General features: G+C 40.5%; 51 protein-coding genes and 1 pseudogene (2 of these 52 only partly in view). 34 read left to right on the forward strand and 18 right to left on the reverse strand.

Annotated elements, in window-relative coordinates; translation table 11 throughout:
- The 6 genes from HMPREF2802_RS10335 to HMPREF2802_RS10360 form a co-directional block, all read left to right on the forward strand.
- A protein-coding gene (locus HMPREF2802_RS10335) for a spr1630 family ClpXP-sensitive toxin (protein ID WP_070504319.1) crosses the window boundary here: on the forward strand, positions 1-501 show its 3' portion. Its footprint begins 168 nt before the window's first position; the window shows 501 of its 669 coding nt (coding positions 169-669); its start codon lies off the left edge, out of view; its stop codon occupies positions 499-501.
- Entirely contained in the window at positions 440-1,693 is a 1,254-nt protein-coding gene (locus HMPREF2802_RS10340; RefSeq protein ID WP_070504321.1) for a helix-turn-helix domain-containing protein, read from the forward strand. Before HMPREF2802_RS10335 ends, HMPREF2802_RS10340 begins: the two co-directional genes overlap by 62 nt.
- Before the next feature lie 117 nt (positions 1,694-1,810).
- Positions 1,811-2,461, forward strand: coding sequence for an SDR family oxidoreductase (locus tag HMPREF2802_RS10345; RefSeq protein WP_002471977.1), 651 nt, complete (start codon positions 1,811-1,813; stop codon positions 2,459-2,461).
- Positions 2,462-2,713: 252 nt separating this feature from the next.
- Positions 2,714-4,336, forward strand: a complete 1,623-nt coding sequence (locus tag HMPREF2802_RS10350; RefSeq protein ID WP_070504324.1) for a xylulokinase — start codon at positions 2,714-2,716, stop codon at positions 4,334-4,336.
- Positions 4,336-5,616 (forward strand): MFS transporter, encoded by a 1,281-nt coding sequence (locus tag HMPREF2802_RS10355; RefSeq protein WP_256277940.1) that lies wholly within the window; start codon positions 4,336-4,338, stop codon positions 5,614-5,616. Before HMPREF2802_RS10350 ends, HMPREF2802_RS10355 begins: the two co-directional genes overlap by 1 nt.
- Positions 5,609-6,391 carry a glucose 1-dehydrogenase gene (locus HMPREF2802_RS10360; protein WP_070504327.1) on the forward strand — a complete coding sequence of 261 codons (783 nt, stop codon included), beginning with the start codon at positions 5,609-5,611 and terminating at the stop codon, positions 6,389-6,391. The genes HMPREF2802_RS10355 and HMPREF2802_RS10360 overlap by 8 nt, the downstream gene beginning before the upstream one ends.
- Before the next feature lie 157 nt (positions 6,392-6,548).
- Here the strand turns inward: HMPREF2802_RS10360 and HMPREF2802_RS10365 are convergent, their stop codons facing one another.
- On the reverse strand, positions 6,549-7,268 hold the full coding sequence (locus HMPREF2802_RS10365) for a YiiX/YebB-like N1pC/P60 family cysteine hydrolase (protein WP_002471989.1): 720 nt from the start codon (positions 7,266-7,268) through the stop codon (positions 6,549-6,551).
- A 102-nt stretch (positions 7,269-7,370) separates the two neighbouring features.
- Between HMPREF2802_RS10365 and HMPREF2802_RS10370 the strand changes: the two genes are divergently transcribed.
- Positions 7,371-7,748 (forward strand): DUF3139 domain-containing protein, encoded by a 378-nt coding sequence (locus HMPREF2802_RS10370; protein WP_070504329.1) that lies wholly within the window; start codon positions 7,371-7,373, stop codon positions 7,746-7,748.
- A gap of 185 nt (positions 7,749-7,933) precedes the next feature.
- On the opposite strand, the gene HMPREF2802_RS10375 is transcribed toward HMPREF2802_RS10370, so the two are convergent.
- The gene (locus HMPREF2802_RS10375) at positions 7,934-8,815 is read right to left on the reverse strand and encodes a helix-turn-helix transcriptional regulator (RefSeq protein WP_070504332.1); all 882 of its coding nucleotides are present in this window, start codon (positions 8,813-8,815) and stop codon (positions 7,934-7,936) included.
- Positions 8,816-9,108: 293 nt separating this feature from the next.
- On the opposite strand from HMPREF2802_RS10375, the gene HMPREF2802_RS10380 reads away from it, so the two are divergent.
- Genes HMPREF2802_RS10380 through HMPREF2802_RS10395 form a run of 4 tightly spaced genes read left to right on the forward strand, consistent with a single transcriptional unit; the run spans position 9,109 to position 11,524 of the window.
- On the forward strand, positions 9,109-9,312 hold the full coding sequence (locus HMPREF2802_RS10380) for a helix-turn-helix transcriptional regulator (protein ID WP_002471958.1): 204 nt from the start codon (positions 9,109-9,111) through the stop codon (positions 9,310-9,312).
- Positions 9,309-10,031 carry a DUF3169 family protein gene (locus HMPREF2802_RS10385; RefSeq protein WP_070504335.1) on the forward strand — a complete coding sequence of 241 codons (723 nt, stop codon included), beginning with the start codon at positions 9,309-9,311 and terminating at the stop codon, positions 10,029-10,031. Before HMPREF2802_RS10380 ends, HMPREF2802_RS10385 begins: the two co-directional genes overlap by 4 nt.
- Positions 10,032-10,046: 15 nt before the next feature.
- Positions 10,047-10,889, forward strand: a complete 843-nt coding sequence (locus tag HMPREF2802_RS10390) for an ABC transporter ATP-binding protein (RefSeq protein WP_070504338.1) — start codon at positions 10,047-10,049, stop codon at positions 10,887-10,889.
- On the forward strand, positions 10,889-11,524 hold the full coding sequence (locus tag HMPREF2802_RS10395) for an ABC-2 transporter permease (protein WP_070504341.1): 636 nt from the start codon (positions 10,889-10,891) through the stop codon (positions 11,522-11,524). Before HMPREF2802_RS10390 ends, HMPREF2802_RS10395 begins: the two co-directional genes overlap by 1 nt.
- A 58-nt stretch (positions 11,525-11,582) precedes the next feature.
- Here the strand turns inward: HMPREF2802_RS10395 and HMPREF2802_RS10400 are convergent, their stop codons facing one another.
- The 3 genes from HMPREF2802_RS10400 to HMPREF2802_RS10410 all read right to left on the reverse strand — a co-directional run bounded on the left by HMPREF2802_RS10400 (position 11,583) and on the right by HMPREF2802_RS10410 (position 15,447).
- On the reverse strand, positions 11,583-12,947 hold the full coding sequence (locus HMPREF2802_RS10400) for a glutamine synthetase family protein (protein ID WP_070504344.1): 1,365 nt from the start codon (positions 12,945-12,947) through the stop codon (positions 11,583-11,585).
- Between the two features lie 54 nt (positions 12,948-13,001).
- Complete coding sequence (locus HMPREF2802_RS10405) at positions 13,002-14,177, reverse strand: M20 metallopeptidase family protein (RefSeq protein WP_070504348.1); 1,176 nt, start codon at positions 14,175-14,177, stop codon at positions 13,002-13,004.
- A 100-nt stretch (positions 14,178-14,277) separates the two neighbouring features.
- Entirely contained in the window at positions 14,278-15,447 is a 1,170-nt protein-coding gene (locus HMPREF2802_RS10410) for an amidohydrolase family protein (RefSeq protein WP_070504351.1), read from the reverse strand.
- Positions 15,448-15,613: 166 nt separating this feature from the next.
- Here HMPREF2802_RS10410 and HMPREF2802_RS10415 point away from each other — a divergent pair, with 166 nt between their 5' ends.
- Entirely contained in the window at positions 15,614-17,317 is a 1,704-nt protein-coding gene (locus HMPREF2802_RS10415; protein ID WP_070504353.1) for an ABC-ATPase domain-containing protein, read from the forward strand.
- A gap of 210 nt (positions 17,318-17,527) precedes the next feature.
- Here HMPREF2802_RS10415 and HMPREF2802_RS10420 read toward each other — a convergent pair whose 3' ends face one another.
- The 3 genes from HMPREF2802_RS10420 to HMPREF2802_RS10430 all read right to left on the reverse strand — a co-directional run bounded on the left by HMPREF2802_RS10420 (position 17,528) and on the right by HMPREF2802_RS10430 (position 20,031).
- Positions 17,528-17,782, reverse strand: a complete 255-nt coding sequence (locus HMPREF2802_RS10420) for a type II toxin-antitoxin system Phd/YefM family antitoxin (protein ID WP_070504356.1) — start codon at positions 17,780-17,782, stop codon at positions 17,528-17,530.
- Positions 17,783-17,981: 199 nt separating this feature from the next.
- Positions 17,982-18,308: a hypothetical protein gene (locus HMPREF2802_RS10425; RefSeq protein WP_070504358.1), complete on the reverse strand. Its 327-nt coding sequence runs from the start codon at positions 18,306-18,308 to the stop codon at positions 17,982-17,984.
- A 244-nt stretch (positions 18,309-18,552) separates the two neighbouring features.
- Positions 18,553-20,031 carry a catalase gene (locus HMPREF2802_RS10430; RefSeq protein WP_070504360.1) on the reverse strand — a complete coding sequence of 493 codons (1,479 nt, stop codon included), beginning with the start codon at positions 20,029-20,031 and terminating at the stop codon, positions 18,553-18,555.
- 431 nt (positions 20,032-20,462) lie between these two features.
- Between HMPREF2802_RS10430 and HMPREF2802_RS10435 the strand changes: the two genes are divergently transcribed.
- The 4 genes from HMPREF2802_RS10435 to HMPREF2802_RS10450 all read left to right on the forward strand — a co-directional run bounded on the left by HMPREF2802_RS10435 (position 20,463) and on the right by HMPREF2802_RS10450 (position 25,027).
- Positions 20,463-21,218, forward strand: coding sequence for a methyltransferase domain-containing protein (locus HMPREF2802_RS10435; protein ID WP_070504363.1), 756 nt, complete (start codon positions 20,463-20,465; stop codon positions 21,216-21,218).
- Positions 21,219-21,376: 158 nt separating this feature from the next.
- Positions 21,377-22,408 (forward strand): extracellular solute-binding protein, encoded by a 1,032-nt coding sequence (locus tag HMPREF2802_RS10440; protein ID WP_053092824.1) that lies wholly within the window; start codon positions 21,377-21,379, stop codon positions 22,406-22,408.
- A gap of 2 nt (positions 22,409-22,410) precedes the next feature.
- Entirely contained in the window at positions 22,411-24,024 is a 1,614-nt protein-coding gene (locus HMPREF2802_RS10445) for an ABC transporter permease (RefSeq protein WP_070504366.1), read from the forward strand.
- Positions 23,990-25,027 carry an ABC transporter ATP-binding protein gene (locus HMPREF2802_RS10450; RefSeq protein ID WP_070504368.1) on the forward strand — a complete coding sequence of 346 codons (1,038 nt, stop codon included), beginning with the start codon at positions 23,990-23,992 and terminating at the stop codon, positions 25,025-25,027. Before HMPREF2802_RS10445 ends, HMPREF2802_RS10450 begins: the two co-directional genes overlap by 35 nt.
- Positions 25,028-25,219: 192 nt before the next feature.
- Here HMPREF2802_RS10450 and HMPREF2802_RS10455 read toward each other — a convergent pair whose 3' ends face one another.
- Both HMPREF2802_RS10455 and HMPREF2802_RS10460 read right to left on the reverse strand, forming a co-directional pair.
- On the reverse strand, positions 25,220-25,567 hold the full coding sequence (locus HMPREF2802_RS10455; RefSeq protein ID WP_083307633.1) for a hypothetical protein: 348 nt from the start codon (positions 25,565-25,567) through the stop codon (positions 25,220-25,222).
- Between the two features lie 188 nt (positions 25,568-25,755).
- Complete coding sequence (locus HMPREF2802_RS10460) at positions 25,756-26,607, reverse strand: NAD-dependent epimerase/dehydratase family protein (protein WP_070504374.1); 852 nt, start codon at positions 26,605-26,607, stop codon at positions 25,756-25,758.
- A gap of 165 nt (positions 26,608-26,772) precedes the next feature.
- Between HMPREF2802_RS10460 and HMPREF2802_RS10465 the strand changes: the two genes are divergently transcribed.
- Together HMPREF2802_RS10465 and HMPREF2802_RS10470 are read left to right on the forward strand one after the other, a co-directional pair.
- On the forward strand, positions 26,773-27,198 hold the full coding sequence (locus HMPREF2802_RS10465) for a MarR family winged helix-turn-helix transcriptional regulator (protein ID WP_070504377.1): 426 nt from the start codon (positions 26,773-26,775) through the stop codon (positions 27,196-27,198).
- A gap of 97 nt (positions 27,199-27,295) precedes the next feature.
- Positions 27,296-27,499 (forward strand): hypothetical protein, encoded by a 204-nt coding sequence (locus tag HMPREF2802_RS10470; protein ID WP_070504380.1) that lies wholly within the window; start codon positions 27,296-27,298, stop codon positions 27,497-27,499.
- An 89-nt stretch (positions 27,500-27,588) separates the two neighbouring features.
- On the opposite strand, the gene ilvD is transcribed toward HMPREF2802_RS10470, so the two are convergent.
- The gene (gene ilvD, locus HMPREF2802_RS10475; RefSeq protein ID WP_070504381.1) at positions 27,589-29,283 is read right to left on the reverse strand and encodes a dihydroxy-acid dehydratase; all 1,695 of its coding nucleotides are present in this window, start codon (positions 29,281-29,283) and stop codon (positions 27,589-27,591) included.
- 286 nt (positions 29,284-29,569) lie between these two features.
- Between ilvD and HMPREF2802_RS10480 the strand changes: the two genes are divergently transcribed.
- Positions 29,570-30,631, forward strand: a complete 1,062-nt coding sequence (locus HMPREF2802_RS10480) for an LLM class flavin-dependent oxidoreductase (protein ID WP_070504382.1) — start codon at positions 29,570-29,572, stop codon at positions 30,629-30,631.
- A gap of 108 nt (positions 30,632-30,739) precedes the next feature.
- Here the strand turns inward: HMPREF2802_RS10480 and HMPREF2802_RS10485 are convergent, their stop codons facing one another.
- Entirely contained in the window at positions 30,740-31,471 is a 732-nt protein-coding gene (locus tag HMPREF2802_RS10485) for a MerR family transcriptional regulator (RefSeq protein ID WP_070504386.1), read from the reverse strand.
- Between the two features lie 511 nt (positions 31,472-31,982).
- Between HMPREF2802_RS10485 and HMPREF2802_RS12040 the strand changes: the two genes are divergently transcribed.
- The 4 genes and pseudogenes from HMPREF2802_RS12040 (at position 31,983) to HMPREF2802_RS10505 (ending at position 41,012) form a co-directional block, all read left to right on the forward strand.
- Positions 31,983-37,280: an SdrD B-like domain-containing protein gene (locus tag HMPREF2802_RS12040; RefSeq protein WP_070504387.1), complete on the forward strand. Its 5,298-nt coding sequence runs from the start codon at positions 31,983-31,985 to the stop codon at positions 37,278-37,280.
- 171 nt (positions 37,281-37,451) lie between these two features.
- Positions 37,452-39,079, forward strand: a pseudogene (locus HMPREF2802_RS10495) (poly(glycerol-phosphate) alpha-glucosyltransferase).
- A gap of 447 nt (positions 39,080-39,526) precedes the next feature.
- Entirely contained in the window at positions 39,527-39,952 is a 426-nt protein-coding gene (locus HMPREF2802_RS11930) for a hypothetical protein (protein ID WP_083307634.1), read from the forward strand.
- Between the two features lie 208 nt (positions 39,953-40,160).
- Entirely contained in the window at positions 40,161-41,012 is an 852-nt protein-coding gene (locus HMPREF2802_RS10505; RefSeq protein ID WP_070504389.1) for a DMT family transporter, read from the forward strand.
- A 178-nt stretch (positions 41,013-41,190) separates the two neighbouring features.
- Here the strand turns inward: HMPREF2802_RS10505 and HMPREF2802_RS10510 are convergent, their stop codons facing one another.
- From HMPREF2802_RS10510 to HMPREF2802_RS12495, 4 genes are all read right to left on the reverse strand, one after another.
- On the reverse strand, positions 41,191-42,084 hold the full coding sequence (locus HMPREF2802_RS10510; protein ID WP_070504391.1) for a 5'-nucleotidase, lipoprotein e(P4) family: 894 nt from the start codon (positions 42,082-42,084) through the stop codon (positions 41,191-41,193).
- 161 nt (positions 42,085-42,245) lie between these two features.
- Positions 42,246-42,614, reverse strand: coding sequence for a hypothetical protein (locus HMPREF2802_RS10515; protein ID WP_070504394.1), 369 nt, complete (start codon positions 42,612-42,614; stop codon positions 42,246-42,248).
- Positions 42,615-42,879: 265 nt separating this feature from the next.
- Positions 42,880-42,987: a type I toxin-antitoxin system Fst family toxin gene (locus HMPREF2802_RS12045; RefSeq protein WP_141746395.1), complete on the reverse strand. Its 108-nt coding sequence runs from the start codon at positions 42,985-42,987 to the stop codon at positions 42,880-42,882.
- Positions 42,988-43,665: 678 nt separating this feature from the next.
- Positions 43,666-43,776 carry a type I toxin-antitoxin system Fst family toxin gene (locus HMPREF2802_RS12495; RefSeq protein WP_141746396.1) on the reverse strand — a complete coding sequence of 37 codons (111 nt, stop codon included), beginning with the start codon at positions 43,774-43,776 and terminating at the stop codon, positions 43,666-43,668.
- A gap of 671 nt (positions 43,777-44,447) precedes the next feature.
- On the opposite strand from HMPREF2802_RS12495, the gene HMPREF2802_RS10520 reads away from it, so the two are divergent.
- Positions 44,448-45,290 carry a M23 family metallopeptidase gene (locus HMPREF2802_RS10520; protein WP_083307635.1) on the forward strand — a complete coding sequence of 281 codons (843 nt, stop codon included), beginning with the start codon at positions 44,448-44,450 and terminating at the stop codon, positions 45,288-45,290.
- A gap of 93 nt (positions 45,291-45,383) precedes the next feature.
- Here HMPREF2802_RS10520 and HMPREF2802_RS10525 read toward each other — a convergent pair whose 3' ends face one another.
- Positions 45,384-46,916 carry an SLC13 family permease gene (locus HMPREF2802_RS10525; RefSeq protein ID WP_070504399.1) on the reverse strand — a complete coding sequence of 511 codons (1,533 nt, stop codon included), beginning with the start codon at positions 46,914-46,916 and terminating at the stop codon, positions 45,384-45,386.
- Positions 46,917-47,196: 280 nt separating this feature from the next.
- Positions 47,197-47,955, reverse strand: coding sequence for an SDR family NAD(P)-dependent oxidoreductase (locus tag HMPREF2802_RS10530; RefSeq protein ID WP_002470944.1), 759 nt, complete (start codon positions 47,953-47,955; stop codon positions 47,197-47,199).
- Between the two features lie 186 nt (positions 47,956-48,141).
- Between HMPREF2802_RS10530 and HMPREF2802_RS10535 the strand changes: the two genes are divergently transcribed.
- From HMPREF2802_RS10535 to HMPREF2802_RS10580, 10 genes are all read left to right on the forward strand, one after another.
- The gene (locus HMPREF2802_RS10535; protein ID WP_070504401.1) at positions 48,142-48,633 is read left to right on the forward strand and encodes a hypothetical protein; all 492 of its coding nucleotides are present in this window, start codon (positions 48,142-48,144) and stop codon (positions 48,631-48,633) included.
- A gap of 174 nt (positions 48,634-48,807) precedes the next feature.
- Positions 48,808-49,659: a hypothetical protein gene (locus HMPREF2802_RS10540; RefSeq protein ID WP_070504406.1), complete on the forward strand. Its 852-nt coding sequence runs from the start codon at positions 48,808-48,810 to the stop codon at positions 49,657-49,659.
- 72 nt (positions 49,660-49,731) lie between these two features.
- On the forward strand, positions 49,732-50,397 hold the full coding sequence (locus HMPREF2802_RS10545) for a hypothetical protein (protein ID WP_070504409.1): 666 nt from the start codon (positions 49,732-49,734) through the stop codon (positions 50,395-50,397).
- Positions 50,398-50,506: 109 nt separating this feature from the next.
- Positions 50,507-51,232, forward strand: coding sequence for a GntR family transcriptional regulator (locus HMPREF2802_RS10550; protein WP_070504411.1), 726 nt, complete (start codon positions 50,507-50,509; stop codon positions 51,230-51,232).
- Positions 51,233-51,527: 295 nt separating this feature from the next.
- Entirely contained in the window at positions 51,528-52,640 is a 1,113-nt protein-coding gene (locus HMPREF2802_RS10555) for an SIS domain-containing protein (protein WP_070504414.1), read from the forward strand.
- A gap of 9 nt (positions 52,641-52,649) precedes the next feature.
- Positions 52,650-53,585 carry a 1-phosphofructokinase family hexose kinase gene (locus tag HMPREF2802_RS10560; protein WP_070504417.1) on the forward strand — a complete coding sequence of 312 codons (936 nt, stop codon included), beginning with the start codon at positions 52,650-52,652 and terminating at the stop codon, positions 53,583-53,585.
- On the forward strand, positions 53,586-54,530 hold the full coding sequence (locus HMPREF2802_RS10565; protein ID WP_070504420.1) for a tagatose 1,6-diphosphate aldolase: 945 nt from the start codon (positions 53,586-53,588) through the stop codon (positions 54,528-54,530).
- Entirely contained in the window at positions 54,511-56,331 is a 1,821-nt protein-coding gene (locus HMPREF2802_RS10570; protein WP_242249951.1) for a glycoside hydrolase family 35 protein, read from the forward strand. Before HMPREF2802_RS10565 ends, HMPREF2802_RS10570 begins: the two co-directional genes overlap by 20 nt.
- Before the next feature lie 159 nt (positions 56,332-56,490).
- Entirely contained in the window at positions 56,491-56,970 is a 480-nt protein-coding gene (locus HMPREF2802_RS10575) for a PTS sugar transporter subunit IIB (RefSeq protein WP_049407475.1), read from the forward strand.
- 139 nt (positions 56,971-57,109) lie between these two features.
- Positions 57,110-57,671, forward strand: the 5' portion of a protein-coding gene (locus tag HMPREF2802_RS10580; protein ID WP_070504423.1) for a PTS mannose/fructose/sorbose/N-acetylgalactosamine transporter subunit IIC. It continues 332 nt past the right edge of the window; only the first 562 of its 894 coding nucleotides appear in the window; its start codon is at positions 57,110-57,112; its stop codon lies off the right edge, out of view.

Here is a 57,671-nt window from a genome sequence, read left to right on the forward strand (position 1 = left end):
AGTGATAATCATGTTTTTTCATTTGTTGTAAAAAACGAAAGGTACTTTAATGAAAATAGAGTTTCATATGGAAGAAACCCTTTCCAAGAAGAAACTAATGAAAAGAAATATTTAAAAGAACTTATAAACAAAAATAAAGATGTAAATACAGAGCGAGTTAGAAGTAATTTTAAGAAGAGTTATCAACTAGATGCTAATGAATTGCTGTTTAATGAGAGAAAAGAAGAAAGAAAAGCAAATTTCTATATAATAACTTATAACATAGAGTTAACATCTGAGAAATCCTCTTCGATAAAAATTTGGTTGCCTATTCCTGAAACAAATACTGCCGAGTTAATTGAAGATTTAACTTCTATAATGAATAAAGTTTCAGATATTGATGGATATAAATTTAGTCAGCAAGAGATAAGTATATTAGAGGCTAGTCAAGAAGAAAAAGATGAAAAAACTGAAAATGTATTTAGTATTGTATCGGGAAAAAAAGAACAAGATAAAAGTTAATAAGAATAAACGAAAGTGTGATGAACTTATGTTCTACGGGGAAAATTTAGAAGCGATTAGACTGTTGAATAATAAAAGTCGAAGTGACATCGCAAGGGATTTAAGAGTTGATGAGCGAAGAATATGGCAGTATGAAACGGGTCAACTTACACCTAATCTAGGTGAAGTTTTTAACCTGGCATGTATTTTTAATGTACAAACACAATACTTCTATGCAGAGTCACCAATGATAGGTCAGCTTGGTTTAGTTAAGAAAGATTCTATTTTTTATTCTTATAAGGAAAGTGAATATATTAAACCAAGAGAAATCGACCCTCAATATTACGAAGCAAATACGTTTAGTACTATCTCTCAATTCATATTGAGCTATTGTAGTTTTCCTGAAACTGTATTGAAAAAGATAATTATTGAGATAGATAAAACACGTTTGAAAGAAACCAGTAGAGAAGATTTTATTAAACAGGCGGCAAATATAGCTAGAAGTTACATCACTAATGCAGAATTCAATGAAGATTTATTATTAGATTTTGAAAAAGCAGGAGTAATGGTATATGAAAGAAGCTCACTTGATATTGTGAAATCGTATAGTTTTTGGGATTTGGCAGGACATCCTCACATAATAATGTGTAACCTGAAAAGAGTGGTAGGGAATCAGAATTTAGATCTTGCTTATGAATTAGGATATCTATTACTTAATAGACATGCTGAATTAACTATGGCTTCTGGTGATGACTTCGAAAGATTGAATAGGAATGCCTTTGATTTCACGCGTCATTTTTTATTGCCTCAAAGTGAATTAATCAAAGAGTGTCAGCCGTATAAAAGAATTACGTGGCGCGTATGGGAGAAAATAGCACACAAATGGAAAGTTCCTGTCTCATTAGTTACACTGCACGCAAGAAAAGCGGGTATTATCTCTTATAAACAATACTGTTATTATGAAGGTAAGATCCACGACGGAACGCTTTCTAGTAAAAAACAACCCCCATCGGAATGTGCTATTAAAATAAGATGTCTTTTAAAGGATATGGTTAGGAAAAATATCATCTCATCAACCTACCTATTTAATTATTTTAAAATAGAAAATGCATTTCTGAAGAGACTCATATCAATCGATTTAACGCGTTATGATAATAAGCCAACCCCAGTTAATTCTAACGTCATTAATTATAAGGCCTTGGTTCAGAAGTAAGATGAGGTTGTAGATAGTTTAATCTCGCCCTAAACATCGGTCTATGTTTACTCCAATATAAAGGTGGTACTTAAATAATATGTACATGCATATATTCTAAAAGGAGTGATTTAGAAGATGGAAATCTTAGTTATCGGTGCAAATGGCGCTGTAGGTAGAAAAGTTATTGCGCAACTTAAAGAAACAGGACATCACTCTATCGCATTAGTACGCAAGGAAGAACAAGTATCAGATTTACGTGAAATTGGTGCAGACCGTGTCATGGTTGGAGATCTTGAAGAAGATTTCTCTGACGCATTTAAAGATGCGGAAGGTGTAATCTTCGCAGCAGGTTCAGGTGGCAGCACAGGTGCTGACAAGACAATGATGGTTGACCTATGGGGTGCGAAGAAAGCAGTTGACTATGCGAATAAATATCATATTAAACGTTTCGTACAACTCAGTGCGACAGACAGCCTTCATCCTGAAGAAGAGTCAGAAGTTATGAAACCTTATGCGGTTGCTAAACACTTCTCAGACTTATACATTGAAGATTCAGGTCTCAACTACACAATCGTACATCCTGGCCCACTTCAAGACGACGAAGGTACAGGCAAGATTGAAGTATCAACAGAGCTAGAAGACGATCCTAGCAGCTACAAGATTCCTCGCGAAGATGTAGCTACAGTGCTTGTTAATGCATTGGATACAGAAGAAGTAGAGCACAAACATATCTTTATTCAATCTGGTGAAACACCAGTCTTAGAAGCACTTACAGGAGCTAAATAAATTTACTAGAAACTCATAGGACGTAGACACCATGCTTATCCGTTATGTTAGGTAAGCGATGCTCGACGTCTTATGAGTTTTTTTCTGTTTTAGTAACGAAATGCTTTCCATTTGTTTAAAAAGGGCCACCCCTTCACTTCCCGTTAAAACAATATATCTTCAAATTTATTTCATTGACTGTGGCAACTATGTTGTAAGATAATTATTTTGTAAACGATTACATAATTTAAATACATATAGTGAGGTATTGAGATGACGACTTCTGAAATCAAGCAACTGATTGACGCAGGTCAGTTGTCTATTGGTATTGAATTTGGTTCTACGCGCATCAAGACTGTAGCGATAGATCCTGAATGTCGAACGATAGCTACAGGTTCGTTTGAGTGGGAGAATCAATTCAAACATGGTTACTGGACGTATTCTATGAACGATGTCTGGGTCGGCTTGCAGCGAAGCTACGCTGAGATGACCGATGCCATTAAAGATCAATACGATACGACAGTGAGACGCATTGCATCACTAGGTATCAGCGGAATGATGCATGGTTATCTTGTCTTTGATGAGCATGATGATTTACTCGTGCCGTTTCGAACTTGGCGTAATAACAATGCGAATGAAGCGGCCAGTATACTGCGCGAAGATTTCCAGGTGAATATCCCAGAGCGCTGGAGTATTGCGCAACTCTATCAACCCGCAATCGACAGAGAAGAACATGTACCACACGTGCGTTATATGACGACGCTTGCAGGTTACGTTCACTGGTATTTATCAGGTGAGCGCGTGCTTGGAATCGGTGACGCTTCAGGGATGTTTCCGATTGATAGCGAGACGCTGACTTACCGGTCGGATTTATTGCAGCGTTTCAATACACATTTTCACGAAGCGGGATATACACAACAGATTGAAGATATCTTACCTGAAGTGGTTGTGGCAGGTCAGTCTGCGGGACGTCTAACTGAGATAGGTGCCAAGTTGATTGATCCTCACGAAGAGCTTGAAGCAGGCTGTCCAATGTGTGCGCCCGAAGCAGATGCGGCAACAGGCATGGTTGCGACGAACAGTGTCGCACCTCGTACGGGGAATGTGTCAGCGGGTACGAGCATCTTCTCCATGATTGTGTTGGAGAAACAGATTCAACAGCTCTATCCAGAGGTGGATATCGTCTCAACGCCAGACGGTTACGAGGTCGCGATGATTCACGCCAACAATTGCACGTCGGATATCAACGCATGGGTCGGCATCTTTGAAGAGTTACTGCAACGTTTAGGTGTGGATTATGATAAAAATAACCTCTTTACAACCTTATTTGAAAGCGCTTTAGACGGAGATAACGATTTAGGTCAATTATTGTCCATCGGCTACGTTTCGGGTGAATTTATTACTGATGTCCCTCAAGGGTACCCGTTATTGCTCCGTTCGTTAGATAGCAATTTCAATCTCGCGAACTTTATGAAATCACAAATTTATAGTGCTTTTGCGACGCTTAAAATTGGCATCGATTTATTAAAAGAGAACGAACAGATTCAAATCGATTCAATGTTGGGTCACGGTGGCATTTTTACCACGAAAGAAGTGGCACAACGTTACATGGCGGCTGCACTCGAGAGTCCAGTCAGTGTGATGCAAACAGCGTCAGAAGGTGGCGCATGGGGGATTGCAGTACTCGCACGATATCTCGTGGCAGAACACAAAGATTTAGCACAGTTCCTCAATGACTCAGCGTTCGAAGCGTCAGACGCCATCACGATTGAACCGACTGAAGCGGAGATTGACAGTTTCCGAAACTATACTGAACGTTTCAAAGCGGGAATGGAACTCGAGCACGTAGCAGATCAGCAGTTCAACTCAAATAAAGATAGAAAGCGGGATCAGTAGTGGGCAAGGATTTAAATACAAATAGTCAACGTCAGTTTCTAGGTTTACCGATGATCTTACTTTGGGGTTACGTCGCGGTGGCGATCTTCATGACTGGAGATGGCATTGAACAGGCCTTCTTATCGAAATACATTAGGATGCTGGGCTTTGACAGTGGGCAAGCAGGGAATGTCCTTACCGTTTATGGTTTCGTCGTGGCCATCGCCTCTTGGATGTCCGGGGTGCTAGCTGAAATCTTCAGCCCACGCCGTGTGATGATCTTCGCCTTTATCATGTGGATTATCTTTCACGTCGGCTTCCTCGTCCTCGGTTTAGAACAACATAGCTATCCAATGATGCTCATCATGTACGGCATCCGTGGCCTCGCTTATCCGATGTTTATTTACAGTTTCGTCGTGTGGATTACATACTCTGCACCACGCTATAAACTTGCGTCGGCGATGGGCTGGTTCTGGGCAATGTACTCCATCGGTATCGGCGTGATTGGCACCTACCTACCGAGCTTCACAATTCCATGGCTAGGCTACATGGGCACATTGTGGTCATCGATTATCTTTATCTTCATCGGTGGTATGCTCGCGATGTTCTTGGTAAAAGACAAGCAGGGTGCGCAAAGTGAAGCGAAGCAGTTGACTAAGAAAGAAATGTTAGGCGAATTTGTGAAAGGAATTACGATATTACGTAATCCTCAAGTGGCGATTGCTTGTCTCGTGCGAATCATTAACCAACTCTCACTCTTTGGTCTCGTGGTCTTTATGCCAAGTTTCTTTACAGACCACGTTGGTTTCTCTATGGCACAATGGCTGAGAATTTGGGGTGTCATGTACATCGTGACCATCTTTACGAACCTCTTCTGGGGCGTCGTAGGAGACAAGATTGGCTGGATTCGCCAAGTACGCTGGTTCGGGTGTATCGGTATGGCGCTATCGACTTTAGCATTCTACTACATCCCATTGTGGACCGGTCCAAACTTCTGGGTTGCACTCATCGCAGCGGTTGTCTTCGGATTCGCCGTGGCAGCATTCGTGCCGATGTCAGCCATTTTCCCAACACTAGAGCCAGAGAATAAAGGGGCGGCAGTCTCTATTCACAACTTATCTGCCGGTCTCAGTAACTTTATGGGTCCATTGATTGCGAGAGCAGCCTTACCTTTAGGTGGCACACGCGCAGCAATCTGGGCGCTAGCGATATTCTACATTATCGGGTTTGTATTGACCTTCTTTATGAAAGTCCAACAACCTCGACAAACTATAGAGAGAAAGGTGTCAGAACATGACTAACATTATTGAACAATTTAAACTCAACGGTAAAGTAGCCATCGTCACAGGAGGTGCAATGGGCTTAGGTCAAGCTATGGCAGAAGCACTTGCCCAAGCAGGCGCAGACATCGTGATTGCCGATATCAACCTTCCGCTCGCGAAGAAGACCGCGCAGAAGATTAGTGAGGCTGAAGGTGTGAAGACGACTGCGATTGAAACTGATGTGACAGACCCTGAAGCGGTCATTCAAATGGCGGACACAGTAGTAGAGGAGTACGGCAAGATTGATATCCTCGTGAACAACGCCGGTATGACTATCAACGAGAAAGCAGAAGAGATGTCTTACGAGAACTGGAAGAAAGTCATGGATTTAAACTTGAACGGTATCTTCCTAGTCGCTCAAACTGTAGGTAAAATTATGATCAAACAAGGCTACGGTTCAATCATCAATACGTCTTCTATGTCAGGTTTGATCGCAAACAAACCACAAGAACAATGTTCATACAACGCGTCTAAAGCAGGCGTTATCATGTTGACGAAAAGTCTGGCAATGGAATGGTCTAAATACGGTATTAAAGTCAATACCATTGCGCCAGGTTACATGAAGACTGAATTGACGAAACCATTCTTCGATGAAGGTGGCGCGATGATCGACGATTGGATGGGCTTCACGCCAATGGGTCGCCCAGGTGCGCCACATGAACTTGGCGGTATCGTCGTTTATCTCGCATCTGATGCCTCTTCATTCGCACAAGGTAGCGTGTTTACGATTGACGGGGGTTATACAGCGTTGTAAGGGAAAATATAAGGATAGTCCATCGTCTGTGAGGGCGGTGGGCTTTGTTGATGTTTTGAGAATTGATGGTAAGCTCAACATAGTTGGAAAGTGTTCAACGTAAATGAGTATAGTGAGTATAAAAGAGTGGCTCATTAAGCCACTCTAAAAATTCATCTTATTTATAAGTTTTTACTTTTTTAGCACCTTTAATATTATGTGCTAGTTTATAAGGTGTGACCCATTGTTGTGATCTTTTAGAACGAACAGTGTTTTTTCCTGCACCATAATAGTATGCTTGCCATACTAGCTTAGAGCAATAAGAGTAATGTTTATTTAAAATATTCATTCCTAAGGAATATTTGAGTTTTTTATTTTTAGATTGTTTAGCAGCCCATTTAGCAGCTTTTTTACCTTTCTTAGAGCTTACACGATATACTTTTATATATTTTCCTTTTCCTGTTTTATGATTATGGCGGAATTTAGAAAATTTAATTGTGCGAATATGTTTTCCGTAGCCCGGCATTTCTACAACTGATTTACTATTTTTCGCAATTGCTGCATGACCAGTCAACCCATTATTACTACTACCGGATGCATTAGTTACCAGAATATCACCAGGTTTAAGTTTGAATTTGGCTCTTGTACTTGTATCATTTTGAAATTCATCACTTGAAACTTCTTTTTTCTCTTCAATTTTATCTTGTTGTAGTTGTGTCTGTAATTCTGAATACTGTTCTTTAGTTGTATCAGGATCTAATTTACCTTCTTTTTTCATCTGTTCATAAGATGTAGTTGAAGCATCATTTTCTTCATTAGCAGAAATTTGAGGAGCTAATTGTGAAAATACTAAAGTAAATAAAATAGCTACAACAGATATACGAAAAAATAATTTCATTAAAATAAACCTCCTAATAAATATTTATCTTTTTATATGTTATATTAAAATAAGATAAAAGTCTAATTTCATTTTATATAAAATTGTTTTAGGAGGTTAAATATGAAAAAACTTTTAATAGTATTAGGTATATTATCGATAATTGTACTTAGTGTTATATTTGGTTTTGCTAGATTTAGATATATATCCTACAAAGAAATAGATTTAGCTATACAGGAACATAACTACAATAAGCACATTCAGAATATAGAACAACATTTTGATATGCATCAATATGGCTATTATAAAGAAGTTAAATATAAAGAAGAGCCACATAACATTTATCTATACCAAACAGTTGTACGTCCTGGGTTAAGAGACTATGTCAATCCTTTCTATCACTATAAGAAACATAATGTTAAAACACTAGTAAATGATGAGAAAACACAGAATGAGATATCAGGTGAAAGAAAAACAAGATATCAAATAAATGATCAATGATTTATTTAACAGGACTTATATAAATGTTATCTAAACTGGGTTTGTAAATTTTAAGGAGAAGACTTAAAAACCCCAACCTGACAACTCAGATTGGGGTTGATTCGTATACTATATAAAGTCAATAACGATATTCTGTAGTGCGCTAATTTGATTTAAGTAGAGGAATAACATTCCACTAGGCAGTATCATCTCTCATAATGCGCAATAATCTCTTTCATACGGTCCAAGAAACCATTAATATACTTTGCTGGCCCAAGAATACGCACATGTGGTGTGTGTTGATAGGCGATATAATACGCATCAAGCTCTGTCACCGCCAAATCAATAATTAAATAATCATTATGAGATGACGGACGTTCATCTATGACAGTATAAATTTCACATAAACTGCTCTTAATATCTTTGTGCACTTCAAGCGTAACAACATCTCGCGCATAACACTGCTTAAACTGCAAATCCGTAAATTCTACCTGATCAATTTTACGCACATCCACACTCTTTAGTGAGTCATTCTCCTCATATGTTAACCAATAATTGTAGTTCATATAAATCAGCGAATGAGGCACAATCGTACTCTTGCTTTGGTCTGTGAAAGTCACATCGATCAGCACACCTTCACGGATAGCCGTTTGAATCGTCATCAACTGTTTACCAGGCAGCACTTCACCTTCTCGCGGTTTAAAATGATTGATGACATCTTGAATCGTATTTGCATCTTCAATTCGTGAACCTTGCTTCAATTTCTCAAAAAGTTTAATGACATTCGTATGTAAATAAGGCGTTAAGCTCTTAATCTGCAACAATACGCCCAATACGGCATAACTATCATAGGTGAATGTGTAATTATCGAGATAATAATACGTGCCTTCTGAACCACGTTTATGCTTAATTTCTGTATCAGTCGCATGCCATTCGTCACTTTCATAGAAGAACAGATTCATATCTTTAACATCACGTTGTAGTGTCTTGGCGCCTTTACCTGTCTGTTCAACGAATTCCTGCACTGTAATCGTCTTACCGTTAATGAGCTTTAGAAAAATATATAAAATACGTTCTGTTCGGTTCATAAATTTCAACTCCTGCATTTATTATATAGCCAGAAATGGACAAATATTGTCTTTTTAGAAGAGGAAATTTGTGAAATTGATAGAACAATTATCTTGAGGAGCTGCAAAAACAAATGTCGAACAATATCCTTGTCACTGTCACATCCCTTTGGTAGAAACGAAGCCACTTAGCACAACCTTGATAATTTGATAGATTTTAATTCACTAATGACTACTATACGTTTCTTTTTGACAACTATACTTGTCAAAATGACTAAAGTATTATATATTATGAACTGAGGAGTTGAGGGAAATTGCGCAATCGACTTAAAGAATTACGTGCTCGAGATGGCTATAATCAAACTCAGCTTGCTAGAAAAGCCGGAATATCTAGACAAACTGTCTCTTTGATTGAACGAAACGACTTTATGCCATCCATTCTAACTGCAGTGAGAATCGCACGTATATTTAACGAACCAGTAGAAGATATCTTTATATTTGAGGAGGACGAATTGTGAAGGTTGGAAGATACATAGGATTAATTATACTTGGTTGCTTTATAGGTGGAATTATTGGAGGGGTAATTGGTGTAGCTCAAAATTTTAACATTAAAAGATTATTATTATTTGTTGATTTTAAAAATTCTATTATTATTACTGCTATTTCACTAGTGCTGATTTTGATTTTAGGAATATTTGCCTTTAAATATGCACGTAAAGCATATTTTTACAAAAATGCATTAGAGAAAGATATTAGTGAAGATAATGTAGATACATACGAACAAAAAAGCAATATTCAATTTTTAGAAGCTCAAAAGTTACTGTTAGCTAGCTATGTTATCGCATTTTTAAATTTATTTATTATTGTATTAGGACACGGTTCGATAGAAGTTTATTTTATTGCACTTATACCATTTTTTGTCGTAGTGATTTGGGGAACGATTAATGGTGTTTATGCACGTAAATTAGATTCTCGAATGCCTAAATTTGGAGATAAGAATTATACAGAAAAGCGTTTAAGTGTGATGGACGAAGGTGAACGTCATATTACATTGAAATCTCTTTTTAAAGTTAACGCGGTTACACTTTCTTTAGTAATAGTTGGACTCTTATTTTTATACTTCTATTCAATGGCAACAGGCGACAACCAAAGCATTGGCATGCTCGTGTTAATCATTATTTTCATCTATAACTCACTAACTTATACTTTCAAAGTTGCGAAATACTATAAAAACTAAGAAAGGGAGAATATAATGGACTATTTATTAAATGTGAAAGATCTCAATAAATCTTATAAAGATAGTGAATTTACATTATCTGACCTTAATTTAACGATTCGACCAGGAGAGGTGGTCGGCTTAGTAGGGAAGAACGGTTCAGGTAAATCTACGTTAATTAACACGCTTGTTGGGAATCGTTTTCCAAGCTCAGGAGACATAGAATTTTTTGATCAAAAAGCAACATCTCAGAATGATCAGTATAAAGAGTATTTAGGCGTCGTATTCGATGATTTGCGTGTGCCTCATAAGTTAGATATTAAGCACATTGATAAGGCTTTCTCACATATTTACCAAACATGGGATAGCGATAAATTTAATAAATTAATTCAACAATTCGAGTTGCCAAACAATCGTCAGGTCAAAGATTTCTCTCGAGGAATGAAGATGAAGGTGGCGATTTCAATGACACTCGCACATGATAGTCGTCTGCTTATTCTCGACGAAGCAACTGCAGGAATGGATGTCTCAGGCCGTGAAGAGGTGCTTGATATATTAGACGACTACATAGGTGAAGAAAATGGAATTATGATTTCTTCTCATATTTCAGAAGATATTGAGGCAATCGCGACGAAACTTGTCTTTATGCGAGATGGCCGAATCATTTTAACAGAAGAGAAAGAGAAGTTATTACAACAATACGGCATCGTGCGTCAACCAGTAGAAGAGTTCAACGTGCCGAACCAAGTGCTCGTTGCGTCAAGAGAATACCGTGGAGAACGCATTTCTCTAGTGGACGATTACACGCAAGTGGAGGGTGCAGAATCTCTAAACTCAATCGATGATGCGACAAAAATCTTGATGCGAGGTGAAATCTAATGAAAGGTGTATTTTTAACGAATTTCTATGCGACGAAAAAGCAATTTATTATGTATTTGATTATCGGTATTATTATGTCATTAGTTTTTTCATTCATTAATCCAATGATGGGATGCTTTATGCCAATGGTTCTTCTATTGAATCCCGCATCTGACAATATCAAACATGAGAAAGAATCACATTGGATGTACTATGTATCAACACTTCCAAACGGACGAAAAAGTTACGTTAATTCATACTTTATTTTTGTTCTTATTGCCGTAGTGATGGGTCTAATTTTTGGTATGGTTGCTATTTTAGCCATGCACCAGAGCTTTGGCCTTGCCTTACTTGCGATCTTATTTGGTTTAGGCTCAGTAGGTATATACTCTTTAATTTTCCCATTTACCTTTAAATTTGGTCCAGAAAATTCAAATTCAATTTTAATATCGGTTACTTTTGTTTTAATGATTGCATTCCTAGGAATTTACTTCCTAACGATTCAACCTGCCTTTATGAGAGCAGGTAGCTTTACTGGAGTCGTGCATGATGCGACCGCATTAATAAGTGTCATTGGTTACGGTATCTTCGGAATTATTATGTTATTTATCACTTACTTCGTTTCTTTATCTATCTTTAAAAATCAAGAGCTCTAAAACACGAAGAAATCCAGCCAGTGCATCACGCATTGACTGGATTTTCTGTATTTCTTCCTTAGAATATCTTCGAAATGCTCTCTAATTCCCAACCACTAATGTGTTGCGTATATTTCCTCCATTCGCTCCGCTTCACATTCATAAACTCTTTCCAAATCGATTGACCGATTGTTTCTCCTAACACCGCATCTTTCTCAATCGTTTGAACCGCTTCTAATAAATCACGTGGCACCCATTCAATGCCATGTTCTTTCAACTGCTCATTATCAAATTCAGCCACGTCTTCTTGCATTGGGTCACCGGGATCAATTTTATTCTGAATACCATCCAGACCTGCCGCTAACAAGCACGTAGACAGTAAGTAAGGGTTACAAGAACCGTCAGCGCCACGGAACTCAAAGCGACGTGCACGACGAACTTCAGGCACACGAACGAGTACAGAACGGTTCGCATCTCCATAACATACATGTGCAGGTGCCCAAGAACCTGGCTGCATACGTTTGTAAGAGTTGAACGTTGGCGCGCCAATACCAACAAGGGAACGACCATGCTTCAACAAGCCGCCGATAAAGTAATACGCGTTCTGAGATAACTGCAAGCCACGCTTATCGCTTGGATCTTCGAATAAATTGTTACCGTCTTCGTCATATAAGCTAATATGGACATGTAAGCCGCTTCCTGGCTGATCTTCAAACGGTTTCGCCATCAATGTACCTAACATGTCATGTTGACGCGCGATTTGTTTAAATAAATGCGTAAACGTCACTTGGTCATCTGTTGCTTTCAACGCATCCGCATACTTCAAGTTTACCTCAAGTTGACCTGGACCATATTCACTGGAAATTTGTTCTGTCGTTACGCCCATTGTTTCTAAAGCATGGACGAATGATTGAACGAAACTATCTTGAATATCGACCCCATCTGTTGAGAAACAATGTGATTGGTCAGCTGGAAGGATGTTGCCTTTCTCATCTGTATCCAATAGATACGCTTCTTGTTCATAGGCCATGTTCAATTTGCCGCCTAATAACTTTTCTACTTTTTCCAACAAACGTTTTAAAGCATTACGTGGACAGCCTTCCCACGGTTCACCATTCACATCGTATAGGTCACAGAGCATGCGGGCAGTCTTCTCACGGAAAGGAACGACCGCATACGTATCAGGGTCTGGAATCGCGAAGAAGTCCCCATCGTTAGAACCATACGCGCCACCTTCGATAAACTCATCGAACATGTCGAAGCTCATGATCGCTGTACTGAAGTTAACGCCGTCTTCCATCGCTGCACGCAAGTTGTCGTTGCGAATCGTACGCCCACGCGTCACTCCTGTGTAGTCGAGAAACTCCATACGGATAAATTCAATATTGTCATCTTGTACTCGATCTAGTACTTGTTGAATCTTGTCATTCTGATTATTTACCATAGTTATCGCCTCCTTAAATCGTGTCGAAGTACTGAGTTACGGAATACAAATCAGTTAACGCAACATATCTAATGCATATTGCGTAAAGATCTTCGCGCCATAAATGATGGCTTCTTCATTAAATTTAAACTGTGGATGGTGTAAGTCGTAGGTCGTCTCATCCGCTTCGCTAATCCCTAGACGGAAATAGGTGCTCGGCAGTTGTTCAGAGTAGTAACCGAAATCATCGGCACCCATCGACGGTTGACCAAGGTCGATGATGTTGTCCTCGCCGACAATCTGACTGGCACTGCGCTCAAGCTGATCAGTAATTTCGTCGTCATTAATCACAGGCGGATGGCCGTTGATGTACTCGATATCGACGCTGCCGCCAAAGCGTTCAGCGGTCTCTTTCACCAGTCGGGTAAAATGCGCTTCAATCTCTTGGCGCATCTCATGGTCGACAGTACGCACAGAGCCTTCCACTACCACTTCATCTGCAATTGAGTTGTTGGATTGTCCACCTTCAACTTTACCTACATGGATGAGGTGAGGTTTCACTGGATCAAGCACGCGTGTTTCGAGAAATTTGAGTGCTTGAACAATTTCGTGCGTAATCGCTAGAGCATCGATCCCTTCGTAAGGTCGTGCCGCATGACCACCTTTACCGTGGACTTTGAGTACGAAGTCATCACACGAAGCGGTTACCGGCCCCTTGATGGTCCCAATTGTACCGAGGGGGAGTTTCGGCCACACATGTAGCGCGATGATATTCTCAATCTGTGGGTCAGCCAGTACACCAGCCTGTATCAACTGTTCAGCAGCGCCATCTGCTTCTTCTCCAGGTTGAAAAATGCAGCGCACCGAACCTTTCAGTTGATCACGGTGTTGCCACAAATGATAGACCGCACCTAACAGAATCGTCGTATGACCATCGTGTCCACAGGCATGCATGACGCCTTCGTTTTGAGAAGGGAAGTCGACGTCCGATTTCTCTGCAATAGGAAGGGCATCAATATCGGCACGTAAGGCAATGTGTTGACCCTCTTCGGAACCTTCGATATCGACATAGAGTCCGGTATCGGTAATGGTTTGATATGGAATGTTCCAGTCATCTAAGATCTTTCCAATATATTTCTGCGTTTCATGTTCTTGGAATGACAGCTCGGGATGTTGGTGTAAATGTTTGCGAATCTCAAATAACTTATCATTCAATTCGTCTTTCCAAGACCACTTTACAGGTTGCGTCATCTTCTCACTCCTTTTAGTTGAATTATGAGATGTACAGCGAGATTGTGGGGCGTGCCATTATAGAAATTCATTTGGCCCATCCCCATTACTCGAAACATTTTTACTTACTACTACAAGCAGCAATCGCATCTTGATAAACGCGCTCGAAGTTACGATAGAGCACCATCTCACCAATCTCTTGCGCCATGTTCTCGTCCATATAGTCACGTTCGACCCACGTCTCTAAGATCTCGGTCAAATCTTGGCGGACCAACTTCGCCGCTAACCAGTTCATCTCTGGCGCGCTGAAACAGTCTGAACCGAACATCACTTTGTCGAACGGCGCGAATTCGAAGACGGTAGAGAGAATCCGTTTCGCTCCGTGACCCGCGAACGGAATCTGAAGTGAGATGTCCATATAAACATTAGGCAAGATGCTTGTGATAAACGCCGCTTCTTCCATCCACGGATAGCCGCCATGCACGAAATGGACTTTCGTCTGACTGTACTTCGGCGTGCGTAACATATCAATCAGCAAACTTGGACTCGCTTTCGGTAAGACGACTTCGCCATCGCCCACACCAGTATGGATATGCATCACTTTGTCTGTTTCCGTACATGCTTCCATCGCCAAATGCATACAGTAGTCGCGTAACGGTTTCACAGCTGCACGCGTGTCATTGCGGAACGTAGCGTAAGCATCTGCTGCTTTGTCTTCATCTTTCGGCAGAACTTCTAAACCACTGCGGTAAGCGATGATCGATTTCAGACCTACAACATCAGGTCGTTGCAAAGTTTGGAGTAAATCGTCGTAGTAGGCTTGTTTGAATTCGGTAAAAGTCTTACATTGCGCGCCGTAATGTTCCATTACGGGTTCAATGCGATAAATTTCAAAGGTGTGAAAGCCTGCCGTTTGTTCAAAGTCTGCTTTCGGAATATGTGGCACAGGATAGCCGTAATCGACAATCATGCCAGTGATATTCGCATCTTGATACAAACTTTGAGTGTAGTTGGCATAATCTTCAGCGTGTTGATTACGCGCTTCCACTACAGCCTCGATATGCGGTTCACATTGGAAGAATTGAGCCAAGCGTCGAATAGTGAGTTGTAAATACATATTCATGCCCGGAACAATGCCATTCTCTGAAATATCTTGTTTGGTAAACATATCGGGGATGACTGAAAGTGATAATGTATTCAAGAAACTTTCTACGGTGTGTGGCTTCTCAGGCGCGACAAAGGGATGACAATGGACATCCACAGCCGGCACCTGTTGAAGATTGATGGACATAATAACACTTCCTTTGTAATCGTTTACAAAAAGAGTACTTAAAATTTACCGTTAAGTCAAATAATTCTGAAATTTTATCTGTAAAAACAGTCAATGGCGTGAAGTTTCCTAGCCCACGAGAGTTGGGTAAACAATCAATAAGATAACTGAAACGAGGAGGATGCTGTTGAAGACTGCGAAAGATTTGAAACAACTGTTACATTCAATAGATGGAGGTAAATACGGCGCGTATAAGCGTTTGAATGGCAATCATTACCGCTTCGATGATTTCACCTTTGTCGTGGAACATGTGCAAGCGGATCCGTTTGCGCCACCAAGTAAAGTGCGTGTACTTATGAATCGTGAAACAGCGGGGATTCCGGACGAACTGCTCGATTCACACGATAAAGTTGTAGCGGTAACTGACTTCTTAACACGTGCGTTTGGTCAAGAAATTAACCGTGCGCAGAAAGGTGCGAAAGGATCTAAAGGCAAGATGGTTATTGATCGTTGTGGCCAAGAGATTCTCGACCGTTCTGCCGTTCAAATCGATGACGAAGAGATTGAAGTGCGTTTCGAGATTGGCATGCCAGCAGCAGGCCGTAAGATTTTAGGTAAAAAGGCTGCGACCATCATGATCGATCACATGCCGAACGTCGTTGAGCAAGCCTTAATGTATCGCAATTTAGATCAAGATCGCTTGAAAGAGCAAGTAGAACTTTACCTCAACCAACAATTTATTCGTGAAGAACTCGATCGTCGCGACCTCGTAGCGTTTGTAGGTAATGATGCGATACTTCCACGTAAAAATGGCGTGTCTGACTTACCACTGCAAGACGCGGTGCCTTTTACCAGTCCTGAAAGTTATGGAATCACACTCGACTTGCCATATGGTGGCCAACTGACAGGAATGGGGATTCCGGTTGGTATTACGCTCATCGTCGGTGGTGGTTTCCATGGTAAATCGACATTGCTTGAAGCGCTTGAAATTGGTGTTTATAACCATATCGCGCAAGATGGTCGTGAGTTCGTCATCACACGCGCGGATGGCATGAAGATTCGTGCCGAAGACGGGCGCAGTGTGGAGAAAGTGAATATCACGCCGTTTATTGATAATCTGCCAGGTAAAAAGGACACGGCACATTTCTCTACGACGAACGCAAGTGGTAGTACGTCCCAAGCGGCGAATACGATGGAAACGCTCGAAGCGGAATCATCACTACTCCTCATCGACGAAGATACGACAGCGACAAACTTCATGATTCGCGACGACCGTATGCAGAAGCTGATTGCGCCTGAGAAAGAGCCGATTACGCCGTTCGCTAGTAAGGTCAAACCACTTTATGACGATTATCAAGTGTCTACGATTCTTATCGTCGGCGGTTCTGGTGATTACTTCGATGTCGCCGACCAAGTCTTTATGATGGATGAGTATGAGTTGAAAGACGTGACAGACGATGCGAAGGCGATTGCGCAAGCGCCAGAATATCAGCGCGATGATATTTCAGATCGCGAGTTCGGTGACATTCCGAAACGCGTGCCGTCGAAAGGAAGCTTTAACAAGAAAGGTAAAGATAGCCGTCTGAAAGCGAAAGGTAAGCATGCGATAATGTATGGCAAAGAGCCGATTGACATTTCAGGTTTGGAACAACTCGCTGACCCGAGTCAGACGAACTGCATCGCAATGATGCTGGATTACTATCAACATCATTTGTCAGGGCGTAAGGTGAGTATCGTTGAAGCGGCTGATACGATTTATAGTAAAATTGCTGAGGAAGGTTTCGATGCCATTGCGCCGAAGAATCGTTATCCAGGTGACTTAGCCTTACCACGTAAACAAGAATTTATCGCGACGATCAATCGTTATCGTGGATTGAATATAGAAGAATAATTATGTGAGCCCCACAGTCAAGTTAAGGTTGGCTGTGGGGTTTAGTGTGTGGGGAGTGAGGTGCAGGCAAAAAATACACCCTATGAAGTTAGACTTTAACTTTCAGGAGTGTGTCTCATTTTTTAAACCTTGATTAATTTTTTGTCTTTTTTATGCTCCATTTGATATTATTTGTGTCAACTGGAAGCTCTGTAGTAAAAATTCTTCTACTTAATCAGCGATATCAATGGACTTAGTTTTCACATTACCACGTTCTAGATTTTCGATAGATTCTGATAGATGTTTGGCATTAGCTGAATTCTGTTGTAAGTATAAAGTTTCTATAATTTCGATATAACTATCTTCGGACATCATCACTGCATTACAATCTTTAGTTGTCACTGTTACTACGTCACAATACTCATTAACTTTATGAATCATATCTTCCAAGTGTTCCTGTACATATGAATATGTCTTTGCAATCATAATCTCATGTCTTCTCATTAGAGTTTTATATGAATGCTATTATTGTACAACATTCTACGTATGGATAGCGTTATAAAGTGTCATTCTCACTATAATTAATTTATTGAAAAACCACGCGAGCATCGTCGTTTTAAAAGTAAAAAAGAGCCCAGGATAAAACAAATGTCTTTTAATCTCACCCTAGACTCTTCTATCATTATTAATCCATATGTTCTTCAATATAAGCTTTAAATGTCTCTGCTTTCTCAACATCCACATTGCGCATCGGAAACGCACCGACCGCAAATCGAATCGTTAACGTCGCATCTGCCAACGTAATCGCTTCAATCTCACTATAATTAATATTGCGGTAGTAGAATTCGCCGTCCATATCCACATTCAGAATCAAACGTTCGCTCGTCGCCACATATCCTGCTTCAAAGGTCTTCACTTCACCACGCACAGGGTAGTCCATATCGCCGAGTAGCGTAGGCCCTTTCTGTTCAGTAGGGAACAGGTCATTTGGATTTACATTATCTAATATCATTACTTAAGTCCTCATCTATTTCTTAATATTTATCGCTTCGTGTTTCGCATAAGTCTTTTAAAAAGGAGCTAAGCGCAAGTGTGCTTACCTTGCGCTTAGAATCGCCCTACAATATACAATAGGGCAGTGCCATTAAAGAAAGTGGTGCAGATGAGTCGCTTCACATTTTAGAAAGAGTATCAACAATGTTCTCACCTATACTTGGGGATGCCTCACTTAGCCATTAATGGCATCAAATTTATCATTAATCTACGATATCGAGTTCGACATCTTTAATATCAATACCGAGTGCTTTAGCGACACCTTCACCATATGCAGTGTCCGCTTTGAAACAATGGCGAATGTGACGGTGTTTAATATGGTCACTTACTGGTGCCATTTCGTTCGCAGTATTCTCGAATAAACGTTGTTGTTCTTCTTCAGACAACAAACGGAAGAGTTTACCCGGTTGTTCGAAGTAGTTCGCGTCATCTTCACGGAAGTCATGTTCATAAGCTGTACCTTCTAATGGCAAACCAGGCTTTTTAAACTGCGGCTGACTTTCTAACTCTCCATGTTGGTTTGGATAATAATGTGTCTTCGCACCTTGGTTCTCGTCTAGAATACGCATTTGACCATCGCGGCTGAACGGACAAATATTTTCAACTCCTACACCTTTAGGTTGGTTGACTGGAATTTGCCAGTGGTTCACGCCAAGACGATAACGTTGCGCATCTCCGTACGAGAAGAGACGACCTTGTAACATCTTGTCAGGTGAGAAATCGATACCTGGAACGATATTTGTAGGCGCGAACGCAGCTTGTTCTACGTCTTGGAAGTAGTTCTCAGGGTTACGGTTTAACTCAAATTCACCGACCTCGATGAGAGGATATTCGTCTTTATACCAAACTTTCGTTAAATCGAATGGATTATCTTTATGGTTACGCGCTTGCTCTTCCGTCATCACTTGAATGTACATCTTCCATTTCGGGAAGTTGCCTTCTTCAATCGCGTTGAACAAATCTCTTTGAGAAGATTCACGGTCTTGACCTACGATACGTGTTGCTTCGTCAGGCGTTAAGTTCTTAATATCCTGTTGGCACACATGATGGAATTTAACCCACACACGTTCGCCTTTAGCGTTGTACATAGAATACGTGTGAGAACCGAAACCGTGCATGTGACGGTAGCCATCTGGAATACCACGATCAGACATGAGGATCGTCACTTGGTGAAGTGCTTCCGGAAGTGATGTCCAGAAGTCCCAGTTCGCTTCAGGATTGTGCATATTTGTCTTCGGATCACGTTTAACGACGTGGTTTAAACTTGCGAATAACTTCGGATCTCTGAAGAAGAACACAGGGGTATTGTTACCTACGAGATCCCAGTTTCCTTCGTCCGTATAGAATTTCAACGCGAAACCACGGATATCACGTTCTGCGTCTGCCGCACCACGTTCGCCGGCTACAGTTGAGAAACGAGCGAACATTTCTGTTTGCTTACCAACTTCAGAGAAGATGCTTGCGCTTGTATATTGAGTAATATCATTTGTTACGGTAAAAGTCCCAAAGGCACCTGAACCTTTCGCATGCATACGTCGTTCAGGAATGACTTCTCTATCGAAGTGCGCCATTTGTTCCAAGAAATAAATATCTTGCATTAACAGTGGACCACGTGGACCAGCCGTCATACTATTCTCTCTGTCTGATACGGGTGCGCCAAATAAACCAGTTAATTTACTCATAGTTATATCTCCTTTGGTGTTGAGTTGAAGGACGCTGTCTTTAGAATAATTTAAAATTATCTTTTATACGGTTATGGTAAAATTGAGAATTTGAATAATTCGTTAAGTCATTGTGAGATTCGTTACATTGCCTTCATACTCACGATTGATGCCGTCGATGTCATCTCATGACATGGTTAGATGGATGAGACGCAAACGTCAACATGTACTATGTAATTGAAAATAATTATTACTTTGTAATTACTATAATCTATTATACACAGTTTCACCCGGTTGTCTATCTTTTTCACTTAAAATATTTATTAGGTCGTGCGGAATTGGGTTGGTAAGTTAGGTGGTTTGGTTTTAGTGGAATGATTTCAATGGAGTTAAATAGGTTAAAATAGTAGAGCATTTTTTAACGATATAATGAAGAAAAATATAAAGAAAGGATGTTACACGTGAAACATCAGAAACGAAATGATTTTACGGCACGGATATTCGAACAAGTAGGAATCAGTAAGGGCATGCGCGTGCTCGATGTCGGTTGTGCGACGGGAGAAGTTTCACGACTCGTCTCTGAAATAGTGGGCGAAACAGGAGAAGTCGTAGGTATCGATACAAGTGGTCAGATGATTGAGATGGCGCAACAGAACAATCCAGGTTCTAATATTACTTATCTACAACAAGATATTTACGACTTACCCGAAGATCTTGGAAAGTTTGATGCGATAGTGGGGCGCCGCGTGCTCATGTATCTCCCAGACCCTCAACGCGCGCTACAACTTTTAATACAACATCTGAAACCGAATGGTATCATTGCCTTTCAAGAAAGTGATGCGATTAATTGCGGAGTAGGTGGAGATCGATTACCTCATCATCAGGAAGCGATTCAACGTGTATGGAAGACGGTTCAAGCTGAAGGGGGCGACATTCATATAGGTCAGAAATTGTATGATATATTTCTGCGCTTAGGAATTGAAAGCCCACATATCGAAGCAGAAGCGGTTATGCAAACGGCTGAGAATAATGATTTACAGTGGTTAACTGAAATTATGATTGAACGTATGCGAGCACATCACATTGTCGACGATGATTTCACTCTAGACCAGTTCAAACAAGAGATGACAGAAGAAGCAGAAGAGAATAAAGCAGCCTTTATCCGCGACATGAATTTCGGTATCTGGGGTCACGGTCTATTTTTATAAAATTTACATTTTCTACAAGAAATTCATGAAAACGCTTGTGCAGTGTACAATATTGTGGTATATTTTTAACTGAAAATGGTTATCATTATCACGAATCGAAACCATTACTTCAAACCAACGCAACATATTTTACATAGAAGGGATAGGGACATAGAGCGATGAAAAGAATCTTATTACCAATCATCTTAGTCGCTGTACTCGTGCTCACTGCAGCTTGTGGTAACGGCGGAGACAAATCAGGCTCTAAAGACGGTAAGAATGGCAAGCTTGTCATTTACAACGGTCAACATAAGAGCGCTACATCTGCTTTAATCAAAGCATTTGAGAAAGACACTGGCATCAAAGTTGAAGAACGTGACGGTAAGAGTAACGAGCTTGCTCACCAAATCGTTGAAGAAGGTAAGAACTCTCCTGCTGACTTAATCTACACAGAAGAATCTTCACCTCAAATCATGTTAGATAACAAAGGTTTACTTGCGAAAATCGATAAAGACGTTAGCAAACCAATCGATTCTAAATACAAATCTAAAGACGATACTTGGACAGGATTACTTGCACGTTCAAGAGTTGTAGCTTACAACAAAGACAAGATCTCTGAAAGTGAACTTCCTAAATCAGTGAAAGACTTAACTGATTCTAAATGGAAAGACAAATTCGCTTTCCAACCTACAAGTGGTGCGTTCCAAGCACAACTTTCAGCAATGATTAAACTTGAAGGTAAAGATGCAGCGAAAGAATGGTTAGAAGGCATCAAGAAGAATGGTAAGACTTACAAAGATAACAAACGTGCGCTTCAAGCTGTTGAGAACGGCGATATTCCATTTGCGTTGATCAACAACTACTACTGGGATAGACAAGCAGCTGAGAAAGGTAAAGACAACTTAAACTCTCGTCTATACTTCTTCGGTAACCATGACTTAGGTGACATGTTAACTGTAGCAAGTGTAGGTGTTGTGAAATCAAGCAAACATAAAGAAGAAGCTGAAAAATTCGTTAAATTTGCAACTAGTAAAAAAGGTCAACAAATCTTAACTGATAAGAGTAAACAATATCCTTTAAACAAAGAAGCAAATACTAAAGGTATGAAACCATTCTCTGAGTTGAAACCACCAGAAGGTACACAAGATTTAGGTAAATACGCTGACGGTAAAGAAGCAGTGAACTTACTTAAAGAAGAAGGTTTACTATAATAATGAATAGTAATACACAAGGACGTCTTTTTCGAGGAAGAAATTCTAAGAACGGGAGACGTCCTGTTCTTCTATATATTATTATTTTATTTCTCGCTTTACTGTTCTTGTTACCGGTGGCTTATGTCTTTATCAAAGCGAAAGAAATTGGTTGGCAAGCTTCTTTAGACTTGCTCTTGCGTCCGCGCATGTTCCATCTCTTGTGGAATACCATTAAATTAAGCTTCTTCGTCACATTAGTGAGCGTCTTAATTGGAACGACGACTGCACTTATCGTTGAACGGACGAATGTGCGTGGTGGTAAACTCCTAAACGCACTCATCACTTTACCGTTCGTCGTGCCGGCCTTCGTGGCAAGCTACAGTTGGATTTCTGTCGCACCATCCTTAGAAGGGTTCAAAGGTGCGCTACTTGTCCTCTCATTATCCAGTTATCCGCTCGTGCATCTGCCCGTCGTAGCTGCATTAAAAGGGCTCGACCCTGCGCTTGAAGAAACGTCTCGTTCCCTAGGTCGGAGTAAATTCACGACGTTCGTACGCATTACGTTGCCTCAGTTGAAACCGGCCATTGTAGGTGGGGGTATCTTGATCGCACTTCACATGCTTGCTGAATTCGGGGCACTTGCTTTTTTAAACTATGAAACCTTTACGACAGCGATTTTTGACCAATATGACGTCGCTTTCAATAGCTCGGCTGCGGCAATGATGACGCTCGTGTTGCTCATGCTTTGTTTGGTAATTATTTTTATCCAAAGGCTCATTATCGGCAACAAATCATTCACGTCACGCCGTTCAGGTCGCAGTAGTCAGCAGTACAAGGCACGTTTGAATATCTTCGGTCGTGGCCTCGCGTACTTATTTATCGCGATCTTGAGTATCTTGTCCGTAGGTGTGCCGGTCACAACGATCATCTATTGGGCGATTTATGGGAACTCAACGTACTTTGATTTAGATGAAATTATCCATACGTTACTGTCTACTTTGAGACTCGGTCTTGAAGGTTCAGTCGTTACCGTGATTGTCGCGCTACCGATTGTCTATGCGGTCGTTCGTTATCGTGGTTGGGCGAGTAAAGTCGCAAATAACTTGCCATTTCTCATTCACAGCTTGCCAGGGCTCGTGATTGGTCTCACGCTTGTGTTCTTTGCGATTCGTTATCTCAACCCGCTCTATCAAACGGTGACACTGTTACTCATCGGCTATGTTATTCTCTACCTGCCGTTAGCTCAGTCCTCTATCCGGACGTCGATGGAACAGATTCCGCCAAGTTTGGAAGAGGTAGGCCGGTCTTTAGGTAAAAGGCCTATGACTAACTTTTTCAAAATTACCTTGCCGCTACTCACGCCAGGTATCGGTTCAGGTTTAGCTCTAGTGTTTCTCGAAGTGATGAAAGAACTCACTTCAACCTTACTCCTACGTCCAGTGGGCATCGACACCCTCTCGACGAAGATTTGGGAATTTACCAACGAACTTGAATATGGTGCCTCAGCGCCGTACGCCTTATTACTCATCGTCTTCTCAGGATTACCTGTGTACTTATTAACGATGAAATCCTTTACAGATTGGAAGCGAGTGAAGACTGTTGAACACGAAATTACAAGTCAAACAACTAAGTAAACAATTTGGTAATGTGCACGCTTTACGTGATATCACGGTTGATGTCAAAGAAGGCGACATGTTAGCCGTGCTCGGGGAATCCGGATGTGGTAAGACGACGTTACTGCGCTCGATTGCCGGATTTGAAGATCCCGATCATGGTGAGATTAAGATTGATGGCGAAGTGGTCTTTGATGCGAAGACGAATGTCGCACCGGATAAGCGTAAGATCGGCTACGTGCCACAAGAGGGGATGCTGTTCCCACATCTCACTGTGAAACAGAACATTGCCTTTGGATTGACGCGTAAAGAGCGTAAGTCGAACCGTGTCCAAGAGATGCTTGCACTCGTGAACATGCAAGGCTATGAGAACCGTATGCCTAACGAATTATCAGGTGGGCAACAACAGCGTATCGCATTAGCCCGTGCGCTTGCGCCAAATCCGAAACTCGTGCTGTTAGACGAACCGTTTAGTGCTTTAGATGCCGGTTTGAGAACGACGTTACGTGCAGAAGTGAAACGCATGTTGAAACGTGTGAATGCGACGTCGATCTTCGTAACACACGATCAAGAAGAAGCGCTTTCTATGGCAGACTCAACGATGATTCTCGTAGAAGGTCGCAACATTCAAGAAGGCACACCTACGACGATTTATTACTATCCTAATTGTAAAAAGATCGCGGACTTCGTCGGCGATGCAGTTTATTTAGATGGCTACATTGAAGGTGATCACTTCAAAGGAAGTATGGGTCATCTTGAAATTAATGAAGTGTCTCAATCTGAAGGTTCAGAAGCTAAGGTCATGATTCGTCCAGAGCAGCTGGAAATTAGTGATGATGACACTGGGATTGAAGCAACGGTACAAGATACGGATTTCTTCGGACATGATTCATTAGTTTATTTAGATATTAAAGGCATAGGTCGAGTGAAGACACGTATTCTAGGTGCTTGTCAGTACGAAGTAGAGGACAAAGTTCACGTGAAGATTAATGGTAAGGCTCAAGTGATTGAAACAACGGTATAATATATAAATCGAACCCACTCACGCAGTCGAGTAGATATGCGCGAGTGGGTTTTCTCATGATTAGCGTGAAAGTGCGTAGTAGTGGGCTTTGTAGCTCGTGGGTCAGAGTGCGGGTTGTCTGCAGGAAGAGTCCCGGATGTCTAAATTAGTACGAGGATTGAGTGAATGATTATGGTGTAACAACGCTGTAACTCAGTCATACTTGACTTGGTAATGATCTGCATGTACTAATCGTGTCTTCCGTTCAATACCATAATCTTCTACCATACCTACTTCACCGATTTTGAGATAACAAATCACTTTCGCTTTAAATTTCACTTTTTCATTCATCAAGGCTTCGACGTCTTTTAATAATCTACGTCGCTCGATAAGCCAAATGTGGGAAACGAAAATACCGTTAATATACACGTGAGTTAAGAGAATACGTAAGTTACGGATATAGTTATTATTCGAGGTGCTGCTGTAGCGTAGGGCATAGTCAGTTACATAACCAGTTACGATGACGGTCTTATGCTTCAAGGGGCGTAGTTGATTGCGCATGATGAGGACCTCCGAGGGCAGTCTAAGATGATGTATTTTATATTATTATAGCAAGATGACATTAAAATAGTGAGCAATAATATAGATAGTGGGTAAATTTATATATTTTAAGACGTGCGGATAGAGGGAAAAATTAAAAAGCGTAGGCGTGATCACACAATATGCACGTCAGCCTACGCTTAAACATATTAATTATCTTCTTTCATACCTTCACGCCAAGTGTTATAAATCAACTTACCACCTTGTGCTTTGAACTTCTTATTTGATACGCCACGTTCATAATCAGCGGCAGGTTGAATATTCATTTTAGGGTTCACACCTAACATGTCAGCAAACCACTCAGCCCATTTGCCACCAGTCACTGGTTCGTCATCTGCAACGTTGTAGATACCACTGTCGAAGTGCAGCGCTTGAATCGCAGTTTCGACCGCGTCATCGAGATGAATGAAAGATTGTTCGCCATCTGACATCGTCACTTCGCCATCGATAAATTGATTGTAAATCATGCCATCTTTGCCGAACCATGTACCTGGGCCATAGAGATAACCATAACGTAAGATGACGTGATGAGGTATTTCTTGTGTTTGTGTCTCTAAACCTTCGACGCCATCCACTGTCACTTTGCGATCACCTTCAGAGTTATAATCGAGCGGCGTTTCTTCAGTAGCTAGCCCTTTACCGGGTGCGTACGTAAACGCGATACTTTGCGCTTGCATATGTTCAACACCATGTTGTTGTGCAGCTTTCACGAGATTTTTCGTACCTTCAACTCGCACGCGCGTATTCGCTGACATGTCTACAGCTTTTAAATCTGTTAGTTCGTTAATGATAATCTCAGGTTTAAAGTCACCGATTGCTGCTTCTACATCTTCATAGTTAAAGATATCGCCAATGTAACCTTTCACTTCTTGATTTTCGAGTTTCTTTTTACCATGGTCAGAAGTTGTAAAGCCTGCGACCTCATGACCTTCCTCAACGAGACGACGTGTTAAACGTGTGCCAATGAGACCTGTTGCGCCTGTAACGAATATCTTACTCATTATCATCATTCTTTAGTTAAAAATTGTAGATTTCAGTATAGAGGTTGGAGTTAATACAAGAAATCACTTTGCACTTTGCTATCTACCATTTATAGAACTGAGATAAACTTGTATAATAGCAATTAAGAATGTAAGCGAGTACATATAGGGGAAGAAGGTGAAATGATGGAACGAGTGAGTGGAATCGATGAGTGGATGGAGAGTACGGAATACTTTCACTATATCGAGCAGATGATTGAGCGTAATTTCAAACAACAGTACGGGTTGAGTTTGAGAGAGTTCTGCGTGCTTTATAATTTGTATAAACAACCGGAGAAGCGCTGTAAGATTAACGATTTGATTCAATCTGTGCGTTTGAGCCAAAGTGCGATGTCTCGTTTAGTCAATCGACTCGAGCGTGGGGAGACGCCTTACGTTTGTCGTAATGAGTGTGCAGAGGATCAGCGTGCGACGATTATCTGTTTGACGGATAAGGGCATTGAGGTTGCCGAACGGATGATGCAACAATTTCGTAAGTTATTGGATAAGGTAGATTTCGATAATATTGATATGTTGTTGACTGCGACGAAAGCGTCGTTGGAGAAAGAATAGATTGAAATTTTGTAGCGTTGATATAACGATTTAGGAAACAGGCAAAGCGCTTAATATAATAAGGTGCTAGTTAGGGATTAAATAACGACGAGGGAAGGTGAATGTTCTGGACGGCAGTGTGATTAAAGTCATCATCATATTTGTGAGTGTACTCATTGGCTCATTTTTAGCGAATAAAGTGATTAAGGCTAAAAGCATTACGAGTAGACCTAAGATTATGTTGATTTCAGGTGGAATGAGTGCTGGATTTGCAATTCTTCTATATATCATCGTGTTGATGATAAGCAGCTTATTTCAATAATCTCAGAGAACGACCCCCAATTACGCAAAACACGTAAATGGGGGCTTAATTATACTTCATATTATTTCCCGAGTGATAATTACCACAAATTAATCTGTCGTTGCACCTTTTGAAGCGGAGTTCACTAAGCGTGCGTATTTATAAAGTGCGCCTTTCGATACTTTTAATTCTGGCGCTTTCCATTTCGCTTTACGACGTTCTAATTCTTCATCTGAAACATCGAAGTCGATGAGATGGTTCTCGGCATCGATCGTGATGATGTCGTCTTCTTCGAGCCATGCCATAGGGCCACCGACTTGTGCTTCTGGCGCTGCATGTCCGATGACGAGACCATGGGAACCACCGGAGAAACGACCATCTGTTAGTAATCCAACCGATTCGCCTAAGCCTTTTCCAACAAGAATAGAGGAAGCGGAAAGCATCTCAGGCATGCCTGGCCCTCCTTTAGGCCCCGCATAACGAATGACGACGATATCGCCAGGATGGATGCGGTCGTTCAGAATTGCGTTGGTCGCTGCTTCTTCAGTATCAAAGACCTTCGCTGGCCCTTTAATATAAGTTTCGCTTAGACCAGAGATCTTCGCCACGGCACCCTCCGGAGCTAGATTACCTTTCAAGACCACGAGAGGCCCCGTCGGATATTGTGGATTGTCGTAATCGATAATTTTACCGTCGTCGGAAAGATCTGGCGCTTCAGCCAAGTTCTCCGCAACCGTTTGGCCTGTGACGGTCATGCAATCTCCGTGAATCAAACCATGTTGATATAAGACTTTCATCACGCCAGGGACGCCGCCATAGTCATTCAAGTCTGCCATGACATATTGACCGCTCGGACGTAAATCAGCGATGTGAGGCACATGAGCACGCACCTCTTCGAAATCGTCTAATGACAAATCGACGTCCATCGAATGCGCTATCGCGAGCAGGTGAAGGACGGCATTCGTTGAACCACCCAACGCCATCGCAACAGTAATTGCATTCTCAAACGCTGGTTTCGTCATAATATCTTCAGGATAAATGCCTCGTTCGAGCAAGCGATAAACGGCTTGACCTGCAGCACGACTATCTTTAGATTTATCTGCAGAGACAGCAGGGTGCGATGCGCTTCCCGGCAAACTCATACCAAGGGCTTCAATTGCGGAAGCCATCGTATTCGCAGTGAACATACCTCCACATGACCCCGCGCCAGGACAAGCAGAACATTCAATTTGATTTAAGCGATCATCATCAATTTCTCCATTATTGTACTGACCTACGCCTTCGAACGCAGAAACGGCATCTAATTTCTGACCTTCCAAATTTCCAGGTAACGTCGTACCGCCATAGACGAAGACGGCAGGTAAGTTGAGGCGTGCGATACCCATCATGCAACCTGGCATATTTTTATCACAACCTCCAATTGCGACTACGCCATCGAGATTCTCTGCATTCACGACAGACTCGATGGAATCGGCAATCAGTTCACGACTCGGCAGGGAGTAACGCATGCCCGGCGTCCCCATCGAAATGCCATCGGATACCGTAATCGTATTGAAGATGAGGGGATTCGCACCCATTTCACCGATACCATGCTTCACATCACGCGCCAGACCGTCGATATGTACGTTACACGGCGTGACCTCACTCCACGTACTCGCCACACCAATCATTGGATTCTGGAAATCCTCATCCTCAAATCCAAGCGCACGTAGGTAAGAGCGATTCGGCGTACGACTCACCCCTTCACTGATGACTTTACTTTGAATGCGCAAATCTTGATTCTGTGATTGATGGTTTGAAGTCATCCAATTCCCCCTTGTTTGAATAGATTAATATTGCATTTTTGCATATCAATGTATTTTTCATATAAATAAAAGTAAAGTTGTTTGAATTTTTAAAATAGAATGAATTACTAGGATAAAGTGAATCGGGAGAGCTGTCAATGGGTGGTGGGTAAAAGCAGACAGTAGGGGTTCAAGTCTCATTATGAGCAAATCACATGACCACTTTGTCAGTAAGGTGTAGTATGCGTTTAACATATTAAAATGATAACTCTACACAATGAGTTATGAACGAAAGGACTGAAACGCATTGGCAAGATTAACTATGAATCAACACACACCATTAGAATTTGGATTATATACGTTGGGAGACCATTTGATGAATCCAGAGAATGGAACTAAATTGAGTTATGAACAACGGATTCGTCAGATCATTGAAATGAGTCAACTAGCGGAACAAGCTGGATTAGATGTCTTTGCGGTCGGAGAAAGCCACCAAGAACATTTTACAACACAAGCGCACAGTGTCGTGCTCGGTGCGATTGCGCAAGCGACGTCATCAATGAAGATTTCAAGTTCCTCCTCCATCATTAGTGCAGCTGACCCAGTGCGTGTCTTTGAAGACTTTGCAACGTTAGATTTGATTTCTCAAGGTCGAGCTGAACTCGTAGCAGGACGCGGTTCACGTACAGGCTTGTTTGAGCTCTTTGGTTTAGATATTAATGATTATGACGCATTGTTTGAGGAAAAGCTCGATTTACTCATGCAATTAAATGCGAATGATAGAATCACATGGTCTGGCCAATTCCGCCCAGATTTGCATAATATGAAGATCTTCCCACGACCTGTCGATGACTATCTACCGATTTGGCGTGCAGTAGGGGGACGGCCACCGAGTGCTATCAAAGCGGGTAAAGCAGGTATACCTATGATGATGACAACTTTAGGTGGTCCGGCAGAAGTCTTTAAAGATGCAGTCGATGCCTACCGCCAAGCAGGAGAAGATGCTGGACATGACATGTCACCTGAATCTATGCCGCTATCCACAGCGAGCTTATTCTATACTGCTAAGACGTCTCAACAAGCTCTTGAAGAGTACTACCCTCATCTCAATGTCGGAATGTCTTTCATTAGAGGCGCTGGCTATCCGAAAGAGCAATTTAATGCCGCAACCGATGAACGCGACGCTTTAATGGTGGGTAGTCCGCAACAAATTGTAGAGAAGATCCTCTATCAACACGAATTGTACGGTCATCAACGTTTCATGGCTCAAATTGACTTTGGCGGCGTATCTTTCGATAAAATTATGAAAAACATTGAGTTGATTGGTGAACAAATTATTCCAAGTGTGAAACAACATTTGAAATCTTAATAGGAAGATGCATGAAGAAAGAGCAATCCTTGCCTAAATGGTAGGGATTGCTCTTATTTGTAGATGTGATGATGTTGTTGAAAATGATTTATCGTGGTCGAATGTGCGCTATTGCTCTAGATGATGTGTCACATGTTCAGCGATATAGGATGGAAGGTTTGGATTGCCGAATTGCTTAAAGTAATCCTTGAAGCGCGGATCCTGTTCATAACCTTGGGCAATCATGATGAGCACCTCATCTGAGAAATCAGCATGTGCACGCATGACCTCTTTCCATTCTTCAACGATAGCTCGCGTCTCGTTGAATGGTGCTTGTTGCTCAGCTAAGGTATTGAACTTTTCGAACACGGTATCCATTCTGCGCTGCACCTCCTCGAAATCAGCGTTTGAACGTGAAGCGGCGCGTTCTTGATAACTTTGGTAGTCGGGCGTCTCTCCATATTTAATTTCGGCTTCTTTAGCGTATTGATCTTGAAGCGGTTGCTTAAAGATATCCAAGTTGATGAGAGGCAAACCTTCTAAGAATTCCATTAGATGATGGTTTAACTTCTTCAATTTCTCGATTTTTGCGAGTAGCTGTTCTTGATAAGTTGCTAGCGCTTCTCTTAATTCCTCGTCCTCGAGTTTCAACATTTCTTCAATATCTTTGAGCGGCACACCCAATCCTTTTAGAAAGAGAATCTTCTGCAAGTCAATCAAATCCTGCTGACTATACATACGATATTGATTCTCCGCACGATGAGACGGCGACAATAACCCGATTTCATCATAATAGTGTAGCGTGCGTTTCGTAATTCCAGTAATCTGTGTGACCTCTTTCATACTATAATATTGTGTCATTTCCGATGACCTCCATTACATAAGTTTGCGAGTTATCTTTGGCCAAATTGTTTAAAAGTACTTCATTAACTCTAACTTTAAGTTAAAGGATAACGTAACGTGAGGGTCAAGAGAGGAGTTGGGATATTTATCAATCCTCAAAGCATTCAAAACATATCAAAATCATAAGAATTAAAAATAACAATATAATTATGTTCACCTCGGCAAATAAAGTTACTCAAAAATTAATAAATATTAGATTCAAAGGAGAAATTACTAATTAAAAAATAATACAAGATTATATATATGATTCATAGTGGCTCTGATTCAAATCAGAATATTAAAATAAAGGTATTGGTAAATATATTTATATTATTTTAAGGTGTCTGTCTATATTGTTATTGTCTATAAAGTGTCTTTTTACCGAAAAACTAAATTTAATTATATATATTTTAAAAGGAAGGTGGTAATATTAAATGCGCACAACTAAAATGTGCGAAAACTACTATCAAGAAAAAAGGGAGTAATGTAGATGTCAAAAAATCCATTTACAAATCGGAAAAACCGATATTCCATCCGTAAGTTCACGGTGGGTACTGCAAGTATCATTATTGGTGCTACACTCCTGTTTGGAGCTGGCCAAGATGCTAAAGCAGCGGAAGAAGATGGTTACTCACAAGAAGTAGGTAAAGATACTTCTGATTCAAGTGACGATCAAGCTGATGTGCAGACTAAACAAACAGAACCTAGTAATAACGACACTCAAGCAGACGAGAATAGTTCAAATAATGCTGAAGAAATAACAACAGACTCTAGCGAACAAGAACAATCTTCGCAAAATGGAACAGAACATGAAACTGAGGCAACTACCGAACAAACTTCAGAAGAGAATAGTAGTGACACAGCAAATAACGAAGAGAAAACAAAAGTAGAAGATCAACAATCAGAACCAGAAACAAAAACTAATGAACAAACTCAATCTGAAGAAAAAGATGCTGATGTAGAAACTCCACAATCAGGAAAAGAACAAATAGAGCCTACAACTAAAAAATCAACAGTACGAGAAGAAAATGAAACAACTTCTGACGAGAAAGTTCAAAAAGAAAATGTAGCTGAAGAAGATGTTGTATCAGGAAAACAAGAACAATCTGAAGGTAGCACAACAACTGCACCGACAGAGTCTAAACGTTCTGTTATTATCAATAAAGATAATTTAGATGAAAACCAAAAAGCAGAATTAGATGCCTTTGACGCTGAGTATAAAGCTGCAGAAGATAAATCAGAAGTACTTACAAATGTACTTAAAGATAACAATTTCAATGATGAACAATCTGCAGAAATCCTTAGCAATATTAAAGATGGCGACTTAGATAATCTTTCTTCTGACGAAGTATTAGAAAAATTAATCTACGAAGCAATCCAATATAGCCAAAAACATAAGTTACCAGAAACATATGCTACAGTTCCAACTTCAACAACGAACTCAATTAGCGAAACTGCGGGTAATGGCGGAACTTCATTCCGAGCAGTTGAAGAAACAGGACGTAACGTTAATGATAAAGTTAACTTTACTAACCTCAAGACAGACATTAAGACTAAAGCTGGCGGAACACGTAACGAATTCTGGGTTACAAGTGGTGACTACTTATTAATTTCTGGTGACTATACAGTTGATAACGATGTTCATAGTGGTGATTACTTTACGTTCGATTGGGGTAATTACTTCCGTCAAGGTGGTATTCATACTCCACCGAAACCTCACTTCTTATATAGTGATGACGGTCGAATTGTAGCTCGTGGTACGTATGATACAAGTACTAACACAACAAAATACGTATTTACAGACTACGTAGATAGTGGCTTACAAAATATTCACGGTCATTATGAAACTACAGGGTTTACAAATAAAGATTCTCATACAAACGATAAACAAGCTTATCCTACGAACTTTAGACTAGGTGGAGAATCATTTAGTTCCAATATTGTAGTTGACTACGGTCATCCTAAAGATGCCATCTTAACAACTGGTACTAACTATGTTGATAGTCGAGACAATACTTATCATATGACTAACTACATTAACCAAAGTGGTGTAAAAAAAGCAGGTTACGGTTTAAAAATTAGTCTTAAAAACATGAAGTTTGATAATGCTTCAAATATTAAACTGTATCGTGTAACAAACAATAGTTCTTTTACTGACAACTACAATCCAGATGTTAGCAACTTACAACTTGTAAATACAACACCAACAATTTCAGCAGACGGTACAGTTGCAAGATTCGACTACCCAGCATTTAATATGGCTGGCGGGCAAAAATATATTGTTCAATATACTGCTAAACCAACTAACGATGACCCAAGTTCACGTGAGTTACGAACAGATCTTTATGAATTAGGTAACGAAGGCAATAGTTACAACCATACTGTTTATATCAGTACTTTCGGTAGTGTATCTAGTGCAAGTGGTGAGAACAAACCAACACCTAAATTAACTTACGAATTAGGTGACTACGTATGGGAAGATTCAAATAAAGATGGTATTCAAAACAGTAACGAACGTGGTATTCAAGGTGTTACTGTTGTCTTGAAGAATAGTAATGGTCAAGAAATTAAGCGTACTACTACAGATTCAAACGGTAAATACTTATTTACTGGTTTAGAGAATGGTAATTATACTGTTGAATTTGGTACACCAGATGGTTATGAACCAACAGTTGTAGATGCTGGCACTAACGATGAAGTCGACTCAGATGGTAGTACTGTGAATGTCACAATTAACGGCGGTAGTAACTATACAATTGATAGTGGTTTCCATAAGAAAGAAGTAGAACCACCGAAAGAAGAAGCGAAATACGAAATCGGTGACTACGTATGGGAAGACTCAAATAAAGATGGTGTCCAAAATAGTAACGAACATGGAATTCAAGGCGTAACAGTTATTTTGAAAAATAATAACGGCCAAGAAATCAAACGTACAACTACAGATTCAGAAGGTAAATACCTGTTCTCAGAATTAAGTAATGGTACTTACACAGTTGAATTTGAAACACCAAATGGTTACGTGCCAACTAAGACTAATGTTGGTGATGATCATTTAGACTCAGATGGTCAATCAGTATGTGTAACTGTTAATAATGCAAATGATTACACAATTGACAGCGGTTTCCATAAACCAGATGAACAAGAGCCACCAAAAGTAGAAGCTAAATATGAAATTGGTGACTACGTATGGGAAGACTCTAACAAAGATGGTATCCAAAATAGTAACGAACGTGGAATTCAAGGCGTAACAGTTATTTTGAAAAATAGCAACGGTCAAGAAATCAAACGTACAACTACAGATTCAAACGGTAAATACTTGTTCTCAGAATTAAGTAATGGTAAATATACTGTAGAATTTGAAACACCAGAAGGTTATGAACCAACGAAAGCAAATGTTGGTGACGATCGTTTAGACTCAGATGGTCAAACAGTTGATGTAACAGTAAATAATGCGAATGACTACACAATTGACAGTGGTTTCCATAAACCAGATGAACAAGAGCCGCCAAAAGTAGAAGCGAAATACGAAATTGGTGACTATGTATGGGAAGATTCTAACAAAGATGGTATTCAAAATAGTAACGAGCACGGTATTCAAGGTGTAACAGTTATCTTAAAAGGTGAGAATGGTCAAGAAATCAAACGTACAACAACGGATGCGAATGGTAAATACTTATTCTCAGAATTAAGTAACGGTACTTACACAGTTGAATTTGAAACGCCAGAAGGTTACGAGCCAACTAAAGAAAATGTGGGTAACGATCATTTGGATTCAGATGGTCAATCAGTACGTGTAACAGTAAACAATGCTAATGATTACACAATTGACAGTGGTTTCCATAAGCCAGACGAGCAAGAACCACCGAAAGAAGAAGCGAAATACGAAATCGGTGACTACGTATGGGAAGACTCAAATAAAGATGGTATCCAAAACAGTAACGAACGCGGAATCCAAGGTGTAACAGTTATCTTAAAAGGTGAAGATGGTAACGAAATCAAACGTACGACTACAGATACGGACGGTAAGTACTTATTCACTGACTTAAGTAACGGTAAATACACTGTAGAATTTGAGACACCAGAAGGCTATGAACCAACTAAAGCGAATGCAGGTTCAGATGATCGTCTAGACTCAGATGGTCAACGTGTAGAAGTTACAGTGAATAACGCAAATGATTACACAATTGACAGTGGATTCCATAAACCAGAAGAGACACCAGAGAAACCAGAAAGCACTTATGAAATTGGTGACTATGTATGGGAAGACAGCAATGAAGATGGTATCCAAAATAAAAATGAAAAAGGTATCGAAGGCGTAACAGTCATTTTAAAAGACAAAGATGGTAAAGAAATTAACCGTACAACAACAGATAAAGATGGCGGTTATAAATTCACAGGTCTCCATAATGGCGACTATACAGTTGAGTTTGAGACACCAGAAGGTTATGAGCCAACGAAACCTAATGAAGGTGACAATCCTGAGTTAGACTCAAACGGTACATCTGTACACGTCACTGTTAATAACCGTAATGATCACTCCATCGACAGTGGTTTCCATAAAAAAGTAGAAACACCAGAGAAACCAGAAGGCACTTATGAAATTGGTGACTATGTATGGGAAGATAACAATGAAGATGGTATTCAAAACAGCAATGAAAAAGGTATTGAAGGCGTAACAGTCATTTTAAAAGACAAAGATGGTAAAGAAATTAACCGTACAACAACAGATAAGGATGGCGGTTATAAATTTACTGGCTTAAATAATGGCGATTATACAGTTGAATTTGAAACACCGGAAGGTTATGAACCAACAAAACCTAATGCAGGAAATAATCCTGAATTAGACTCAAACGGTACATCTGTACACGTTACAGTAAATAATCATAATGATTACTCTATCGATAGCGGATTCCATAAGAAAGTAGAAACACCAGAGAAACCAGAAAGCACATACGAACTCGGTGATTACGTATGGGAAGATACAAATAAAGACGGTATCCAAAATAAAGAAGAAAAAGGTATCGAAGGCGTAACAGTTATCTTGAAAGATGAAAATGGTGCGGAAATTTCTCGTACTACAACTGATCAAGATGGTAAATACAAATTTACTGGACTTAAAAATGGTAAGTATACAGTTGAATTTGTAGCACCAGAAGGTTATGTTCCTACTAAAGAAAATGTAGGTAACGATAGCTTAGACTCAGATGGTAGCTCTGTCGAGGTAACTATTAATAACGCGAATGATTACACTATTGATAGTGGTTTCTATAAAGAAATAGATGATGCTGATGCTGACGCCGATGCTGATGCTGACGCCGATGCAGATGCCGATTCAGACGCAGACGCAGATGCTGACTCAGATTCAGACGCCGATGCCGATGCCGACGCGGATGCGGATGCAGATTCCGACGCAGATGTCGATTCAGACGCCGATGCAGATGCCGATGCGGACGCCGACTCAGATGCAGATTCAGACTCAGATGCCGATGCAGATGCCGATGCAGATTCCGATGCGGATGCCGATGCCGACGCAGATGCAGATTCAGATGCAGACGCAGACCACGGCACTGAACACGATCCAAACTCAGATGAAGACCATGATGGCCATACTCAAGATGGTAATCATGACGGCAACACTAAAGACCATGGTTCTGACAAAGGCCATGACAAAGCACTTCCTGACACTGGTAGCGACAATGCCAATACAACATTAATAGGCACAGTGCTTGCGGGTCTCGGTTCACTTCTATTCTTCCGTCGTCGTAAAGATTCTAAAGAAGAGAAATAATCTTCTTAAACCCTAGAGTGGTTAGGCTTTGAGCTTAGCCGCTCTACCTTATAGATTTTTAAAATGTATCATTTCCTAGAAAGTAGTGCTTTTACCTATAGCTGAGTTATAATGTATTGTAGGATTACATTTAAGAATAAGATCAGATTTATAAATTAAGGAGTTAACAAGATGACATTACAGAGTAGTATTTCTCAAGCGCTGGAGATGGCTAGTGCTTATCCTGATAATGACTATAGTTTCCTCAGTGTAGGAAATCCCAACAGTAAAGCTGTAGTGCATTTATTTAAAAATAAGAGAAATTTGAAGAATAATATCATAAAGTTTCTTGAAAAATATCGTAAAAAATCAGGGAAGCGTCCTCAGTGGATTAAGCTCGATTTCGTCACAGATACGGAAGAGGCACGCTTTGAAGATGTAAAAGCGGATTTAATCAACACACGACGTAACTATGTGGACTACGGTATAGCGTTAGACGAAGATTGGGATACCGTCTTCCTACCTGAAGAAATTAACGTCAATGCGTTTGTGCGTCCAGGTAAAGACAAGAAAGGTTTCATCTTATCTGAGACGAATATCAACACATATTTGAATAAATACAAACGTATTCGTGGTAAGTATAGTCATGCGAATATGCGCGGTGCTGATGTGATCAAGTTTAGAACGAAGAGCTTCTTTATTGAGAATGATCAAGTCTTTGACCTACATGCAGAAGGCTATATGAAAGGGTTAAGAAAGGTGGATCATCTAGCGCCAGAACTTGATGATTTAATCTGTAAAGCTACGGATTATTTACGGATTATTTAGGAAATGAGATTCAAGAGAACGGGAAGTATATTTACGGTTATTTCCCTCATTTTGATAAAAAGATCAATTTCTACAATAACCTTCGACACTCATCATCAACATATGCCTTAATCGAAGGACTCGCTTATTGTGATAAGGACATCACGTTAGCGAAGAAACCGTTAGAGTATTTAATTGAACATTATTTATACGAAGTAGATGGCAAGGGTCATATCTTTGATGATACGAAAAATATTAATGAGATTAAGCTCGGTCAGAATGCTGCATTCGTCTTCGCTGTTTGTGAGTATCTCCGTTATAATCCTGAAGAGAAAGGGTTACTTGAGAAAGCGCAACTCGTTGCTAACGGAATTCTCAGCATGATCGATCCAGACAACGCGCAGACGACACATGTCATTAACTATCCAGATCTCACGACGAAAGAGCAGTTCAGAGTAGTGTACTATGACGGTGAAGCAGCTTTAGCGTTATTACGTTTATATCAAATTGACCATAACGAGACTTGGCTCAAAGCAGTTCAAGGTTTATTTGAAAAGTTCATCGCGGAGAAATATTGGCAATACCACGACCACTGGCTTGGATATTGTACCAATGAACTCGTTCAAATTGACCCACAACGTAAATACTTCGAGTTTGGTATTCAGAACGTAGCGCCGTATTTGAATTATATTAGAAATCGTGAAACGACATTCCCAACATTTTTAGAAATGCTCATGGCCACATACCACTTGATTCAGAAAGCGAAGAAATCAGGTCATGCAGATTTAGTGGAAGAGTTAATCGACGAAGAGGAATTTATTGAAACGATTCATATTCGCGCTAACTATGAGCGTGTCGGATTCTTCTATCCTGAACTTGCGATGTACTTCAAGAATCCAGCACGAATCATCAATTCATTCTTTATTAAACATCACGGCTACCGTGTGCGTATTGACGACATTGAGCATTACATTTCAGGCTTAGTCCAATATCGCAAAGTGTTTAACGATTAACTTGAAAGCACAAATCGAATGAGGAGGTGTGCGAACATGGCGAAGAAAGAGAACAAAGGTACAATCTCAGGTACAGTTAAGGAAACTAAAGAGGGTACAATCCAAGGTACAGTTAAAGAGAATAAATAAGAAACGAAGTATGCGGGCAGTCTTATTTTTCAAGAAACAACTATCCCCAATAATTGTAAAATGAAGGTAAGCGCCGCATAAGATAACGTATTTCTGTAAAACATTTCATTCAGTAGAGAAGTTAACAATAAGATAAAGAACAATTCCAATGAGGCGGGACGAGAATTCAAGAGATGGATTCCGTCCTGCCTTTTACTATAGGAAGGAACGGCTCACGAATAAGGTAGATGAATCACTACTCGGACAGGCGTGTTCATAGTATAATTGAAGATAAGTAGTGGACAACACGACGATTCCAGACAAACAGAGGTGTTAAGCGTGAATAAAAAGACGATAGAGAAACAGGCAGTAGAAAGCCAAACTGAACATGCATCGCAATCAGATCAAATAGTTGAAGTAAACGAGGTTTCGACAGATGATTTAAAACAAGGTTCAACAGAAAGTAGAAAAGAAGACAGCCCGACGTCTAATAATAGTAAAAATAGCGAGCGAACTTCGTCAAAGCAGGATGACGAGGCAGATACGAAGAAAGATGAAGAGAAATCCGACATCGATAAAGAAATTGAGGCAGAATTATTAGCGTATTTAGATGGTAAAGAATCCAAAGAGGAAGAGCCTGAGAAAAAGAAATACAAGACGGTCGGCTTCCTAGTTATTCTTGTGCTAGCTGCACTCGCGATTATGCGTTTCGCGAAGCATCTCATGTTCGCAGCACCTTTTTTACCTTCGATGTTAGGTCATTAATACTAGGTTGGAACGGCGGAAATAATAATTGTGGCGGGTCGAGAAGTAGATGGTGGTACTTCTTGGCTCGTCTTTTTAGTACGTTTTGGTGGGAGCGTGATCTAAGTTTTTTGCAAGGAACAGCTAAACAGTTCTATTTACGGTTGATGTGATGATTAGATAAAGTGATAGTAGTACGAAGAAATCTTTCAAGAAAAGGAGCGGTTTTGTGAAGAAATTCGGCTTGCTCGCTTTGTTAAGTTTAATTTGGGGTTCACAATTCTTATTTACTGCAGTCATCGCTCATGATGCCAGTGCGACATTCATCGCGTTTGGTAAAGCGATACTTGGCGGCATTTTCTTAACTATTGTCACGCTATTGATGCAGAAAGGGAATTACAGAAAGCAATGGTTGTTATACATATTTATCGCATTATTTGAAGTTGTGTTGCCCTTTATCTTTATCGCACAAGGCCAACGCCACGTTTCAAGTGGTATTAGTTCCGTGATTATGGCACTTATGCCAGTCTTCACGTTACTCATCATGTTTATCGCGACATCGAAGAAACTTAATTTATTCGAAACTATAGCGATCATACTTGGTTTTATTGGGGTCGTCTTCATTTCATGGGATCCGCAACACTTTGACTATGACTCTATCCTGTCACTCGTCTTACTCGTCAGTGCGACATTTTGTTTCGCCATTTCACTCGTATTGATGCAGCGTTTGAAAGATCCGGCGCCACTACACCACATGAGAAACGTACTCTATATAGCGAGTGGGATGTTGCTAATATTACTCATCATCGTTCCGCACGCATTTACTTTCGATTTCGACGGAGGACAGTGGGTAAGTTTAATTATTCTCGGAATTGTCCACTCCGCGCTTGCATATGTCATCTACAACACACTTGTTAACTTATACAGTCCCATTTTCGCATCTTTAGCGAACTATATGGTGCCAGTAGTTGGATTATTGTTAGGCCTCATTTTCTTACATGAACATCTGTCAGTGAACGCAATAATTGGAATTGTGATTGTTTTTGTATCACTTGTGTTGAGTCAGAAACAGTCAGCTTAGCTATGTAGCGTTGTCTTCTTACAGGAGGCAACGTTTTTCGCTTTTTAAAATGCATAGCTTTCGAAAATGTAAGATTCTGCCGTAAATTTGTAAGGTTAAATAAAGGCTGTAAGTACCTAGCTCCTATATGAGAAATGCACAATCTGGTCAGCATTCCAGATCGTGCATTTTTTAAGTATTAGTTATGTTTAACTTCAGAAGTTTGAGGATCAAAGTACTTGATAGATTGTTTACGCAACTGATCTTTCTGTTCGTTACTTAAACCATGTTGGTTACCGTAAACAGTAGTTTCCCAGCTGCCGTACATTGGGTTAGGGAAGATGATATACTTCTTACCAAAATCTTTCGCATGCGCATCAAGGAACTCGTCGCGTGATTCTTTCGTAGCTTCTTTCGGATTATCGAAATCAAGCAAGTTATCACCGAATAACATGATTAATTTATGGTCTTGGCGCACTTTATCACGACGCGCAGATTTGTCTTTTTCGTTTTTACCTTTTAACATAATATGTTCTTTATCTGCTTGTGGAAGACCTTGATTCTTCAAATTCTCTTGAGTCGGCTTAAAGTCTTTATCTTGATCTCTATCAGATATGTAATAAATGTCGACACCTTTTTTATCAGCATAATTCAAGAAATCTTTCGCACCATACACCGGTTTCGCTTGAGCAGATTCAACCCACTCGTGCCAACCATCAGGGTGAGACTTATTATTTAAAGAAGCATAGCCTTGATAAGGAGAATTGTCTAATACTGTTTCGTCAATATCGAGAGCAATCGCCAACTTTTTCTTACCTTTATTATTCTTAATTTCGCGATCCAAATTCGCCTTCGCAGTATTATAGCCTTGCGCATATAACGCTTTCGCTTCAGCCGAGTTCTGATACCATGACACCGCCATATAGTTCTGAACACCGAGATCAGTTTGACTCGCAGGCGTTTGAGTTTGCGTACTGTGACTTGGCGCCGTTTGTTGCGATCCGCCGCCAGACGCTTGAGTAGTGAGTGGAGTAGATACCGTTACAGCCCCCGCGAGTGCAACAGCCGATACATATTTCGTAATACGATTCATAAAGTCACCTCATTAAATTATTGTCTTACATAATTTCATTCTACTATATGTGTGAATTGGAAAATAGATGAAATTAAATTTATTGAAATGACTTTATTAGTAGTAATTGAATTTATTTAAAGCACCAAGTATGTGGTTGAGTAAAAGTGGTACATTTTAACCTATTGAGTTTTACATGGAAAGAAAGCAAAAATAACAAAAGTTATGAGTAAGATTAAGATAAATTGAATAATGCCGAGGACGATGGCGAAACTATTAGCGGTAAAAGGTTTAAAATAACCTGCCGTTTCATAAATATCGAAGAAAAGCTGCACACAAATCCAAGAAACGAAGATGCCAATAACTCGACTTACGAATATACTGAGCCACGTTTTAAGTTTACCATTAAAAAGAGCAATGTTAATTAAGAAAACAGCGATGAGATATGGAATATAGCCAATCGGTGAACCCGTTTGATAGTCAGTCATCATGCCGATAAACTCTAGTGGGAATAGGGATAAAATAAATGCAACAATTCTAAAATATTTCATTTAATCATTTCACCTTTTAATAATTTTGTGTCTTGAGTGTAGCATTAAGTGAAGAGTATTAAAACTAAGGGGTAAGCAGGAGTTGTATAAAGAAAGTTGATTTAAGAAGCGGTGGACGATACTAGTATATTATTGAATTGAAAGTGTGGGTAAACTTTGCAATCAAATAAATATTAGTGGTATAATCATTGTGTAAGCAAAAGAGTCAGTTTATGCACAAATCCCCTCACTATGCCAGTAGTGAGGGGATTTTTCGTGCTGGTTATCATCGTCTGTTATTTTTCTTGTCGCGTTTACCTAACCAGTGGGTAAAAAGCGCAACAATACATCCAGTTATAACTGGCGATATTAAGTTTACTAGCAAAAGAGTCATGATTCATACACCTCCTCCCCACGTCTTAATTGACGTCTGGAGTCAGACGACTCCTATATTATACCAAGTAATTAATATTAGAATAACTTATATGACTTAGAATTATAAAAAAGAAATAGAATTTGTATATAGAAGTGCCCCATGAATATTTAGAAATAGTGAGAACTAGTGGACTTAACTTATATTTAATGCTTGTTCTAATGATTATTTCTCAGTTTCAGTTATAAATATTGTGGTTTGGAGGATGTTTATACTATACATTTTTTAAACGATAGTGTATAATAATATATGAACATAAAGTTCAAAAGTAACCACACCAAACCTTTCACTAGTTTAATAGTACTGGGGGTTTTTTATGTGGTGGCTAACGTCGTCTATTTTTATCATTGTGATTAGGTAGCCATTGCGTAAATATCGCAATGACCCAACCACTAATGGTTGAGGCATAATCACTATTACTCCTTACTATGTGGTGTAGTAAGGAGTTCTTTATTGTTAATGAAGTAGATTGTAGTATAGAAATTTATCCTGAAGGTTGCGAAGAGGGGGAATAAGTATAGATAAACTTTGCAATCTTTTAGTGTTTAGTGGTAGAATGTACTTATAAACACGGTTATGCATTGTAATGCACAAATCCCCTCACTATGACGGTAGTGAGGGGATTTTTTCGTGCTGGCTTTATTGACGTCTGTTACTATTATTGTCGCGTTTACTAAGCCAATAAGTAAAAATCGCAACAACCAAGCCGCTTAGGACTTGTGCTATGATGTTTGATATCACGATTAGCATTGTAATGCACCTCCTTCATACGTCGTAATTAACGTCTGAAGAACAGACGACCTCTATATTATACCAAGTAATTAATATTAGAATAACTTATATGAATTATAATTATAAAAATTAACAGAAATACAATTTATATATAGAGGTGTACTACCAATATTGAGAAATAGTGAGAACTAGTGTATTTAACTTCTATTTAATGCTTGTTCTAGTGATTATTTCTCGGGTTCAGTTATAAATATTTTGGTTTAGATAGTGTTTATACTATACATTTTTTAAACGATGGTGTATAATGAATTTAGATAGAAATACTATTATAGCAAGTGATCGCTTTCAGAATATCATAGTTATTGACCTAGAAATTTTGATGAGTAATTTCAATTTTTAATGATTGTGTAAATCGCAATCACAAAACCACTAAGGATTTGGGTTATTATATATTAAGCTCTATCATGATGAGACACCTCTTCTTGATGTCTTAGTTGACTACTGGAGATATTGACGACAACTATATTACTCTCTGGTCGATAAGGGTTATTGATGACTGCCACTATGATTTTGCTTAAGCAGTTGCCTGCTATGATTAAGCCTCTTCACTATTGCAGTAGTGAGGGGGGTTTTTTTATCTTTATGATAAAATGCTTGATACGAAAGTTTTCAATAGATAGGTGAGTATTTTGAAATATGAAATCTTGAACGATATTGAGCAGAATAACTACAAATCAGTTTATAAACAATTGAGTAAGCCTTTTAAGAAAAAGTTGAAGAAGAGAAATGTGAAAAAGATCTTGAAACAGTATAACAGTTATCAATTTAATCATGTTCTATATCGAGAGATGGATTGGAATGGTGGAAAGCGTTACATATGGTTAGACGCCAATAGTCGTGGGGGAATAAGAGTGGACATCAATTCTGAAGCGGTAATTGTAGGACTATTATTTAAGATGTTTGAATCTACAGAAGAGGCTAAAGAAACAAATCTTGAGTATACTATGCCGATAAATGATCAATGGACGGTGTTCTGGGGCGGAGATAATGAATTATTAAATTATCATCACGTTTATAAGAATCAGCGCTATGCTTACGATCTATTTGTGGATAAAAATGGGATGGGTTATGTTAATAATCCTAATTCTAATGAGAATTTCTATGCATTTAATAAAGATGTGGTCGCGCCTGCTGACGGTACGATTATAGATGTGGAGAATGAAGTGCAGGATAATGAAGTAGGAACGATGAATGCCGATCAACTTGGAGGAAATTATGTCGTCATCAAGCATAGAAATGATGAGTATAGCTTTATTGCGCATTTCAAACAACATTCAATAGTGAAAACACTTGGCGAGGAAGTTCAAAGAGGAGAGTTACTAGGGCAATGTGGAAATTCTGGTAATTCTTCAGAACCTCACATTCATTTTCAAGTTATGAATCGACCTTGTTTGAATTCATGTGAATCTCTAAAAATAAGATTTAGCAATGGTACAGAACCTATATTAGGAGATACTGTTACGGGTCAATAAATTAAAAAAGGACGATGAAAGCGCCTAACTTTCGATCGCCCGTATAGGAGTGAGATGACGACATCATCTCACTCTTTTTTATGCAGAAATGGATTAAACGAGGCCTAACCAGTGCCAATAAGTGAAACTGAAGACTACCACTAAAATGTAACCTAATACTGTGATAGGTAGACCTGTTTTTAAGAAATCCTTAACTGTAAAGGTTTCAGTACCGTAAGCCAACATCGCTTGTGGCGAACTTACTGGAAGCAAGAATCCAAAGCTGATGACGAATTGTTGGATCAAGACGAAACCGATGGATTGATCGCCGAGATGTAGCGTTGAAGTGAGTGAGATAAACACTGGAATCAACGCGGATGCCAAGCTTGTTGCACTGGCGAAACCTAAGTGAATAAGAATGTTGAATAATGAAATGAGCGCAATTGTTACTACAATTGGATAGTTGTCTAAACCGATGAGACCGAACGTCTTGTCGCTGAGCCATTGTGCTGCACCAGTTTGTAGTAATACGTTACCGAGTGAAATGCCGACACCGAAGACGATGACTGTACCCCAAGGAATTTGTTTTTCTGCCTCTTTCCAAGACATAATTCCAATTTTTGGCGTTAACATAATAGCTAATGCGATTAAGATAATGGATGATGAATCAATCGGATGTAATATCTTTTCAGTTGCCCAGAAAATGAGCAGTAATAAAGAAATAACGATGAGTCGCCATTCTTTTCCAGTAATTGGGCCTAACTCATTTAATTGTTTTTTGACTAGCTCTTTACCGCCAGAAATCTCTTTCTGCTCAGGTGGCATGACTTTTAACATAATGAAGTAAAGCGCGATGGACATGATAATCGACCATGGTGCTGCGTACAAGAACCACTGACCCCATGATACGTCGACGCCGAGTTTCGCATTGATAAAGTTGATTGCCACGATGTTTTGAGCCGCCGCTGTCTTAATACCGACGTTCCAAATTGATACAGCTTGAACCGCTGTCATGACGAGCAAACCGCCTAGTTTACTCTGCTTTGAAACGCCAAATGCGGCAATCATTCCGAGCAGGATTGGGATGACGGCACCTGCACGAGCTGTTGCAGATGGAACGAAGAATGCGAGCGCAATCGCAACTAATATCGTTCCAATCACGATATTTTTCGTTTTATTTCCTACTACAGATAATACTAAAAGTGCGAGTCGTTTATGCAAATTAGTGATTTTCATTGCTGTTGCTAAAAATAGAGCTGCTGCTACCAAAGCGACTGCACTTGATGAGAAACCGCTGAATGCTAGTTTGAGTGCGTTGCCTGTGCCCATGATGTCGTCGCCTTTTAACACATGACCGTTTGCTTGAGGATTGCCTAGCTCTTTGGTTAAATCTCCGACTGGGCTAAACCCTACGAGCAAGATGATGAGCGCCACAACCATTGTTGATGAAACGGGGTAGGTTACAGCTTCAGTGACCCACAGAATGACCGCAAAGAGTAAGATTGCGAGTGCGCCTTTCGCCATAAATGGTAAGCTATCTGGCGTTGGTAGTAGCAACACCACGACGAGCGCGATGATACTAATAATCAACCATAGTGGCTTAAATGTAGTCTGTTTCTGATTTTTCGTTTTTGTATTTTCTCCCATGTTAACGCTTCCTTTCTTTACATCTCTATTTTACTAAGAAATGACATTCAATTCACTACTTTGTTAAAATTTTCACAAATTATTAGAGAAAAAGATTTTCACAAATTGCAAAATATCGTGTCGGCTAAAATGAAAAGCTGCTAGCGCGGAGGCTAACAGCTTTTAAACATTTGTAGAGAAATGGTATGTGAAAGTACTGAAACTGTATTTTAAAATGTGTGAGAAAATCTAACTCTGCAGAACTTTAGAAAATCAGTTCATACTCACTCTAATTATATGATTAATCTTTAACCGCATCTGGTTCTTCTGGTAAAAGTTGGCCGCCATCTACGACGAGACTTTGACCTGTAATGAATTTCGCTTCCTTAGCAGCAAAGAATGCCACCGCGTAACCAATATCAGCCGGTTCACCTAATTCGTGCGTTGGGATAATCTTACGTGTGCCGTCTAGATAGGCCTCACCTTGAGCTTGAAGTCCAGCTGTGAGGACATTGCCTGGCTGTACTGCGTTGACAGTGATGCCATATTTCGCATATTCGAGTGCAGCACTACGCATGTAGCCGAGTTGACCCGCTTTCGTCGCACCATAATGTGCCCATCCAGGATAACCTGTAATCGGTCCAGTTACTGAAGAAGTAATGATGACACGGCCATATTGTTGTTTTTTCATTTCTTTTAAAACAGCTTGCGTAACGAAGAACATACCTTTTAAGTTGATGTTTTGAATATAATCCCAATCTTCTTCTGTTAAATCTTCAATTTCAATTTGTGGGTAAACGCCTGTATTTGAAGCAAGAATATCAATTTTATCAAACTCTTTAACGATTTGATCTACGATGTCTTGAACTGCTTGTTTATCAGTAACATCCATTTTATAGAATTTACCGTTAAGCGCCTCTGCAGTCTTCTGACCTTGTTCTTCGTCTATGTCGCCGATGATGACTTTAGCACCAGCTTCTGCGAGTGATTCGGAAATCCCTTTACCGATACCATTCGCGCCACCTGTGACTAAAGCTACTTGATTTGTTAAATCTAACATATTAACACGCTCCCTCTTACTTTCTTCACTATTACTATTCCCTCTTTTATTCACAATTTCAGCTCTTTAAGGTAAAAGTAATGAAGTTTCTGTGACTTTCATGTTGTTCAATAACTTTAAAATATTGTAACTAAATATATTAAAAAAGTGGTATAATAAGTTGAATTTAATTAAGGAGTAGAGAAAATGAAAAAATACTTAATTACACTCGTACTTATTTCAGTATTAGCACTAAGTGCATGCGGGGAGAGTACAGATTCATCAAAGAAAGATCATCAAGATGATAAGAAAACGCATAAAACAGCTAAAGAAGATACAGAGATGGAACATCAAGATGATCATCAAAAATTTGGATTAAAAGAAGAGGGAGACAGCGACCAATCAGCTGATACTTCTCAAGGTAGTGAAACGCAATCTCAAGGTGGAGAGAGTGAGTCACAGAATAGTGGTACAGAATCAAAAGATACTGACTTTGAGATGGAACCAGGTGACCCTTCTTATGAAGAATATAGAGAAGCGCAAAAAAGTCAATATGCTTTAGACCACCGAACGCTTGAACAAAAAGCAAGCGGTGCTGGAGGCGGTGGCGCTGGGTGGAACTATGCGGATCAAGATGAAAGTTATGAAGACTACGTTGAGCGTGTTAGAGAAGAAAAAGCTGCTGCAGGCGAAAATTAATATTTTAGACAGAAGACTATCCTAAAACTGCAAAACAATTTCATAAGAATTACCGATTTAATCTCTTCATTATTTCAAATAGTGAGGGGATTTTTATTTCAGATATCTTCTCACTCATTTCTTAATTTATGCTAGGCTAGAGATAAGTGAAATTCACAATTCGGAGGTACAATCTTGCGTACATTAAGCACTTTTCTACTACTCATCGTCGGCAGTTTAGCCATGGTGGGTTACATACTTTATCGTTTAATCACAAATCAAGCGTTACTCACTCCAACGCTGTGGTTCGGACTTGCCCTCTGGGGTTTGATTGGAATCGTATTTATCGTCTTTCTTATTTCCCGGGGAATAATGTACAAGATTTATAAGCATGATTATCACAAAGCTGAGCAGGGATATGCTTTGGATTTAGCATCTAACGAATATTATTACCATGCGCCGAGACTTGCTTTCGCCAATCAAACGATTACGGTACATGGCACTCCTAAGATGTCTTTTCAACTTCACACGGAAAGTAAGTTCCAGAATTGGCTGTATATCTATGTAGGGTGGCCGCTCACGAGTATTGAACTCACATCTGCAGACCATAAAGTGGAACTGAAACGCATAAATCCGTTCTCGTTAAGGGTGAGATATCATGTTTATGTAGATAATCAATATGTAGGAATTTATAGGAAGAAACGACTCATTCGTGAGAAAGCGTATTTTAGTAAAATGGCCTATAAATTGATCACAGATAATGAAACGATTGAGTTAGATAAAGGTTACGAAAGCACAGTGACTCAATTAACACATGGTCGCGATAAATTGATTACTGCATTTAAGGGTCAACAAGATGAGATTCGCTATGCGATTCAGGTAAGAGGGATTTCTCAAAAATTGAGAGTAGAGAAAGCGCTCAATGATTTACCTGTACCTATTGAAATATTAGTTGCACTCTACGTTCAAACGAATTTGAATAGCGAAGAAGAACTTAAAATCTTTAATAACGTTGCTATGGGACCGATGTCTGGCCCTAGATTTTAGAAAACGTAGCAAAACTATGCTAGGTACTGAGAAAATGTAAGTGATCTAAATTTAAATAAAGGACGTGCAGACATGTTCAATAAATCAAAATCTACAGAGCTTGATAACAAAGAAGTTATTCAAAAATTGAATTTGCGAGAAGGTGAATATTTTTACCAAACACCCCTCATGATTTGGAAAGATGATCCGATTACGATTTATAATGCAGATTCTGAAGAAATAACGTTTAGTCCATGGTTTAAATCGAAATTTCAACGTTGGGTTTACTATATGGGAGGAGGAAGTTATCAAGGGACTGTAATTAACTCCGAACATCATCAAGTTTGGCTCAAGCGGGCAAATTGGTTTATGTATAATGCGAAATACGATGTCTATTTAGATGGCGAGAAGATTGGCGTGTTTCGTAAGCAGAAACCATTTAAAGAGAAAGGGTTTAAGAAACAGCTCGCCTATAAACTCTTCATCGACGAACGCGAATTTGAACTTTCTAATCCATATCTCAGCACAGAAATTGAAATTACAGAAAATGACAAAACGTTCTTTGAGGCGAAGCGGTCGTTCTTCGATTTAGGTAAAAATAAAGTAACGAAGAAACGTGGCGAAAAGCATCGTATCCATATTACGAGAAACGCCACAGACTATCCACCAGAACTGTGGCTTGCCCTTTATGCGCAAGCGATAATGAATTTGCATATTGAGCGAAGTCAAAGTGCATCCTCAGCAGGTGCGGGTAGTTAAGAGTAAGTAATAATCGACGCAGGAATAGAGGTTAGCCTTTTACAAATCTATTTACTTATCAAAATTTCTAGTATAAACTAAAAGTGGTTATAACCAGTTAGGAGTTATCATGAGTAATTTGCAAATGCCTTTGTATCTTCAAGTGTTTGAGGATCTCAAAGATAAGATCAAGAATCGAATATACAAAGAGGGGGAGAAGCTCCCTTCTGAACGGCAATTGTCGCTCGAGTATGATGTGAGTCGGATTACGATACGTGAGGCGTTGAAGCATCTGGAGGAGCATCAGTATTTGCGCACTGAGCACGGTCGCGGTTCTTACGTCTTGGGCAATCAATATAACCAGATGTTGGATAATCTCTATAGTTTCAAGGACGAAATTGTTAAAAATGGGGATACGCCACGCACGATAATGCTCAGTATTGAAGCGATTGAACCGCCGTCATATGTGCAACAACATATGCAGTTGACGGAGTTTCAGAAAGTGTATAAATTGCGTCGTTTACGTCTCTCAAATGAGAAACCGCTGATTTACGAGACGACGTATTTGCCACTCCACATGTGTGAAGGTCTCGATTGCTTTGACTTCAACCAGCACTCACTGTACGAGACATTGCATGATTACTATCAAATTGAAATCGATTATGCGTATGAAACGTTAACTTCTCGTAAAATGTCCGCGACAGAGGCGACGTATTTAGAAACGGAGCCGGACGACGTGTGTATGTTTATCGAGCGCCATAGCTATGTCGATAATCGTATTGTCGAATTTACGGAATCTGTAGCCAAAGCGCAAGATTATAAATATACGGTGAAGTTAATTCAGAATCGGAAATAGTGCATTTTTGCTTAATGGCATAGACACCATTTTCGATTTTTAGTCGATGGTAAATGGGATTTTGTTAAATGAAGTAGGCGTAGCTCTCGATTGTTCGCAGATGGTAGAGGTAATTTTTATTTAATAGGAAATGCGCGCCACATTTAAATTTTAGCAGGTTGCATTTTCCCCAACCCCAAACCACCCACAACTACGCATAACTTGAGACGAGTCGCGACTTTAACGCAACACGCACTCGTCATTTCTACTAAATTAACTGGTTATGACAACATAACCAATTTCGGAGGTGTAAGGTATGTTACATGAAACGCATACTTACAAAGAAATTCGGCAACAACCGGAGATGTGGCGTCGCACGCGCGATATCGTAGCTGACCGCCAACACGATTTCGACGCATTCGTCACACGTGTGAACAACTATGCTGACGGGCGTCCAGTCAAGGTGCTCTTCACTGGTGCGGGTTCTTCGGCTTACGTGGGCGACACGCTACGTCTATCAGAAATCAATCAGCTACATCCAGATTGGGAGTTTGAAAATGTCTCGACGACGCATTTCGTGACGAACCCTCAATCTTTCATCGAATCTAACAAAGTTTACGTCGTGGTTTCTTTCGCACGTTCAGGCAACAGTCCTGAGACGAAAGGAACAGTGGAGTTAGCGAATCAAATCACTCCACACGTCTTCCATATTTTTATCACAAATAATAAGGACGGATTCTTAGCGCAATATGAAGCGGACAATGTCTTCCGCTTCGTGCTTCCTGAAGAGACGAATGACAAGTCGCTTGCGATGACGTCGAGTTTCTCAACGATGCTACTGGCAGCCTATCTACTCTTTGGAGGTCAAGTCACAGACCACTTTTACGAGACGATTGAGAAGTATTTTACAGAACTTGAAATTGTCGTTAACCAAGTGGCGTCAAATAACCAATTCCGTAAAGTATTCTATGTGGGTACGGGGCTCATCGGCGAGCTTACGCGTGAAGTGGCGCTGAAACTCAATGAGCTCACAGGTGGCCGCATCGAGATTCAACGTGAGACGACGCTCGGTTTCCGTCACGGTCCGAAAGCGGGTCTGAACGACAATTCGCTCTTTATCATGTTGCGTAGTAATGATGCTTACCGCCGTCGTTATGAGACGGATCTCATTCACGAGATTGAGGATGGCCAAACGGATTACGATATTCTGATTCTCGGTCGTGACGAGTCAGATTCTGAGTTTGGGACGGAGCTAGATTTCGTAGCGAACTTCAATGATTTCGAACTCGCGTTGACATACCTCATCTTTGGTCAGCTCTTGGCGAGTAAGAAGTCGGTGAGTTTCGGTCTGAACCCTGACAACCCGAGTCCGGATGGCTTTATTAACCGCGTCGTGAAAGGCGTGACGATTTATGAGTACGAAGGGTAAGGGCGCGCTATGACGATTGTGACACATACCTTTAACCCTTCTGTCGACATCACGTATACGGTGCCCGACTTTCATGTAGGCGATGTTCACCGTCCGACTGAGACGATTAAAAATCCAGGAGGCAAGGGCATCAATGTTTCAAAGGTGCTGGCGCAACTCGGTGCAGACTTACATGCGTATGCCTATTTAGGTGGTGCAAATGGCCGTTGGATCGCGGATCAACTTGAGTGTTTAGACATCCCGGTGTCTGCGGTCATGATTGAAGACGAGACGCGTCAATGTTTAGCGATTAATGATGGCCAGCATCAAACGGAGGTGTTGGAAAAGGGTCCTGTGATATCACAGGCAGCACAGGCGAGTTATATCGAGCAGTTGAAGGCTCACGCACATCCAGAGGTCATGACAATCAGTGGTAGTTCGCCGCAATTCGAAGGTGCTACAGCACTTGAACATTTACGTGAGGTACTTTCTACCGCCCAAGCCCACTACACGATTCTCGATACACGTGCTGATGATTTGAAGGCGGCACTCGACAGTGGTCTTCCGATTCACTGTATCAAGCCGAATGAAGATGAGTTTGCGCAATTAGTAGGCGAGCATCCAGATACGGATAAAAATTTTTACCAGCATATGAAAACGCATACATTACTCAAAGGTATCGACGTTTTCTTAACGTTAGGAGCACGAGGCGCCATCATCAAACTCGACAATCATATCTACCGTGCAACAGTACCAACGATTGAAGCTATCAACGCAGTAGGGTCAGGAGATTCAACCGTGGCAGGCATCGCGTATGGTAGGACACATTTTAAACAACAGCCTGAACAACTCATACGACACGCACTCGCATGCGGCATGTCGAACGCATTGCAGAAAGAAACTGGAAAGATCAATATAGCGCAAGTGGAAAACTTTGCGACACAAATTCAAGTGGAGATGGTATAGATGACAAACAAAGATTTAACCCCATTACTAGACGAACGCGGTATCTTCGCCGCAATCGCGATTGACCAACGAGGTGCCTTGAAACGCCTCCTACAAGACCAAGCTACAGACGAGAATATGAGTGCCTTCAAAGGCCTCGTATCTGAAATCCTCACACCGCATGGTTCGAGTATCTTGCTCGACCCGGAATACGGTTTGCCGGCATCCGAACGTCGTGACGCACACGCAGGTCTCATCCTATCTTACGAACAAACAGGCTATGACAAAGGTGACGACCGACGTTTACCTCGCTTAGTGTTAAACCAGTCCGTACAGCGCTTGAAAGAAGCGGGCGCTGATGCCGTGAAGATCCTGTTGTATTACGACGTGGACGACACTGAGGAGACGAACGCCATCAAGCATGCTTTCGTTGAGCGTGTCGGCAGTGAGTGCGAAGCGGAACACATGCCGTTCTTACTCGAAATTCTGACTTACGATAGCCAGTTACAGAATGAAAAGAGCGCAGAATATGCGAAATTGCGTCCATCGAAAGTCATTCGTTCGATGAAAGTCTTTAGCGACCCACGTTACAAAGTAGATGTACTAAAAGTTGAAACGCCTACAAACATGAATTTTGTGGAAGGATTAGGGGATGAAAAATCTGTTTATACTCAAGAAGAAGCAGCCGAACACTTCAAAGCACAAGCGGAAAGTACAACATTACCGTACATTTTCCTAAGTGGCGGCATCTCAGCAGACCTCTTCCAACGCACATTAACCTTCGCGAAAGAATCAGGCTCAACATTCAACGGCGTACTGTGTGGTCGTGCGACATGGAAAGGTGCGACCGAAGCATTCGTCAAAGAAGGCGAAGCAGCAGCGCGTCAGTGGATTGCAGAAGAAGGATTACGCAACTTACAAGCACTCAATGAGGTGAACGAGCGTTATGCGACGCCGATCAAATAATGAAATGACTTCGCGATTCACAGTAGGCGAGACGTTCTATTTAGATGGAGAGCCTTTCCAAATTCGTTCAGGTGCCATTCACTACTTCCGCATCCCTCGTGCAGACTGGGAACACAGTTTGTTTAACCTGAAAGCGCTAGGCATGAATACAGTGGAGACGTATATTCCGTGGAACTATCACGAAATGCGTGAAGGCGAGTTCGATTTCCAAGGCGAGAAAGATGTGGGAGCCTTTATTCAGTTAGCTGAGTCGCTAGGATTGTATGTCATCGTACGTCCTTCACCCTACATCTGTGCAGAATGGGACTTTGGCGGCTTACCCGCTTGGTTGTTGAATGAGCGACATATACGTTTACGTTCGAGTGATGAGGGATTTATTGAAAAAGTCGCACGTTACTATCATGAATTGTTTAAAATTCTAACACCACTCCAAATTGATGAACATGGACCTATTATCATGATGCAGATTGAGAATGAATATGGTTCCTTTGGTGAGGATAAAACGTACCTTCGACAAATCATGCAACTGATGCGAGACAACGGAGTGACGGTACCTCTCTTCACGAGTGACGGTGCTTGGTCACAATGTTTAGAAGCGGGATCTGTAGACGATTCAGAAGTGGTCGTAACAGGTAACTTCGGTTCGCGTACGGAAGAACATTTTACTAATCTTAAAAGCTTTCAACAAAAACATGGTTTGACGCAACCGCTCATGTGCACGGAGTTCTGGGACGGTTGGTTTAACCGCTGGGGTGACCCGATTATCCAACGCGAAAGTGATGATTTAGTGGAGGAAGTTCGGTACGCGCTCACACATGGCCACTTGAACTTGTACATGTTCCAAGGGGGCACGAACTATGCGTTCTGGAATGGCTGTTCTGCACGTGGTATGCGTGATTTGCCTCAAGTGACGTCATATGACTATGATGCGCCACTCGATGAATCTGGCGAACCGCGTGAGAAGTACTTTGCGTTACAGGCGTGTTTGAAAGAACTCGTGCCTGATATTGAACAGCACGAACCACGACATCGTGCGTATATGTCAATTCCTGATATTTCAGTTCAATCTCGAGTGAGTTTATTTGAAATTGTAGATGACATTGCGACAGTTACAACGTCACAGTATCCGCAATCGCTGGAAGCATTCGGCGACGGCTATGGTTACGCGTTGTATCGCACTACGATTAAGAGCGATAACGACACAGAGGCATTACGTCTCGTCGAAGCGCGAGATCGAGCACACATTTACCTTGACCAACAACTTGTCCAAACAACGTGCTATGACGAAGTGAGTGACAAGTTCGACGTGATGTATCAAAGTGAGACGGCGCAAGTCGATATTCTAGTCGAGAATCTAGGGCGCGTGAACTACGGTTACAAACTTTTGGCGCCAACACAGCGTAAAGGTTTGAATCAAGGTTTGATGCAAGACTTACACTTTGTCCAAGGTTATCAGCAATATGCGTTAGATTTTGAGAAAGTGCCTGATATTGACTGGAGTAAAAGGGACATCACAGGAACGCCAACCTTCCACCGCTTTGAATTCACTGTTGAAGAACCGAAAGATACCTATATTGATTTGAGTGCATTCGGTAAAGGCGTAGTGCTCGTCAATGGCGTGAACATCGGTCGTTATTGGCAAGTGGGACCTACGCTTTCACTGTACATTTCTCAAGCTTGGTTACGTGAAGGTCAGAATGAAATCATCATTTTCGAGACAGAAGGGCAGTATGCCGAGACGATTACATTACGCGATAAGCCTGTTTTTAAAGAAATGGAAGACGCGGAAAGCGAAGCATAGGTGAATGCGTTGTAGCACATGCAATTAAGGCGCAACATTACAATCGAAATCACACATCCGCTCGTCGAACATACACATTATTTTACCATCTATATCCAACTTGAAATTTGACGCATTTGCACACACGAGAAATAACACACATGAAAGGGAGAATGTCTTATGGCAATCATTGCAAGCAGAATTGACGGTCGTTTGATCCATGGTCAAGTGGCGAACCTCTGGGGGATGAAACTTGGCATTACACGTTTCATGGTCATCGATGACGAAGTGGCGCAGAACGATGTTGAGAAACAAAGTTTGAAACTCGCAACACCTGCAGGAATTCGCCTCAGCGTCTTACCTGTGGAGAAAGCGGCGACAAATATTAAAAACGGTAAATACGATTCACAACGACTCATGATTGTGGCACGTAAACCTGACCGTTTCTTACGTCTCTTAGACTATGGCGTAGATTTCGGTACGTTGAACGTCGGTAACATGTCGCAATCAGACGACACACGTTCGATTACCAATTCAATCAATGTCACAGACGAAGATGTACGTGTCTTCGAAGAGCTCGATGCGAAGGGTGTAGACATTGTCTCTCAAATGGTACCGAATAACAAAGCAGAAGCGTTTATGCCGTTATTGAAGAAATAATTACCCAGGAAATAATAAAGATTAACTCACGCGTGATGTTGCGTGGCATAAGAACTGAGCCATCGCGATACTAAAGATGGCGGACATAAATTCAGCCTCAACTACCATGAGACATCACACGACAAAGGGGCGATAGCTTATGGAAATATTATGGTGGCAAATCCTGCTCCTTTCACTCTATGCAGGATACCAAATTCTAGATGAAATTCAGTTTAACACCTTAAACCAACCGGTATTTGCCGGCCTCATCGCAGGTCTCATCATGGGTGACCTCAAGACCGGACTCATCATCGGTGGTAGTATGCAGCTCGTCATCCTCGGTGTAGGAACATTTGGTGGCGCGTCTAAGATCGATGCGAACTCAGGTACAGTGCTTGCTGTCGCATTCTCAGTAGCCTTCCACATGAATACACAACAAGCATTATCTACACTCGCGATTCCAGTCGCAAGTTTAATGGTGTGGATGGACGTGTTAGCACGTATGACGAATACGTTCTTTGCACACCGTATCGACAAGCACATTGAGAACATGAATTACAGAGCGATTGAGCGTAACTTCTTGTACGGTGCGATACCATGGGCATTATCACGACTCGTTCCAGTGGCGATTGCTTTGATGTTTGGAGCGAGTGTTGTTAAACCTGTCGTTCACTATCTCAACACAGATTTGAAATGGCTCGGCGATGGTTTGACTACAGCTG

Source organism: Staphylococcus sp. HMSC071G07, from assembly GCF_001811435.1.
Lineage (GTDB): Bacteria > Bacillota > Bacilli > Staphylococcales > Staphylococcaceae > Staphylococcus > Staphylococcus pettenkoferi.

Bases quoted from the DNA above. Each gene is read 5' to 3' on its own strand.
- HMPREF2802_RS10515 (WP_070504394.1), bottom strand. From the start codon at position 42,614: ATGAAATATTTTAGAATTGTTGCATTTATTTTATCCCTATTCCCACTA.
- HMPREF2802_RS10455 (WP_083307633.1), bottom strand. From the start codon at position 25,567: ATGCGCAATCAACTACGCCCCTTGAAGCATAAGACCGTCATCGTAACT.
- HMPREF2802_RS10440 (WP_053092824.1), top strand. From the start codon at position 21,377: ATGAAAAGAATCTTATTACCAATCATCTTAGTCGCTGTACTCGTGCTC.
- HMPREF2802_RS10525 (WP_070504399.1), bottom strand. From the start codon at position 46,916: ATGGGAGAAAATACAAAAACGAAAAATCAGAAACAGACTACATTTAAG.
- HMPREF2802_RS12040 (WP_070504387.1), top strand. From the start codon at position 31,983: ATGTCAAAAAATCCATTTACAAATCGGAAAAACCGATATTCCATCCGT.
- HMPREF2802_RS10420 (WP_070504356.1), bottom strand. From the start codon at position 17,782: ATGATTGCAAAGACATATTCATATGTACAGGAACACTTGGAAGATATG.
- HMPREF2802_RS10460 (WP_070504374.1), bottom strand. From the start codon at position 26,607: ATGAGTAAGATATTCGTTACAGGCGCAACAGGTCTCATTGGCACACGT.
- HMPREF2802_RS10555 (WP_070504414.1), top strand. From the start codon at position 51,528: ATGTTACATGAAACGCATACTTACAAAGAAATTCGGCAACAACCGGAG.
- HMPREF2802_RS10345 (WP_002471977.1), top strand. From the start codon at position 1,811: ATGGAAATCTTAGTTATCGGTGCAAATGGCGCTGTAGGTAGAAAAGTT.
- ilvD (WP_070504381.1), bottom strand. From the start codon at position 29,283: ATGACTTCAAACCATCAATCACAGAATCAAGATTTGCGCATTCAAAGT.
- HMPREF2802_RS10565 (WP_070504420.1), top strand. From the start codon at position 53,586: ATGACAAACAAAGATTTAACCCCATTACTAGACGAACGCGGTATCTTC.
- HMPREF2802_RS12495 (WP_141746396.1), bottom strand. From the start codon at position 43,776: ATGCTAATCGTGATATCAAACATCATAGCACAAGTCCTAAGCGGCTTG.
- HMPREF2802_RS10510 (WP_070504391.1), bottom strand. From the start codon at position 42,084: ATGAATCGTATTACGAAATATGTATCGGCTGTTGCACTCGCGGGGGCT.
- HMPREF2802_RS10430 (WP_070504360.1), bottom strand. From the start codon at position 20,031: ATGAGTAAATTAACTGGTTTATTTGGCGCACCCGTATCAGACAGAGAG.
- HMPREF2802_RS10400 (WP_070504344.1), bottom strand. From the start codon at position 12,947: ATGGTAAATAATCAGAATGACAAGATTCAACAAGTACTAGATCGAGTA.
- HMPREF2802_RS10545 (WP_070504409.1), top strand. From the start codon at position 49,732: ATGTTCAATAAATCAAAATCTACAGAGCTTGATAACAAAGAAGTTATT.
- HMPREF2802_RS10485 (WP_070504386.1), bottom strand. From the start codon at position 31,471: ATGACACAATATTATAGTATGAAAGAGGTCACACAGATTACTGGAATT.
- HMPREF2802_RS10365 (WP_002471989.1), bottom strand. From the start codon at position 7,268: ATGAAATTATTTTTTCGTATATCTGTTGTAGCTATTTTATTTACTTTA.
- HMPREF2802_RS10340 (WP_070504321.1), top strand. From the start codon at position 440: ATGAAAAAACTGAAAATGTATTTAGTATTGTATCGGGAAAAAAAGAAC.
- HMPREF2802_RS10410 (WP_070504351.1), bottom strand. From the start codon at position 15,447: ATGTCCATCAATCTTCAACAGGTGCCGGCTGTGGATGTCCATTGTCAT.
- HMPREF2802_RS10405 (WP_070504348.1), bottom strand. From the start codon at position 14,177: ATGACGCAACCTGTAAAGTGGTCTTGGAAAGACGAATTGAATGATAAG.
- HMPREF2802_RS10445 (WP_070504366.1), top strand. From the start codon at position 22,411: ATGAATAGTAATACACAAGGACGTCTTTTTCGAGGAAGAAATTCTAAG.
- HMPREF2802_RS10375 (WP_070504332.1), bottom strand. From the start codon at position 8,815: ATGAACCGAACAGAACGTATTTTATATATTTTTCTAAAGCTCATTAAC.
- HMPREF2802_RS10370 (WP_070504329.1), top strand. From the start codon at position 7,371: ATGAAAAAACTTTTAATAGTATTAGGTATATTATCGATAATTGTACTT.
- HMPREF2802_RS10465 (WP_070504377.1), top strand. From the start codon at position 26,773: ATGGAACGAGTGAGTGGAATCGATGAGTGGATGGAGAGTACGGAATAC.
- HMPREF2802_RS10560 (WP_070504417.1), top strand. From the start codon at position 52,650: ATGACGATTGTGACACATACCTTTAACCCTTCTGTCGACATCACGTAT.
- HMPREF2802_RS10395 (WP_070504341.1), top strand. From the start codon at position 10,889: ATGAAAGGTGTATTTTTAACGAATTTCTATGCGACGAAAAAGCAATTT.
- HMPREF2802_RS10575 (WP_049407475.1), top strand. From the start codon at position 56,491: ATGGCAATCATTGCAAGCAGAATTGACGGTCGTTTGATCCATGGTCAA.
- HMPREF2802_RS10535 (WP_070504401.1), top strand. From the start codon at position 48,142: ATGAAAAAATACTTAATTACACTCGTACTTATTTCAGTATTAGCACTA.
- HMPREF2802_RS12045 (WP_141746395.1), bottom strand. From the start codon at position 42,987: ATGACTCTTTTGCTAGTAAACTTAATATCGCCAGTTATAACTGGATGT.
- HMPREF2802_RS10350 (WP_070504324.1), top strand. From the start codon at position 2,714: ATGACGACTTCTGAAATCAAGCAACTGATTGACGCAGGTCAGTTGTCT.
- HMPREF2802_RS10570 (WP_242249951.1), top strand. From the start codon at position 54,511: ATGCGACGCCGATCAAATAATGAAATGACTTCGCGATTCACAGTAGGC.
- HMPREF2802_RS10360 (WP_070504327.1), top strand. From the start codon at position 5,609: ATGACTAACATTATTGAACAATTTAAACTCAACGGTAAAGTAGCCATC.
- HMPREF2802_RS10435 (WP_070504363.1), top strand. From the start codon at position 20,463: ATGTTACACGTGAAACATCAGAAACGAAATGATTTTACGGCACGGATA.
- HMPREF2802_RS10390 (WP_070504338.1), top strand. From the start codon at position 10,047: ATGGACTATTTATTAAATGTGAAAGATCTCAATAAATCTTATAAAGAT.
- HMPREF2802_RS10425 (WP_070504358.1), bottom strand. From the start codon at position 18,308: ATGATATTAGATAATGTAAATCCAAATGACCTGTTCCCTACTGAACAG.
- HMPREF2802_RS10550 (WP_070504411.1), top strand. From the start codon at position 50,507: ATGAGTAATTTGCAAATGCCTTTGTATCTTCAAGTGTTTGAGGATCTC.
- HMPREF2802_RS10530 (WP_002470944.1), bottom strand. From the start codon at position 47,955: ATGTTAGATTTAACAAATCAAGTAGCTTTAGTCACAGGTGGCGCGAAT.